This window comes from Hallella multisaccharivorax DSM 17128 (assembly GCF_000218235.1).
Taxonomy (GTDB): Bacteria; Bacteroidota; Bacteroidia; order Bacteroidales; family Bacteroidaceae; genus Prevotella; species Prevotella multisaccharivorax.
The window spans coordinates 3,039,435-3,097,105 of the sequence record NZ_GL945017.1 but is presented as its reverse complement, the minus strand read 5'-3'; the positions used below and the strand labels follow the sequence as shown (position 1 = coordinate 3,097,105).

34 protein-coding genes (2 of these 34 cut by a window edge) are annotated in these 57,671 nt (G+C 51.8%); 21 read left to right on the top strand and 13 right to left on the bottom strand.

Going from position 1 to position 57,671, the window contains the following annotated elements; translation table 11 throughout:
- From PREMU_RS13100 to glmM, 11 genes are all read left to right on the top strand, one after another.
- Positions 1-725: the 3' portion of an SPOR domain-containing protein gene (locus PREMU_RS13100; RefSeq protein WP_007576014.1), read on the top strand. Its footprint begins 70 nt before the window's first position; only the last 725 of its 795 coding nucleotides appear in the window; its start codon lies off the left edge, out of view; it ends in the stop codon at positions 723-725.
- A gap of 56 nt (positions 726-781) precedes the next feature.
- On the top strand, positions 782-1,375 hold the full coding sequence (gene folE / locus PREMU_RS13095) for a GTP cyclohydrolase I FolE (RefSeq protein WP_007576012.1): 594 nt from the start codon (positions 782-784) through the stop codon (positions 1,373-1,375).
- 21 nt (positions 1,376-1,396) lie between these two features.
- Positions 1,397-2,200, top strand: a complete 804-nt coding sequence (locus tag PREMU_RS13090) for an exodeoxyribonuclease III (RefSeq protein WP_007576010.1) — start codon at positions 1,397-1,399, stop codon at positions 2,198-2,200.
- Between the two features lie 519 nt (positions 2,201-2,719).
- The gene (locus PREMU_RS13085; protein ID WP_040558475.1) at positions 2,720-5,875 is read left to right on the top strand and encodes a SusC/RagA family TonB-linked outer membrane protein; all 3,156 of its coding nucleotides are present in this window, start codon (positions 2,720-2,722) and stop codon (positions 5,873-5,875) included.
- Positions 5,876-5,905: 30 nt separating this feature from the next.
- Positions 5,906-7,420: a SusD/RagB family nutrient-binding outer membrane lipoprotein gene (locus tag PREMU_RS13080; RefSeq protein WP_007576006.1), complete on the top strand. Its 1,515-nt coding sequence runs from the start codon at positions 5,906-5,908 to the stop codon at positions 7,418-7,420.
- Between the two features lie 619 nt (positions 7,421-8,039).
- Positions 8,040-11,354 (top strand): SusC/RagA family TonB-linked outer membrane protein, encoded by a 3,315-nt coding sequence (locus PREMU_RS13075; RefSeq protein ID WP_007576004.1) that lies wholly within the window; start codon positions 8,040-8,042, stop codon positions 11,352-11,354.
- Between the two features lie 52 nt (positions 11,355-11,406).
- Positions 11,407-13,002 (top strand): RagB/SusD family nutrient uptake outer membrane protein, encoded by a 1,596-nt coding sequence (locus PREMU_RS13070; RefSeq protein WP_007576002.1) that lies wholly within the window; start codon positions 11,407-11,409, stop codon positions 13,000-13,002.
- A 67-nt stretch (positions 13,003-13,069) separates the two neighbouring features.
- On the top strand, positions 13,070-14,068 hold the full coding sequence (locus tag PREMU_RS13065) for a zinc-binding metallopeptidase (protein WP_007576001.1): 999 nt from the start codon (positions 13,070-13,072) through the stop codon (positions 14,066-14,068).
- Positions 14,069-14,092: 24 nt separating this feature from the next.
- Positions 14,093-15,391: a DUF4302 domain-containing protein gene (locus tag PREMU_RS14295; protein ID WP_007576000.1), complete on the top strand. Its 1,299-nt coding sequence runs from the start codon at positions 14,093-14,095 to the stop codon at positions 15,389-15,391.
- A gap of 301 nt (positions 15,392-15,692) precedes the next feature.
- Positions 15,693-16,361 carry a BamK family beta-barrel-assembly machinery protein gene (locus PREMU_RS13055; RefSeq protein ID WP_007575999.1) on the top strand — a complete coding sequence of 223 codons (669 nt, stop codon included), beginning with the start codon at positions 15,693-15,695 and terminating at the stop codon, positions 16,359-16,361.
- Positions 16,362-16,472: 111 nt separating this feature from the next.
- Entirely contained in the window at positions 16,473-17,855 is a 1,383-nt protein-coding gene (gene glmM, locus PREMU_RS13050; protein WP_007575998.1) for a phosphoglucosamine mutase, read from the top strand.
- A 331-nt stretch (positions 17,856-18,186) separates the two neighbouring features.
- On the opposite strand, the gene PREMU_RS13045 is transcribed toward glmM, so the two are convergent.
- The 7 genes from PREMU_RS13045 to gcvT all read right to left on the bottom strand — a co-directional run bounded on the left by PREMU_RS13045 (position 18,187) and on the right by gcvT (position 29,353).
- The gene (locus PREMU_RS13045) at positions 18,187-19,824 is read right to left on the bottom strand and encodes a RagB/SusD family nutrient uptake outer membrane protein (protein ID WP_007575997.1); all 1,638 of its coding nucleotides are present in this window, start codon (positions 19,822-19,824) and stop codon (positions 18,187-18,189) included.
- A gap of 26 nt (positions 19,825-19,850) precedes the next feature.
- Positions 19,851-22,976, bottom strand: coding sequence for a SusC/RagA family TonB-linked outer membrane protein (locus PREMU_RS13040; protein WP_007575996.1), 3,126 nt, complete (start codon positions 22,974-22,976; stop codon positions 19,851-19,853).
- 563 nt (positions 22,977-23,539) lie between these two features.
- Positions 23,540-24,892 carry a dihydrolipoyl dehydrogenase gene (lpdA, locus tag PREMU_RS13035; RefSeq protein ID WP_007575995.1) on the bottom strand — a complete coding sequence of 451 codons (1,353 nt, stop codon included), beginning with the start codon at positions 24,890-24,892 and terminating at the stop codon, positions 23,540-23,542.
- A 5-nt stretch (positions 24,893-24,897) separates the two neighbouring features.
- Positions 24,898-26,391, bottom strand: a complete 1,494-nt coding sequence (gene gcvPB, locus PREMU_RS13030; protein ID WP_007575993.1) for an aminomethyl-transferring glycine dehydrogenase subunit GcvPB — start codon at positions 26,389-26,391, stop codon at positions 24,898-24,900.
- Positions 26,392-26,413: 22 nt separating this feature from the next.
- A complete protein-coding gene (gene gcvPA / locus PREMU_RS13025) occupies positions 26,414-27,727 on the bottom strand; it encodes an aminomethyl-transferring glycine dehydrogenase subunit GcvPA (protein ID WP_007575991.1) in 1,314 nt (437 codons plus the stop codon).
- Entirely contained in the window at positions 27,724-28,107 is a 384-nt protein-coding gene (gcvH, locus tag PREMU_RS13020; protein ID WP_007575989.1) for a glycine cleavage system protein GcvH, read from the bottom strand. Before gcvH ends, gcvPA begins: the two co-directional genes overlap by 4 nt.
- 178 nt (positions 28,108-28,285) lie before the next feature.
- Positions 28,286-29,353, bottom strand: coding sequence for a glycine cleavage system aminomethyltransferase GcvT (gene gcvT, locus PREMU_RS13015; RefSeq protein WP_007575987.1), 1,068 nt, complete (start codon positions 29,351-29,353; stop codon positions 28,286-28,288).
- A 318-nt stretch (positions 29,354-29,671) separates the two neighbouring features.
- On the opposite strand from gcvT, the gene infC reads away from it, so the two are divergent.
- The 5 genes from infC to tamL all read left to right on the top strand — a co-directional run bounded on the left by infC (position 29,672) and on the right by tamL (position 38,235).
- The gene (infC, locus tag PREMU_RS13010; protein WP_007575984.1) at positions 29,672-30,352 is read left to right on the top strand and encodes a translation initiation factor IF-3; all 681 of its coding nucleotides are present in this window, start codon (positions 29,672-29,674) and stop codon (positions 30,350-30,352) included.
- A 72-nt stretch (positions 30,353-30,424) separates the two neighbouring features.
- Entirely contained in the window at positions 30,425-30,622 is a 198-nt protein-coding gene (gene rpmI, locus PREMU_RS13005; RefSeq protein ID WP_007575982.1) for a 50S ribosomal protein L35, read from the top strand.
- 56 nt (positions 30,623-30,678) lie between these two features.
- The gene (gene rplT / locus PREMU_RS13000) at positions 30,679-31,023 is read left to right on the top strand and encodes a 50S ribosomal protein L20 (protein ID WP_007575980.1); all 345 of its coding nucleotides are present in this window, start codon (positions 30,679-30,681) and stop codon (positions 31,021-31,023) included.
- A gap of 202 nt (positions 31,024-31,225) precedes the next feature.
- Positions 31,226-35,908: a translocation/assembly module TamB domain-containing protein gene (locus tag PREMU_RS12995; RefSeq protein WP_007575978.1), complete on the top strand. Its 4,683-nt coding sequence runs from the start codon at positions 31,226-31,228 to the stop codon at positions 35,906-35,908.
- A gap of 8 nt (positions 35,909-35,916) precedes the next feature.
- On the top strand, positions 35,917-38,235 hold the full coding sequence (tamL, locus tag PREMU_RS12990; RefSeq protein WP_007575975.1) for a translocation and assembly module lipoprotein TamL: 2,319 nt from the start codon (positions 35,917-35,919) through the stop codon (positions 38,233-38,235).
- A 156-nt stretch (positions 38,236-38,391) separates the two neighbouring features.
- Here the strand turns inward: tamL and queG are convergent, their stop codons facing one another.
- The 6 genes from queG to PREMU_RS12960 form a co-directional block, all read right to left on the bottom strand.
- The gene (gene queG, locus PREMU_RS12985) at positions 38,392-39,381 is read right to left on the bottom strand and encodes a tRNA epoxyqueuosine(34) reductase QueG (protein WP_007575973.1); all 990 of its coding nucleotides are present in this window, start codon (positions 39,379-39,381) and stop codon (positions 38,392-38,394) included.
- A 63-nt stretch (positions 39,382-39,444) separates the two neighbouring features.
- Positions 39,445-40,056 carry a polysaccharide deacetylase family protein gene (locus tag PREMU_RS12980; protein ID WP_007575970.1) on the bottom strand — a complete coding sequence of 204 codons (612 nt, stop codon included), beginning with the start codon at positions 40,054-40,056 and terminating at the stop codon, positions 39,445-39,447.
- Between the two features lie 26 nt (positions 40,057-40,082).
- Complete coding sequence (locus PREMU_RS12975) at positions 40,083-43,436, bottom strand: glycosyltransferase family 117 protein (protein WP_007575969.1); 3,354 nt, start codon at positions 43,434-43,436, stop codon at positions 40,083-40,085.
- A 130-nt stretch (positions 43,437-43,566) separates the two neighbouring features.
- Positions 43,567-47,193 (bottom strand): glycosyl hydrolase 2 galactose-binding domain-containing protein, encoded by a 3,627-nt coding sequence (locus tag PREMU_RS12970; protein WP_007575967.1) that lies wholly within the window; start codon positions 47,191-47,193, stop codon positions 43,567-43,569.
- Positions 47,194-47,240: 47 nt separating this feature from the next.
- A complete protein-coding gene (locus PREMU_RS12965; RefSeq protein ID WP_007575966.1) occupies positions 47,241-49,352 on the bottom strand; it encodes a GH92 family glycosyl hydrolase in 2,112 nt (703 codons plus the stop codon).
- Positions 49,353-49,475: 123 nt separating this feature from the next.
- On the bottom strand, positions 49,476-50,843 hold the full coding sequence (locus PREMU_RS12960) for a glycoside hydrolase family 125 protein (RefSeq protein WP_040559085.1): 1,368 nt from the start codon (positions 50,841-50,843) through the stop codon (positions 49,476-49,478).
- Between the two features lie 977 nt (positions 50,844-51,820).
- Here PREMU_RS12960 and PREMU_RS12955 point away from each other — a divergent pair.
- The 5 genes from PREMU_RS12955 to araA form a co-directional block, all read left to right on the top strand.
- Positions 51,821-53,020 (top strand): aldose epimerase family protein, encoded by a 1,200-nt coding sequence (locus PREMU_RS12955; protein ID WP_007575964.1) that lies wholly within the window; start codon positions 51,821-51,823, stop codon positions 53,018-53,020.
- Between the two features lie 48 nt (positions 53,021-53,068).
- Positions 53,069-54,811, top strand: a complete 1,743-nt coding sequence (locus PREMU_RS12950) for a sodium:solute symporter (protein ID WP_007575963.1) — start codon at positions 53,069-53,071, stop codon at positions 54,809-54,811.
- Between the two features lie 22 nt (positions 54,812-54,833).
- Entirely contained in the window at positions 54,834-55,511 is a 678-nt protein-coding gene (locus tag PREMU_RS12945; protein WP_007575962.1) for an NUDIX hydrolase, read from the top strand.
- A 6-nt stretch (positions 55,512-55,517) separates the two neighbouring features.
- Positions 55,518-56,219 carry an L-ribulose-5-phosphate 4-epimerase gene (locus PREMU_RS12940; RefSeq protein WP_007575961.1) on the top strand — a complete coding sequence of 234 codons (702 nt, stop codon included), beginning with the start codon at positions 55,518-55,520 and terminating at the stop codon, positions 56,217-56,219.
- A gap of 98 nt (positions 56,220-56,317) precedes the next feature.
- Positions 56,318-57,671 carry the 5' portion of an L-arabinose isomerase gene (araA, locus tag PREMU_RS12935; protein ID WP_007575960.1) on the top strand. The gene runs 191 nt beyond the window's last position, so 1,354 of the gene's 1,545 nt are visible here — the first part of the coding sequence; the start codon lies at positions 56,318-56,320; its stop codon lies beyond the right edge, outside the window.

Here is a 57,671-nt window from a genome sequence, read left to right as displayed (position 1 = left end):
CGCAGCACCTGCGTCAACAGCAGACAGGGAAAGGGAAAATTACGATTACGCAGACAAAGGAGATCGACAACCTTGTCAATGGCAATGTGAGTGAAACAGTTTCACCACAGCAGAAGACCCCTGCTCAACCCGTTAAAACAGCTCCGCAAACGGTGAAGACAACTCCGCAAAGCGATAGAACGGCAAAGAGTGACAGCCTACAGAAGTTGCGAGACCGACAGAAAGCCGAAGAAGAAAAGAAAAAACAGGCAGAGAAAGCCAATGAAGACCGTCGCGCTATAGAAGAAGCCATTGCCATGCAAAAGCGCGCAACCGAAAAGGCAGCCGACGAAAAGGCGGCGGAAGAGAAACGCCAGGCTGCCGAAAGAAGTGCGGCTGAGAAGCGCGCAGCAGAAGAAGCGGCAGAAGATGAACTGCATATTCCCACTGTCGACATGCGCAAAAAAGTGATGCGCGGTGCCCACAAAGTAACAGGATACCGTGTGCAAGCATTCGCCGGAGGCAACACCCGCGCTGACAAGATAAAGGCACAGCAGGCAGGCAACGCCATTAAGATGCGCTTCCCCGACCAACCCATCTATGTACACTTCTATTCTCCAAGATGGATTTGCCGTGTAGGCAACTACCGTACCCTCGGAGAGGCCGAACAAATGCTTCATTCTGTGAAAGCATTAGGCTATAAATCTGCCATCATTGTAAAAGGAAAGATTACAGTCTTCAACTGAATTTGCTTCCGCAGGCAACTACAGACAACTCATTAGAAAAGTTAACAGATACCCCCATGAATCCAGAGACAGAATTCCGCGACGGACTCGACGAGCTCGCCACTCACTATAAAGCCATCCTCTCGCTGCTGGGTGAAAATCCCGACCGTGAGGGACTGGTGAAAACGCCCATGCGTGTGGCCAAGGCGATGCAGATTCTTACGCGTGGCTACACACAGGACCCGCACAAGGTGCTCACTGACGCGCTCTTTGAAGAGCAGTACGACCAAATGGTCATCGTCAAGGACATAGACTTCTTCTCCATGTGCGAGCATCACATGCTCCCGTTTTATGGCAAGGCGCATATAGCTTATATCCCCAACGGCCACATCACGGGTCTGAGCAAGATAGCGCGCGTTATCGACATCTACTCGCACCGCCTGCAAGTGCAGGAGCGTCTCACGGAGCAAGTCATGCACTGCATCAACGACACCCTCAAGCCGCAGGGCGTCATGGTTGTCATTGAGGCCAAACATATGTGCATGCAGATGCGCGGTGTGGAGAAGCAGAACAGCATCACCACCACGTCGGCCTACAGCGGCGTCTTCGAATCAATGAAGGTCCGTGAAGAGTTTATGAGCCTCCTGCGAGGGGAATCAAAACGTATCTGAAACATTACAAACAGAACTCATATGAAATTCATATCGTGGAATGTCAATGGTCTTCGCGCCTGCGTCAAGCCTAAGACCGACGACGAGGGTAACGTGAAAAGCAAAGGCTTCGAAGCATATTTCAAGGACCTTGACGCCGATTTCTTCTGCCTGCAAGAAACCAAGATGCAGAAAGGACAGCTTGATCTGCAGTTCGACGGGTATCAATCTTACTGGAACTACGCTGAGCGCAAGGGCTACAGCGGCACGGCCATCTACACGCGCCATACGCCCCTGAGCGTCGTTTACGGCATGGGCATAGAGGAACACGGCCACGAAGGCCGTGTCATTACGATGGAAATGCCAGAGTTCTACCTCGTCTGCGTCTACACGCCCAACTCTCAGGAAGCAGAAACCACGGGCGGAAAGCCCCGCCGGCTGCCATACAGGATGCAATGGGAGGACGACTTCCGCGCCTATCTGCAGGCTTTGGACCAGAAGAAACCGGTTATTGTGTGTGGAGACATGAACGTGGCCCACGAAGAAATAGACATTAAAAATCCCAAGACAAACCATCTCAACGCAGGCTTTACTGATGAGGAGCGCGACAAGATGACGACGTTGCTTGACAGCGGTTTTACCGACTCCTTCCGCGCGTTGCATCCTGACGAGGTCACCTATTCATGGTGGAGCTACCGTTTCCGTTCCCGTGAGCACAACACCGGCTGGCGCATCGACTATTTCCTCACGTCCGACAGGCTGCGCGACCACATTACCGGCGCATCCATCCACACCGAGATCTATGGATCTGACCACTGCCCCATAGAACTCGATCTTGACCTTTAGGCTCCCCTTAAACCTTTTTTATCCATCCGACGACAGTTTGCCGTCTGTGTAAAGGTGCCGTGTCAGCACAGCCACATAAAAGGTGCGACTCTTGTCGCCGCTCGCAACAGCATGAATTGCCAATGCCATCGCGGACGGCCACAAGGGCCGCATTCTGCTTTTTCTGCCTTATGACCCATCCACTATCATCTTTTGAGCATCCACTGAATGACTTGGCCGAGGATTAAATTTCCAATAATTATCCCTTAAAACTGATATATATCAATCGGAAATGTTAATATAACTCAAAACGCAAACATTTTTACAGCATTTTCTTGACACTTTAATAAAAACCATGTAGCTTTGCCAACAAAATAGAAAAAGAACAAAAAGATACTTTTTAAACAGCTCTTATTACTAATAATAAGTAGTACGTTTAAGTTTATTTCAAATTGTTATTCAAGTATGGGCCAGTGAAGCTGTATTCCATTGCAAGAGAGATTTAAAATATATATACGTTAATTATTAAAGAGAGAGTTTATGCAAAAAAGACTAATGATGTTGTTAACCTGCTTCTTCCTCTATATGGGAGCAGCATTGGCACAGACTACAGTCAGTGGTATCGTGACTTCATCGGATGACGGGCAACCCATCGTTGGAGCCTCTGTCCTGATAGAAGGATCCAAGATGGGTACCGTGACCGACAAAGACGGTCACTTCACCCTCAATGCTCCCGCGGGAGCAAAGTTAGTGGTTTCTTATTTAGGTATGAAACCTCAAACCTTAAAAGCCAGCAGTAAGATGCTTATCAAGCTCGTGGCAGATGACCGTACGCTCAACGAAGTCGTCGTTACCGCAATGGGTATCACCCATGAGAAAAAATCATTAGGTTATGCAGCCCAGGAGTTGAAAGCAGAAGACCTCAATGTAGCAGGCACCTCCTCTCTGGCCAGCGCCATGCAGGGCAAACTGACAGGTGTTGATATCCGCACGTCATCAGGTGCACCGGGTGCATCTGCCATGATACAAATCCGCGGTGCCCGCTCTTTCGACGGCAACAATACACCGCTCTACGTCGTCGACGGTATGCCCATCTCATCGACGCCTGACTTCAAGACCGGCGACTCCGTGACGGGTGCCGACTACTCCAGCCGCACCATCGACCTCAACCCCGACGACATTGAGAGCATCAGCGTGCTAAAAGGGCAGGCTGCCTCAGCCCTCTACGGCCTACGCGCCTCCAATGGTGTGATTCTCATCACCACCAAACACGGCAGCAAGAACACCGAGAAGCCTGTTATCTCTTTCTCTACTGACCTGAGCGCTGCAACGGTAAGCCGCAAGTTCGAACACCAGGATATCTATGCGCAAGGCAACGGCGTGAGCGCCTACAACCCTACTTCGCCCATGTCGTGGGGGCCTAAAATCGCAGATCTGGCCAATGACGCCACCTATGGCGGCAACGTAAACAACAAGCACACCAACGGTGACCTCAACTCACACAAGGGCATGTACTACAATCCTAAATACGCACAGGCCGGTCTCGACGGCTGGACTTATCCCACAACCCACGACAATGTGGGCGATTTCTTCCGGACAGGCTTCACCCAAAACTCCACGCTCAATATCTCACAGCGCAAGGAAGGCATGAGCTACTCTTTCGGCGTCAACGACACCTACCAGACAGGTATCATCCCCTCAACGGGCATGACACGTACCGGTGCGCGCGGCGCCGTAGACTGGGAAGTCAACAAACAATGGAAAACTGGATTCTCAGCCAACTACAGCGCCATCAAGATTACATCAGCTCCAGGTGCAAACAGTGGTATCATCAACGTGGTGTATTCCGCTCCCTCTGAATACGACCTCAAAGGAACACCTTCACATGTGCCCAACGATCCGACGACACAGGTGCTCTTCCGCCGCGCATCCTTCAACAACCCCTACTGGTTTGCTGACAACGATCAGTTCTATCAGCACACCAACCGCATCTTTGGTAATGCCTATGTAGAGTTCCGTCCAAACATCAACTGGGGTGAGAACTACAATCTCGTTTTCCGTGAGCAAACCGGTATCGATGCCTATACCACTAACAACCGCATCATTGCCGAGATAGGTTCCGCCTACAATTCCAAAGGTGAGGTAGAGAACTACGGCATGCAGAAAAACATCTTCAACAACCTGCTAACGGGCAACTTCACTGCCAAATGGGCCAGCGACTGGGACTTCAGCCTTCTCCTCGGCACCGAATTCAACCATGAGAACCAGCGCAAGTGGGACTACGACGCCTCCGGCCTCGCCTTCTATGGACAGCCCACTATTAGCAACGCCTCAACCATGAATAGCTGGAAAGAATACCGCTGGCAGGAGCGCACAGTGGGCGTCTTCGGTCAGGCCTCACTCAGTTGGCGGGACATGCTCTACCTGACGGTGACGGGGCGTAACGACGTTGTCTCCACCATGCCCCGCGGCAACCGGAGTTTCTTCTATCCTTCCGTGTCTCTGGGCTGGATCTTCACCGAGCTGCCCAAGCTGAAAGGCAGCCGTATTCTCTCCTACGGTAAGCTGCGCGCCTCCTACGCACAGGTCGGTCAAGCAGGCATCTTCTACAACAACTACATGTATGTACCTTCCTATGGCAGCGGCATGTATATCTACACCCCTGCCAGTTATCCTATCGGTGGACAGTCAGCCTACGCCCCCTACTACGTGAAATTCGACCAGAACCTCAAGCCTCAGAACACGAAGAACTGGGAAGCTGGTATCGACCTCAACTTCTTCGACAACCGCGTACGCATGGAGTACACAGTAAGCTATCAGGACGTCACCGACCAAATCTTCGACGTGCCTACCGCTGGCTCTACAGGGTACCAGTATCTCCGCACCAATGCCGGACAGATGACGACCTGGTCACATGAGCTGTCACTCACGGCAGACATACTGAAATCAGCCGATGTCGATCTTTCTTTAGGTGTCAACTTCACGCACACCAAGAGCTCTGTCAAGAAGTTAGCTAATGGCGTTGAAAGCATCATGCTCGGCGGATTCGTTGAACCGCAGATCCGTGCGCAGGCAGGATACAGCTATCCCAATATCTATGGCGTTGCCTTCAAGCGCGCCAAAGACGGTGAGCTCCTCCTCTCCAATGGTCTGCCACAGGGTACGGCAAGCAGCGTAAACCTGGGCGAGTGCACCCCCGACTTCAACATGGGATACAACCTCTCCGCACGCTACAAGCGTTTGAGCCTCACGGCAACACTCGACTGGCAGAAAGGTGGGAAGATGTACAACGGTACCATTATGACTATGAACTATTTCGGAGCCACCAAAGCCTCTCTCCCCTATCATGAGGGCACTATGGTCGCCGACGGAATCGATGAAGCCACAGGCAAGAAAAACACGATTGAGGTGAGTAAGCAGGACTATTACATGGCCTACAACCAGGTCACGGAGTCCGGTATCTATGACATGAGCTATCTCAAGCTCCGCGACGTGACACTGAGCTATCGACTTCCGAAATTCCTGGGCGTCGACATGAGCGTCTACGGCTTTGCCCGTAACATTCTCGTGTGGGCGAAAATGCCGGACCTCGATCCGGAGAGCTCACAGGGTAATGGCAATATGAGCGGCTATTTCGAGCGTTTCTCAGTGCCTAACACCTCCAGTTTCGGCGGTGGATTCAAGCTAACTTTCTAAAACGTGACAGTTAAATAAAAGGACAATTCTATGAAATTGAAATATTTGTTTGCATTGACACTGGCTGCCATCACGGTATCCTCGTGCTCAGAAGACATAATGGACAAGATTAATTTCGACGAGGCGCATCCCGGAACCAAAATAACCAACGGTGCCATGCAGCTCACCGATGCGGAAATGTCAACCGTCTTCAGCACCCTGCAGGGCAACTATGCCTGGTATGTCTCCTCTTACACGGAGCAACTTTTCGGTACAGGCAACAACCAGATGAAGAATGCCGAGCTGCGGCAGACCAACGAAGTGGCTGCGTCGACAACCTTCGACAACGAGTGGAACAGCACCTACCTCAATCTCAACAACCTGTACAATATCAAAGCCAAGTGCCAGAAGGGCGGCACCAACTCCGGTCAGAGAGACCTTTTAGGCATGGAACAGACTTTGGAAGCCATTGGATGGGCCACACTGACCGACCTGCACGGAGACATTCCCTACAAGGAATGCTTCAAGGGTATCCTGACTCCTGCCATCAACACGCAAAAAGAGGTCTACGACCACGTGTTTGAGCTTCTCGACTCCGCGCAGGTCAACTTCGCTGCTGGCGGCAAGAATGTGGGATCTAAAGATCTGCTCTACGGGGGAGACGTGTCAAAATGGGGCGCGCTGGTACATGCACTCCGTGCCCGATACCTGCTCCGCACCTACGCCACGGATAAGACACCGGCACGCCTGAACAAGGTCCTCACCGAAGCCAATGCAGCTTTGGCAGCCGGCTTTGACGGCTGCTCGCTGAGCGTTTTCAACAACAATAACCCCAATAACTCGTGGACGGCCTACCAATGGAGCCGTCATTACATGGGATGTTCCACTACAGTCACCAAATTGATGGAAGCACGTAAAGACCCGCGCGAAGTAATCTACAACTATGCCGCCTTCTACAAGCCGGGGGAAAATGAGGTTGACACGGTAGCCGCACCTGGCGACAAGGAATTGGCCTGCATGGTTGACGGCGTCAATTACCCTGCATGGCTGGATAATGGTGGTGCATCATCACACGTCATGAGCATTTCCGAACTTTATTTCATCATCACCGAGGTAAAAGCACGTCTGGGACAGAAGGATGAGGATGCTTTCCGCAAGGGTGTCAAAGCCTCACTCTCTGACTATTTTGCACAGGGCGGCAGTGTGGCTGAGGCAAGCCTGTCTGACGACGCCGCCAATGCATATCTCGACAAGGTGGCTAAACTGTACGATGCCGACCCCTTGAAGGAAACCCTCGTGCAGAAGTATCTTGCCCAGACACGTGACGAACAACTTGAGACCTACAACGACATCCGCCGCTGTAAGGCGCTTGACGGAAGCTATCCCGTAGCACTGACCAACCCCAACAACACGGTGAGTGGGAAAAACCGCTGGCCGCTTCGCCTGCCCTATGGCAACAGCGACGTAGTGTCCAACCCCAATGTAGCCAAGGTCTTCGGATCGGGCAACGATGCAGGCGACTACATCTATACTGATCCCGTCTGGTGGGCCGGTGGAAAAGAATAACCGGAATAAAAGAAGGATCAGTCCGTTCTGGGCTGGTATAAGTTCTCTCTTGTTTCGTGGAATCTGGCTCGTGTGAGTCGGGTTCCTTTTTTCATGGCTTACGCAACGATACGAACGACCTTTCCCTTTACACTGTAAAGGCAATGCCATTACAGTGTAAAGGCGATGCGATTACAGTGTAAAGGCGATGCGATTACAGTGTAGAGGCAATGCCATTACAGTGTAGAGACAATACGATCCCATCGGAGGCATCATCTCGCCTCTGTTATTTAGTCCTTGGTTTACTCTTGCACGAAGATGCTCTTTCTCCACGATACCTACTAATTAATTTACTACTTATCATTAATTTACTATTTTATCATACTTTCTGTTAACGGAAAAGGCTTTACAACAAAGCGTCTAACTTGCCCGTTGTGTGCGTACACTGTCACATATTTAATGCAAATAGTACAAAAATATCGCTTTCCACAAAGTTTTACTGATATTTTTCCATCAAAAAATTTGGTATGTTATAAAAATATATTAATTTTGCAACATGGGGTAATTAATACTAAACCTTAGTCTGAAGCTATATTTTTTTATTATAATTTAAACAGTTTAATTTTAATCCGAAGGAATTATGCAGAAAAGACTGTTTTCACTTTTGGCATGCCTTTTCCTATTCTTAGGAGGGGCATTTGCCCAAACAGACATCTCTGGGACCGTTATTTCTCAGGACGATAAACAGCCCATAATCGGGGCATCCGTCATAGTTGAGGGAACGAGATCCGGAACCATCACTGACGCGCAAGGCCGCTTCACGTTGCAAGTGCCTAAAGGCAAGCGCATCACCATCACTTATATCGGCATGCAGCGGCAGACTTTGCAGCCCAAGCCGGGTATGCGTGTAGAGCTCGTACCGGATGACAAGACGCTCGGTGAAGTCGTCGTCACGGGTGTGCAGCAGATGGACAAGCGCACCTTCACCGGTGCTACCACGAAAATCGATGCCGATAAGGCAAAACTTGACGGTGTGGCTGACATCTCACGCTCACTGGAAGGGCGTGTGGCCGGTGTCAGTGTACAGAACGTTAGCGGTACCTTTGGCACTGCTCCAAAGATTCGCGTGCGCGGTGCCACCTCTATCTACGGCAGTTCGAAGCCATTGTGGGTGGTCGACGGTGTCATCATGGAAGACGTCACTTCCGTAGATGCCGACCAGCTCTCCTCTGGTGACGCCAAGACCCTCATCTCCTCAGCCATCGCAGGACTCAACTCTGACGACATTGAGAGTTTCCAGATTTTAAAAGATGGTTCCGCCACATCTATATATGGTGCACGCGCCATGTCGGGCGTGATCGTGGTGACTACCAAGAAAGGTCACGCCGGACAAAACCACATTTCCTATACGGGAGAGTACACCATGCGCCTCAAACCCAGCTACAACCAGTTCAACATCATGAACTCGCAGGAGCAAATGGGTATCTATAAGGAGCTTTACAATGATGGTTGGCTGTCGTTCAGCGGTCTGCTCAACTCTTCGGACAGCGGCGTCTACGGCAAGATGTACCAGCTGATGAACACTTACGATCCTGCCACGGGGAAGTTCGCACTGGCCAATACCGACCAGGCGATGAAAGAATACCTGCGCCAAGCTGAATATCGCAATACCAACTGGTTCAACGAGCTCTTCTCAAATAGCATCAGTCGCAACCACTCCATCAGTATGAGTACGGGTACCGACAAGGCTCAGTACTACGCCTCTTTCTCTTTTATGAATGATCCGGGATGGACGCTTCAGAGCAAAGTAAAGCGCCTTACGGCCAATATCAATGCCAACTATAACCTAAGCAAGGAACTGTCGCTCAACATGATCGGAAATGCCTCCTACCGCAAACAGCGCGCGCCTGGCACGACCAATCAGAACATCAACATTGTAACAGGTGCCGTAAGCCGTGACTTCGACATTAACCCTTACTCTTATGCCATCAACACCTCGCGTGCACTCGATCCCAATATATTCTACACGCGCAACTATGCGCCGTTCAACATCAAAAATGAACTGGCCAATAACTTCATGGATCTCGATGTGATCGACCTGAAATACCAGGCACAGCTCACCTATAAGCCTATCATGCAGGTACAGCTTCAAGGTCTTATCGACTACAAATTCGCACAAACCGTCGATGCCACAAGAGTGACAGAGCACAGCAATATGGCACAGACCTACCGCGCAATGGACAATGCAACCATCCGCGATGCAAACCGATGGCTCTACACTGACCCCGATGTACCCAACTCGTTACCCAACTCCGTATTACCAAATGGTGGTTTCTACAGTGAGCAGAAATACAAGATGAATGGCTGGGACGCACGCTTCACCGCCAACTATAACGATGCTTTCGGTCGCGAGAAAGAGCATATCGTTAACCTGTTCTACGGTATGGAGGTCAATACCACGAACCGTTTCTCCAGCTATTTCGACGGTGTAGGCACGCAATACGATATGGGATTACTCGGCAACTATGATTACCACTACTTCAAACAGGCCAGCGAGCAGAACGATATCTACTATTATTTAGGTAACGGCTACGAGCGCAAGGCCTCCTTCTACGGCTATATCAACTACTCTTACAAGCATCGCTACAACCTCAATTTCACAGAGCGCTATGAGGGCAGCAACCGCCTGGGCAAAAGCACCTCAGCACGATGGCTGCCAACGTGGAACGTCTCCGGCTCATGGAATGCCCATGAGGAGCCTTGGTTTGACAAGACTTTCAAGGGCGCTCTCTCCACATTGACCCTGCGTGCATCCTACTCTTTGACAGGCCAAGACCCCGCTTCGACCAATGCAGCGCCTATCATCGAAAGCTATAATCCCTATCGTCCGTTTGCCAATGACAAGGAATCCGGCCTCTATGTCTATGACTTTGCCAACCCTGACCTCACCTATGAGAAGAAGCACGAGTTGAATGTAGGTCTCGACGCTGGTTTCCTCAACGACCGTATCAGTCTCACTTTCGACCTCTGGACGCGCAAAAACTTCGACCTTATTGGTCCGAAGCGTACCACAGGTGTAGGCGGAAGCATCACGAAATACGCCAATGTGGCTGACATGAGCTCACACGGAGAAGAGCTCTCCATATCTACAAAGAATATCCTGAACAAGAACTTTCAGTGGAGCACTGACTTTATTTTCTCACACTATAAGACAAAAGTGACCTCCCTTGATACTGACACGCGCATCATCGACCTTATTACTGGCAACGGCTTCACCATGGTGGGCTATCCCCATCGTGCCCTATTCAGCCTCGATTTCCGGGGTCTGAATAATAAAGGACTACCCACCTTCATCAATCAAGACGGCAATGTGACCGTAGATGACATCAACTTTCAGACCCAAGTAAAGGATCACCTGGTCTATGAAGGCCCCACAGAGCCAACGATTACCGGTTCGCTGGGCAACACATTCACCTACAAGAACTGGCATCTCATCGTTTTCGCCACCTACAGTTTCGGCAACAAAATCCGTCTTGACCAAGCCTTCTGGGCCTGGTATTCAGACCTCAACGCCATGCCAAAGGAGTTTAAGAACCGTTGGACCAAAGCAGGAGATGAGAAACGGACCGATATACCCGTCATCGCTGATCTGCGTATTTACAACAATTCCTCGCGACTGTCGTATGCCTACAACGCCTACAACCTCTCCACAGCACGCGTGGCCAAGGGCGATTTCATCCGCATGAAAGAGATCTCGCTGGCCTACGACTTTCCACAGAAATGGGTCCACGCCATCCGTTTGAGTAGTTTAAGCATGAAGCTGCAGGCCACTAATCTCTTCCTGCTCTATGCCGACAAAAAGCTGAACGGACAAGATCCTGAGTTTTTCAACGCTGGCGGCGTGGCTGTGCCTATGGCACGGCAGCTCACATTCACGCTGAAACTCGGTCTGTGATGGCTTTTGAGAGTGACTATTATTCATGTCTTAGAAAAATTGTCTTATAACTATGAAATTCAAATCAAGTCTATATACACTTACAGGTTTGCTCTCGCTTTGCACCCTGACGGCCTGCAACGATTATTTGGACAAGCTTCCCGATGACCGCGCAGTGGTCAACACAAGGGAGAAGGTGGAGAAGTTGCTAAGCTCAGCATACCCCGATCATGTGCCCAACTTTATCTTTGAAATGAGCTCCGACAATGTCACCGACAACGGATCACAGTACTCTTTCCAACCCAATCAGGACGAAATGTACCGATTCAAGCCTGTGGAGACACAGGGAAATGACGATCCTTACACGTTGTGGAACCGCTTTTACTACCGCGTGGGCACTGCCAACGAGGCGATTGCCGACCTGAAAGCCATGGGCGATTCAACCGATTATCCTGCTGAATACGCTGAAGCCTCACTCTGCAGAGCATACAATATGTATCAGCTTGCCACCATTTTCTGCATGAATTACAACCCCGACTCAGCCGATGTCTACCTTGGACTGCCTTATCCCAAGGAGCCGGAGCAGGATGTCAACACCAAGTATGAACGCGGCACGCTGCGACAACTCTACGACAATATCAACCGCGACATCGAGTTCGCCCTGCCCCACGTGAGCGAGAGCTACATGACTACGCCAAAATACCACTTCAACCTCGGAGCGGCCTATGCTTTCGCAGCACGCTTCAACCTGATGATTCACAACTACGACAAGGCCATCGAGTATGCTTCAAAGGTGTTGGGATCCAATCCTGCCAAGAAGCTACGCGACTTTTCACCATTCCTTCAGATGTCTCCCAAAGACTTGCAGAACTCTTATGTCAAATCGAATGAAAATGCCAATCTGCTCATTCTGACGGCCTATTCCTCATGCTCACGCGCCTTGACATGGAGCTCCAGCTACCGTCGCTATGGCCACAATCGCGACATCTGCATTAGGGAGACATTCTGGGCTCGAGGTCCGTGGGGCTCAGGATCAGATAATAACACGCTGGTGTATTCACATAAATTATTCAACTATAATGCCGCACAGATGTACTTTCCCAAGGTAGAGGAGTTCTTCGAGACTACCGATAAGGTGAACTATACAGGCTACGCGCATATCGTCTTCCCTGCCTTTTCGGCTGAGGAAACGCTGTTGGTACGTGCCGAAGCTTATGCCATGAAGAAAGACTACGCACATGCCTTGGAAGACATCAACGCATGGATCACCTCCCATTGCTCAGAGACTTATGAGAATAGCAACCATCAAATTATAAAGCGCATACAGCTTACTGAGCAAAGTCTGAACGACTTCATCAACGCTATTCACTATTCTGAGGTGACGCCTACGGCCAACTCACAGCGCACAATCAAAAAGGTGCTGCACCCACAGGGCTTCACCGTCGAGGCGGGAGAGCAGGAAAACTTCATCCAGCTCATTCTGCATCTGCGCCGTCTTGAGACTTGGGGAGAGGGACAGCGCTTCGTCGACATCAAGCGATACGGCATCGAATTTACCCACTTCCTTGATGGAGAAGATCCCATCATTTTCCATGCAGCCGACAAGCGTGGTGCCATCCAGTTGCCAGAAGATGTGATCAATGCCGGACTGGAGGCCAACCCAAGGTAAAGTGAGTCAAGACCACGCTGGCTGATCATTACCAGCAGATTCATTAACTCTTTCATTTTCAGACACAATGAAATATTCAAAAATCATTATCATAGGCTTGACTACCATGCTGACGGTGGCATGCTCCGAAGACGACCTCAGCAGTCAGAGCATTTTCACCGACACCAAAGAGGCCAACGACAGCACGGAGCTTGACAGGTGGACGAAAGCCAACTTCACCGATCCCTACAATATCCGGTTTTATTACCGCTACAACGACAAGGAGACCTCCAGCTGGTATAACGTCGTGCCCGCCGATTACAACAAGTCGGTAGCACTGGCCATGATGGTTAAGCACGTGTGGATGGACGCCTACACAGAGCTCATGGGGAAGGACTTCCTCAAGATCTATAGCCCACGAGTCTACCAGCTCATCGGCTCACCGCAGTATTCCGAAGATGGTAGCATCGTACTTGGTGTCGCTGAGGGTGGCGTAAAGGTGACGCTGTTCCGCGTGAATAACATCGATATCGACCACCCTGTGATCGATGTCGACAGCCCACAACCTGACACCGGAGCGGTCCCCATCGACCTCAACTACTGGTTCTTCCACACCATGCATCATGAGTTCTGTCATATCCTGACACAAAAGAAGAACTACAGCACTGAGTTCCAGACCATCTCCACAGCCGACTATCAGGCTTCCAACTGGATCAATGTCGAGGATGTTAACGCACCGGCTAAGGGTTTCGTCAGTGGCTATGCTTCCAAAGAGTACAACGAGGACTTCGCCGAGATCTACTCCACCTACGTCACACACACTAAAGAGGCATGGGACAAGCTCGTTAGCCGGACCATCGCTGTGAAATTTGATGAGAATGGCGACACGGTCTTCACCATCGACAAGAAGACAAAGGAGAAGTTGCCTACCTATGACTACAGCGGCTACAATGCCCTCATGGCCAAGCTCGGCATTGTGAAAGACTATTTCAAGAACCAATGGGATATCGACATGGACAAACTGCGCGCCATCGTCCTGAGACGCTCGCAAGAAGTCTCCACACTCGACCTGCGCCATCTGAAGTAATAACAATTAATACCGACAATTCTTATGAGAAAGATATTTTGTTTAGGTTTTATATCGGCAGTGGCATTGCTTTTCGCGGCCTGCACTCCGAAGGTGGACGATGTCTTCGACGACTCCTCCGCCAACCGCGCCGCCAAGGACATCGCCCAAACACAGGAAGTGCTGGCCAGCCAGCCGGCGGGATGGATCATGCACTACTATGGCAAACTGAGCTATGGCGGCTACAACGTGTGGTGCAAGTTTGACAAATCAAAAGTTACCGTGGCCAGCCAGCATTTCGGCCCTGACAGCACTTTCACCTCACACTACAAAATAGAACAAAGCTCCGGCACAGTGCTGTCCTTCGACGAGTACAACCCCATCTTCCACTACTACTCCGACCCGAGCAACCCCGATTATGGCACGCTGGGCAAAGGATTCTTAGGCGACCTGGAGTTTCGTGTGCTCTCCGCCTCCAAGGACTCTGTCATCCTCACCGGCAAGAAGCACGGCGATCGCATCGTAATGATCCCCATGAACGACGCCAAGTCATGGGCTGACTACTACAAACAGACCATGGAAGTGGTCGATTCCATGCAGAGCTTCAACAACTATGCACTCGTGGTGGACAACGATACCATGCGGGCTTCAATGACCTACAACTATCTTACCGTTACCGACAAGAAGACGGGCAAGGACATTTACATGCCTTTCACCGTCACGCCCAAAGGCTATGTCCTCTACCAGCCAGTCACCTTCCGTGGCAAGACCGTCACCGGTTTCACCTATTCCCAGGACGGCAAATGGCTGGATCCGGCTGACAAGAGCATAGTCCTTATTCCGATTATTCCGCCTATCAATGAGCAGTTTGTTCTTGGCGCGTGGAATGTGTCCTACAGTAATCTCGGAGCCTTCGGACAGTCGAACTGGGATGTGAGCAAGGAAAAATACCAGAATAAATACAACGAAGAAACACAATATGCCATCCTCGGCCTCTATGAATTCGACTCATCTTACGGTAAAAACTTTGGTTTGAGCTTCGGCAGTTACGACGGCAGCGCAACCTGGTGGGGTACGCTTGCCATGACCTACACGCTCATAGGCGACGACGAAATAGAACTGACCTATGCGCCCGCACACAACGTGCTCAATGGCAATTACTATGTAAAGTACTACGGCTACGAATATATCGTCCGTCCGTTTGCATGGACCAAGCCGCGCCACTTCCGGCTCAAGACCAATGACGTTAAGCATCCGGAATACATCATCATGACTGATGAAAACGAGCCAAAGAATGTCATCAAAGTGACCAAACGCATTACGCCATGGCCATTTAGGAACTAATCAAAATTGATATCACAGAAAGGCGGTCCACTGGATCGCCTTTCTCGTTTCCCTCTACGCCGTAATCGCATTGCCTCTACACCGTAATCGCATTGCCTCTACGCCGTAATCGCATTGCCTCTACACCGTAATCGCATTGCCTCTACGCCGTAATCGCATTGCCCCGTCTTTTCCAAGGGAAAGCCAGAAAAAAACGAATCACGTGTTTTTTCATCGCTTTGAAATGTCAACAATAAATAAAATAGTAGCGGTATTAGAAATTAAATCATTAACTTTGCAAGCAAATACATTTCCATTGACTATGAAGCCAAGACATAACAAGACTCACTTCAGAGGGGGGCTCTTCCTTTCACTGCTGCTGATTTCCGCAACCCTGTTTACAGCCTGCCACGATGACCAGACCTATGCCGACCGAGTGAAGCGCGAGCGTAGCGCCATCAACGCTTACATTGCCGACTCGTCAGTCAATGTCATCAGTGAGGATCAGTTCCGCCAACAGAACTATACGACCGATGCTAATAAAAACCAATTCGTGCTCTTTGAGTCGAGCGGGCTGTATATGCAGATCGTACGTAAGGGTGCAGGCAAGCCCATTGCTGCAGGCGAGTCGGCACGCGTGCTGTGCCGCTACACTGAGCGCAACCTGCTCACCGATTCAATCCAGCTCTCCAATACTATCTCACCCTACTATTATCGCTATGTGGAGGTGATGAACGTAACCAATAATTCGGGTACGTTTTCAGGCAGTTTCGAGAAAGCGACAAGCCTGATGAATCTTGCTTATGGCACGACAGCCATTCCCAGTGGGTGGCTGGCAGTATTGCCCTACATCAATATAGGGCGATTTGTCAATCCTGACGACGAGCCGGCAAAGGTGCGTCTCATCGTACCCCATGACCTCGGACAGACCTATGCTTTTCGAAGTGTGTACCCCTGCCTGTACGACATCACTTTCGAGAGAGGCATTTAAAGGTCTCACAAATGGCGCGGAGCCGGTTCCCCGAATCATGAATCAAAAGTCCAGTGAGCCATCAGCTATCAGCTCATCAACTCTTTGACTATTAACTCATCAACTAAATACATGACACTCATTAAGTCTATTTCTGGTATTCGCGGCACAATAGGCGGCCCCACGGGCGACACGCTCAATCCGCTCGACATCGTGAAATTCACGACAGCCTACGCTACCTTTATCCGCCGTTCAAAGCAATCGGACAGTAACACCATCGTCGTGGGGCGCGATGCGCGCATCTCCGGCGAGATGGTGAAGAACGTAGTATGCGGCACGCTCATGGGCATGGGCTACGATGTCATCAACATCGGGCTGGCCACTACTCCTACGACAGAGCTCGCTGTGCGCATGAGCCATTCTGCCGGCGGCATCATCATCACCGCAAGCCACAATCCCCGTCACTGGAACGCATTGAAACTCCTGAATCAAGAAGGTGAGTTTCTCACCAAAGCCGACGGCAACGAGGTGCTTTCCATTGCCGAGAAGGAGGACTTTGAATATGCCGACGTAGATCATCTTGGACACTATACGGAGGACAACACTTATAATCAACGCCATATTGACGCAGTGCTCAACCTGCGGCTTGTCGACACCAATGCCATCCGCAGAGCACACTTCAATGTCTGCGTAGACTCCATCAACTCTGTCGGTGGCATCATTCTGCCGCAGCTCCTCGACGCTTTAGGCGTGGAGCATCACTTCCTCAACGGTACGCCAAACGGCGACTTTGCCCACAACCCCGAACCGCTTGAGCGCAACCTCGGCGGCATCATGGGAGAGGTGGGAAAGGGTGGCTACGACCTCGGTATTGTTGTAGATCCTGATGTAGACCGCCTCGCTTTCATCCAGGAAAACGGCAAAATGTACGGCGAGGAATACACGCTCGTCACCGTTGCCGACTATGTCCTCGACCATGTAAAAGGCACAACGGTGAGCAACCTGTCGTCAACACGTGCCCTGCGCGACGTCACCGAGAAGCATGGCTGCCAGTATTTCGCGGCTGCCGTGGGCGAAGTCAATGTCACGACGAAGATGAAGGAGGTGCATGCCGTCATTGGCGGCGAAGGCAATGGCGGGGTGATCTACCCCGAGAGCCACTATGGCCGCGACGCACTGGTGGGCATCGCGCTCTTCCTCAGCTCCATGGCGCAAAAAGGCTGCAAGGCCTCCGAGCTGCGTGCGTCATTCCCTAACTACTTCATGGCAAAGAATCGCATCGACCTGGAACCGGGAACGGATGTTGACGCACTCCTCGACCGCGTGAAACGCAAGTACGAAGGTGTCAGCAGCGTGAAAGTCACCGATATCGATGGCGTCAAGCTCGACTTCCCTGACTGTTGGGTTCACATGCGCAAATCAAACACAGAGCCCATCATCCGCATCTACTCCGAGGCAAAAACCATGGAAGAGGCACAGCAGTTGGCCAAGAAAATGCAGGCCGAGTTAGGCTGACACGATTTTGAATGGGAATGAGACAAATACACGATAGCGTTCTTGGTGACGCCGCCTTTACACTGTAAACACATTGCGATTACAGCGTAAAGGAAAAGAGAGAAGAACAGGCTGTTCGTCAGAAAGAATCCTTCCACCACCCATGTTACTGTCAGTGGCATACTCTATGGCGGCGGGCAGCAGTAGGAGGTACGCCGGACATAGCCATAGACTTCACAGCATCAATAATGGAAAGATCGAAAAAGACGCCATGCCAAATAACGGCATGGCGTCTTTTTTTACAGGTCAAGGTCACTTCATAGTGCAACCCAACAGTTGTCTTTCCGTTGGTTTACTTAGCTCCGTAACCAGGATTCTGCTTCAGTTTAGGATTCTTATCAATATTGTCCTGAGGAATGGGGAAAAGCTTGTTAAAGTCCTTGAACCCACGGTCCTCGATGAAATCGGTCTTGGTAGGGTCAACAGTGGCACGCATGGTAGGATCGGCATCGCTCTTGGTTGCACTGTTGATGAGGGTGCCGGTGATACGATTGAGCTTCACATTGAGTACCTTCTCAGCCAGCATTTTGCCGTCGGTGGTCTTCCAGCGCAGAATGTCGTATCGGCGGATGCTCTCTCCTGCAAACTCACTGCCGCGTTCACGGTGAATGAGCTCGCGAAGCATCTCCTTCGTGCTGTACTTCGTACGGTCCACTTTGGGCATGCCAACACGTGCACGCACTTGGTCAATCTTGTTGTAAACCTCATCTGACGGGCCGTTGAGCTCGTTCTCACACTCTGCCCAAGTCAGCAGTACCTCCGCATAACGAAAGATGATCGCCGCAATGTTGGCATTGGTATAGCCACCTGCATACTGACCTAAACCATCAGCATACTTTCTCCAGTTGTAGCAAGTCTTAGTGGCATTGTCAGCGTTGGTAGAATAATCGGGGTTCTTCTTACCTTCAATCTCTTTATCAAGCGAGTTGAACACCTTCCCGTTCCAGTCACAACCGGGATAGATGACCGACATGGCAAAGCGTGGGTCACGACCGTGGAAGGGATGCACAGGGTCGTAACCACTGCCCGCTTCATCAATCGCCTTGCCATTTGCCATCTCATAGTTGTCCACACACTGCTGTGTAGGCACCACCGATGACCAGCCACCAACACTGTTCGGGAAATAGTATGACATGTCGAGGCTGTAGGTATTGGTCAGCCCCTGCGCTGCGAGAATGATCTCTGGAGATGTCTGTCCTTCCACCTTGAAGAGGTTGGAATAGTCAGTATCAAGACTGTACTGTCCAAGGTCAATGATAGCCTGTGCAGCATCCTTCGCCGTCTTAAAGTCACCATCGTAGAGCGCCAGGCGCATCTTAAGGGCACAGGCGGCGCCCTTGGCCACGCGTCCGCGCTGTGACGGCGCAGCATTAAGGTCCGGAATGATGGCGTTCAACTCATCCATAATGTACTTATGCACCTCTGCCTGCGCCTTGCGGGGCACCTGAGCCTCCTGTGCCGTCTGGAAATTATCAATGATAGGCACGTCACCGTAGCACTCGGTCAGGATAAAATAGCGGTAGGCACGAATGAATCGGCACTGTGCCAGCAAGTCCTTCTTAGTAGCGTCCGAAGAGAAGGAGGCCTTTTCCGCATTTTCAAGCAATGTATTGCAGCGGCGGATAATAGTGAAGTCGTACATAGAATAGCCTGGATCGCTGGCCGTAAATGTACCATTTCCAATGTTACGGAAGCCCTCCCAAGGGAAATTGCCATAGGCAAAGTCAGATGTGGCATCCCAATAAGTCACCTCGTAAGAGGAAACGAATCCATCGTAACAGCCTGTTAGAAACTTCGACACATCGTCCTGGGTCTTCCAGGTCATGTCGGGTGTCATGGCATCCTTGGGCGAAGTCGTCAGGAAATCATTGCAGGAGGTTAGCGAGAAAGCGGCAGTACCTGCGAGAATATAATATTTCAGATTTTTCATTTCTATGATATATGGATGTATGACAATTAGAATACGATGTTAAGACCGATGGAATGAGAGCGAATAAGAGGATACGAAGAACCGCGCTCACTGGTAGTCTCGGGGTCAGTATTGAAGCCAAGAGCGTCGATAGTGAGCAGGTTTTCACCGCTATAGTAGACGCGTACGCGCTCCAGTCCGATGCGGTTGAGCAGGGTCTTGGGCAGACTGTAGCCGAATTGCAGAGTCTTCAGACGAAGATAACTGGTATTCCAGAGCCAGAAATCAGACATGGCAACCATCATATCACTGGGGCTAGTGCCGGTTTCAAAGACGCGTGGCATCTTAGCATCATGGTTATCCTCAGTCCATGCTTTCTTCCAATAGGTAGAAGGATGACCGGAATCACCGACAAACTCACCGAGCACCTCACGGTTGTAGACATGACGCACACCGGCAACACCCTGCCATACCGTACTCAGGTCAAAATTCTTCCAAGTAGCTCCAATGTTGAAGCCATACGTGAACTTCGGCATATCGGATGTAGACTCATAGATACGATCATTGCCATCGAGTGTGCCGTCGTTGTTGGTGTCAGCATAGATAAGGTCACCAGCCATAAACTTCTTGCCAAAGGGATTGCCATACTTCTTGGTAAAAGCATCAGCTTCTTCCTGAGAGTTGAAGTACTTGCCGGTCCAGTGATACATATAGAAAGTGTTATACTGGTGACCGACAGCCTGTCTCATGTTGCCATTGGAGATATACTCAACAGGATTCCCCTGAGCATCAAGACCTAAGTCAAGAATCTTATTTTTGTTATAAGCGAAGTTTCCACTGATATTGAGACCAAAATCCTTTCCGAAACGATGGTTGTAGGCCAATGAAACCTCCACACCGGTATTACGCATAGCACCAATATTATCCTTATAAGCACCGAGTGCGAACTCAGCAGGCGTAGCGACACTCATGATGATTCCTGTGGTCTTGCGGCTGTAGACGTCGATGCTTCCTGTCAGATCACGGAATAGGCCAAAGTCGAGACCTACACCATACGAAGTGGATTTCTCCCACGAAATGGTGGAAAGGTGATAGGAGCTTTGATAATAACCTGCATTCAGCACACCATCGAACGGATAGTTTGCCCCAAGATTATAGGTATTCATCCAAGGATAATAGTCGCTCAACGCGTTCTGATTGCCATCGCTCAACGCGTTCTGATTGCCCAAGCGTCCCCAAGAAGCACGCAGCTTCAAGTTATCGAGCCAGCCCTTCGTTCCTGCCATGAACGGTTCCTCACTGATACGCCATGCTGCTGAGAAGGAGGGGAAATAACCCCATCGATGGTCTTTTGCAAAGCGTGAAGACGCATCGCCACGGATGTTGGCCTCGAAGAGATAGCGGTCGTTCCAGTCATAGTTCAGGCGGCCAAACCAGCTCACCATAGTCAGCTCACGCGTATATCCGCTGTTGGTCTGTGTAGAAGCATCACCAGCATCCATGTCCGTGAGATCGTTGTTAGGGAACTTTTTGCGGTTGGTCCAGTCCTCATTGTATTTGAATCGCTCCGTATGCCAGCCTGCCATACCCTTGAAATGATGGTCGGCAAGGCTCTTAGCGTAATTGAGGAAAGCATCAAAGTTGGTACGATGCCATTCATAGTTGCCAATACTCAGCTTGTTCGGCTCAGAAGCCTTATTGGAATTATACTGGATAAACTTTTGGAAATACTCGTAGCGCTGCGAATTATCCACATAAGCCCCCTGCACAGTGAGCTTCAGATCACTATAAATCTGCCAATCCAAACCAAGCAATCCGCTGAAATTCTGATTATTGCGCTTTACCTTCATGCCAGAATCAAGCCATGCCATTGGATTACCGTCGGAGATAGTACCATAGGAACCGTCCTCATATTTATTAACCACCCAAGGAGCAATACGATTCAACAGGCGCACGATCTGGTCGCTACTTCCTCCATAATAAGCACTGCTGGCATCACTATAGTTGTTGTGAATATAGCTGAGATTAATATGCGCAGTGATGCTCTTAGAAAGATTCATGTCGAGATTAGTACGAGCATTGAACTGCTCGCGGCCGGCATTGGGCAGAATACTACTTTGCTTGAGATAGCCCGCAGAAGCCATATACTTAGCAAACTCGTTGCCACCCGTGACGTTCACGCTCTGACGATGTTGGAAACCGGTCTTATAAGCCAGGTCATACCAATCAGTATTAGGATGTCCATAGGGGTCAGAGCCATCACGGAACTTCTGAATATCCTCATCAGTAAATGCAGGAGTCTTACCCGCACGCTTTAAAGCAAGGTTGTAATAGGTTGCGGCGTCAGCCGAATTCATTCGGTCCATAAGCTTTGTGGCATTAGAAATACCATAATAACTGCTGTAGCTCACACGGGGTTTACCACTCGAACCACGCCTCGTCGTAATGAGGATGACACCGTTGGAGGCCTTCGAACCATAGATAGCAGCAGAAGCAGCATCCTTCAACACTGAGATGTTCTCAATATCCTGTGGATCAAGGGAGTTAATATTAGAAGTTTCGATACCATCCACCAAAATATAGGGGCTGGCATTGTTGAGTGTTCCCACACCACGTACACGAATATTTCCGCCGTCCATACCAGGCGCACCGTTGGTACCGGTAACCGTGATTCCGGGCATCAATCCTTGTAAGCCTGAAGTAACATTGTTAATAGGTCGGTCAGAGAGGCTTTTTCCTGTGATCTGAGAGACGGAACCAGAGAGGTTAGCTTTCTTCTGAGTGCCATAACCCACAACAACAACCTCATTGATAGACTGCTGATTTTCGGTCAGTTTAATCTTCAGCGCACTGCCTTTCCACGTCACCTCCTGCGTGTTGAAGCCTACATAAGTGATGATCAAGGTCGCGTTGGCCGGCACATTGCTCAGAGCAAATCTACCATCAACACCAGTCACAGCACCATTATGTGTGCCTTTTACAGTGACCGAAGCACCGATAACGGGTTCGCCGGTATCGTCAACGATCACACCATTACAGTTTTGACTAACGTTTTGCTGCACAGAGGCCACCCCCTTCATCGGGCTGTATGGCACGGCCATCGCTGTCCCGGCAAAGACGGTTAAACCTAAGAGCATCAGGCCAATGCTGAACAAAGGTTTTTCCTTTTTCATAAAGAATATTATTAGTTTTTGGTTATAAATCGCTACAAAATTAATAATTATCTATTAACTCCACAAATAAAAATTGTATTATTTTCTATTCCATTCATTCTCCTTTTAGTAATTTAATAAAGGGATACATTCTTGAATGGAAGCGTAATACATAATTGTAAAAACAACATAAAAAAAGCGACACGATTGGCCACCATTCATTTGGCCTACACCACTCTCTGCCTTTTTGGGCCAATACATGGCTCTCGCCCGTCTTGAGATCACAACCATGGAGATAGAGCGCCTGCTGTGACTCCACCTTTCAGTAACGTCCGGGGGTGACGCCATTGACAAACACGATATCCTTACCCCACGATTCCATGTCGAGGAAGGCAACACCGGGCTTGTTGGACATAAAGGTTCTGATAGATATGCCAAGTATTCTGGGCGACAAACAAACCTGTGGATAGTAGCTAATAAGAGAATAATGAAAGGCTTCTCATTATTATAATAATACGATTAAATAATTATAATAATACGATTGAATAGAAAGCCGCCATGCCCTGAAGACATGACGGCCGATGTTAAAGCAATTCCTGAAGTGTGGGATGGATATGGATGACGGCGTCAAGATCACGCAGTGTCGCGCCCACTGAGATGAGCGCACTCACCTCCTGCACCAGATCTGCAGCATGAGCACCGAGGATATGGCAGGCGAGAAGGCGGCCGTCGGGGGCTGCAATCACCTTCACGAGTCCATCGGTAGCGTCCATCGTCACCGCCTTGCCGTTGGCACGATAGTACGATTTCACGACCTGCGGCCGGTCTTCACCGGTCATTGTGGCCTTCAGCACGTCCTCCGTGGGCCCCGTACCCGCCAGTTCGGGCGTAGTGAACACCGCCCAAGGCACCAACGACATCTTCATATGGTTCTCACGACCCGCAATGGCGTCAACAACAACGCGGCCCTGTGCCTCTGCGGCATGGGCGAGCTGCATGCGGCCATTCACGTCACCGATAGCGAATACGCCTTTCACAGACGTCTCAAAACAATCGTTGACCTTAATGCCATGACGGTCAAAGTCGATGCCTGCAGCCTCCAGTCCCAGTTCCTCGGTGTTGGGGCCACGTCCTGTTGCCGCAAGGATGATGTCGCCCTCCACAGTGAAGTCCTTACCTTTTTGCGTAAAGGTCAGTGCGGCACTGTCGGGCGCAGACACTCCTTCCGTGCTAACGGACTTGGCTGCAGCTTGCAGGTAGAACTTCACCCCACGCTTCTCCAGGCTCCTCCTCAGCCGCTTGGCAAGGTCGCTGTCGGCCATAGGCAGGCACTCTTTGAGGAACTCCACGACTGTGACCTCAGTGCCGAAAGCACTGAAGGCCGACGCCATCTCCATGCCAATAACGCCTGCTCCAATGATAACGAGGCGTTTAGGCAGGGTGTTGAGAGCGAGAAGTCCCGTAGAGTCGACTACCCGGGCATTGTCGATACCCTCTACACGCGGCATAACAGGATGCGATCCCGTCGCGATGAGGATATGGTCGGCGGTGTAGTCGGTACCGTTGCAAACCACAGTATGGTCGTCTTTCAGCCGTGCCGCGCCGCGCACGAGCTCAATACCGGGCTGCGCCATGAGCGTCTCCACACCTTGGCGGAGCTGCGCCACAACGGCTTCCTTGTGCTCATGCAGCCTTCCGAAGTCCACACCGGGCTGCGACGGCGACGGCCAGAGCCCCCATCCTGAGGCATTGGCATTGTCGAGCACAAGTCCGGCAGCATGACAATAGACCTTGGTGGGGATGCAGCCGCGGTTAAGACAAGTGCCTCCCGCCTCCGCTTTCTCAAAAACGGTGACGCGAAGCCCCTGCTTAGCGGCATATTCAGCTGTGGCATAGCCACCCGGGCCACAGCCGATGATCATCAGAGATTGTGCCATCGTCGTCAGTCTTTTTGCGGATTAGCAACCGATTGCGCATAGGTGAGCACCGGATGTCGAGCGGCAAACACGTCGTCAACACGCGTGATGGGCGTGTTGTGTGGTGCGCTCTTCACGGCATCGGGATTTTCTTTCGCTTCCTTAGCGATTTTGCGCATCACGCCGATAAACTCATCGAGGGTCTCCAGACTCTCGTTCTCGGTGGGCTCTATCATCATGGCCTCATGGAAGAGCAGCGGGAAATAGATGGTCGGCGCATGGTAACCGTAGTCGAGCAGGCGTTTGGCAACATCGAGCGTCGTCACATCCGTGGGATTATCCTTCAATCCGTTGAACACGAACTCATGCTTGCACGGTCCTGCGATCGGCAACACGAAATCGTCCTTCAGGCTCTCCTTCACGTAGTTGGCATTGAGCGTGGCGAGCGGTCCCACCTGCTTGATGTACTCCTTGCCAAGCGTACGGATATAGGCCAAAGCGCGCAACAGAATGGCGAAGTTGCCCGTAAAGGCACCCACATGAATCTCATGGGCTGTAGGCGACGATGAGGCGGCATCATGGCCGCGGTTCATGATGAACGCGTTGCCTTCGCGCTCCACACGCGGATAGGGCAGATATTTCTCCAATCCCTTGCGCACCCCGACGGGACCCGAGCCAGGACCGCCACCGCCATGCGGTGTGGAGAAGGTCTTATGCAGGTTGACGTGCATCACGTCGAAGCCCATGTCGCCCGGCCGGCAGATGCCAAGCAGCGGGTTGAGGTTGGCGCCATCATAGTACAGCAAGGCACCACAGCCATGCACCAACTGCGCTATTTTCGGAATGTCATGCTCGAAAAGTCCGAGTGTATTGGGATTAGTCATCATCATCGCCGCCACGTCGGGTCCGAGAAGAGGCTTGAGATCCTCCACGTCGACACGCCCGTCGGCAGTGCTCTTCACCTCCACGACCTCCAGTCCACATACCGCGGCAGAGGCGGGATTGGTGCCGTGGGCCGAATCAGGCACAATAACCTTGCGGCGTGCCGTGTCATCGCGGTCTTCGTGGTAAGCACGGATGATCATCAATCCTGTAAGCTCACCGTGCGCGCCGGCACATGGATTGAGCGTGAAATCGGCCATACCGGTGATGGCTGCAAGGTCATGACGCAGCTCCCACTCAGCCTCCATGGCTCCCTGCACCGTCGTGTCGGGCTGCATAGGATGGAGTTGGGTAAAGGCGGGCATTGCCGCAATCTCTTCGTTAATAGGCGGATTGTACTTCATGGTACACGAGCCTAACGGATAGAAACCGTTGAGCACGCCGAAGTTGTTGCCGCTATGGTTGGTATAATGACGGGCAACCGTCATCTCATCACACTCGGGCAGGGCCGCGTCCGTGGCACGCCGCTCATCAGCGGGTACATCGTAGTGACGGAAGCCGGTCCTCGGCAACGAGTAAGCGCGACGCCCTGGCTTGGAAAGCTCAAAGATGAGATTGCCGTATAATTTGTTGTTCATAATTGCAAATTTTTATAAAAGGTTACACCAGACCAACATATTGATTGAGCTCTTCGGCTGAGCGCTGCTCGGTGACAGCAATCATGATGACATTGTTGCCCATGTCCACACCGCCGAGAATGCCGTTGTCGGCAAGCTTCTTCAGCAGTGCCGGCACGTCGCCTTTATAGCTGAGACAGAACTCGTTGAAGAACGGACGGTCGTACAACTCCGTGAACTTTCCCGTGGCGATGAGAGCGTCATGCAACTGATGGGCACCGTCAAACGAGCGCTGTGCCGCCTCCTTGAGCCCTTCCTTACCCATGATACTCATATAGATGGTGACCCAGAGCGCGAGCAGCGACTCATTGGAGCAGATGTTCGACGTGGCTTTTTGTCGCCGGATGTGCTGTTCGCGGGCCTGTAGCGTCAGCACGAAAGCGCGCCGGCCCTCGCTGTCGACAGTCTGCCCGACAATGCGTCCGGGCATCTTGCGCACCAATTTCTCCGTGGTACACATATAGCCGAGATAGGGTCCTCCATACGACATGGGGATACCGAGGCTCTGCGCCTCTCCCACGGCCACGTCAGCGCCCCACTCCCCCGGCGTCTTGAGCAGGGCGAGATCCGCCGCCACACTGTTGACGATGAAGAGCGCCTTGGCCTGGTGGCAAGTGTCGGCAAAACTCGTGAAGTCCTCCACGATGCCGTAGCGGTTGGGCTGCTGCACGATGACACCGGCCACACCGCCCTGCTCTACCATCTCACGGAGGTCGTCGGCACAGGTCACACCCTGGTCCCCGGCAATGATTCCGACCTCAAAGCCGTGCACGTGGGCGTAGGTCTGCACCACAGAGAGCGTCTTCTTGTCCACCGTGGCCGAGACAAGCACACGGTTGGCCTTACGGGCAGCAGCGACAGCCATCATGGCAGCCTCGGCCGTGGCCGTGGTGCCATCATACATTGAAGCGTTGCTCACCTCCATGCCTGTGAGCTCGGCCATCATCGACTGGTACTCGAAAATATAGTGCAACGTGCCCTGCGACACCTCAGCCTGGTAAGGCGTGTAGCTTGTCAGATACTCGGACCGCGCACAGACGAAAGGCACGACAGCCGGCACATAGTGGTCGTAAACGCCCGCACCTGCAAAGCAAGTGAGCAGCCGGTTCTTCTTGCCCAAGCAATCGAACCACGCGCGCAGCTCCACCTCGCTCATCGCCTCCGGCAGGTCGTAGTCGCCTTGAAGGCGCACTTCCTCGGGCACATCAGCGTAGAGATCGTCGATGCCCTTCACGCCACAACGGCCGAGCATCGTGGCGATGTCGTCAGCAGTATGGGGAAAAAACTTGAAATTCATAGGCTTTGGCAATATTTATCGTATGCGGCGGCATCCATCAGACCGTCAAGCTCAGACTTATCGGAGAGTTTGACCTTCATGATCCAGTTGCCATAAGCGTCCTTGTTGATGAGATCGGGTGCATCCTCCAGAGCCTCGTTGACCTCTTCCACCACACCAGTGACGGGAGAATTGAGATCTGAGGCGGCCTTGACGCTCTCCACGGCACCGAACTCCTCGCCGGCAGCGATCTCGTCGTCAACCTCAGGCATATCCACATACACGATGTTGCCAAGCTGCTGCTGTGCATAATCGGTAATACCCACGTAGCCGTAGTCGCCGTCTACGCGTACATACTCGTGCGACTCTGTGTAGTAGAGTCCCTGTTTCACTTCTGACATAATCGAAATTGGTTTTTAAATGGTTGTTGTTGTTTGTGTTTTCTCGTTTTCCGATTACGGCGTAAAGGCGATGCGATTACACTGTAAAGGCAATGCGATTACAGCGTAAAGGCAATGCGATTACACTGTAAAGGCGATGCGATTACAGCGTAAAGGGAGAAGCCCTGCGGCGCGCATGCTATTTCTTGTAATGCTTGTCGTAGAATTTCTTCTTCACAATGGTGCCGGGGAAAGTCTTTTTCCGAATCTGGATCTCCACGCGGTCGCCGAGCTTGAGCGCACTGTCCACGAGTGCCACCGCACAGCTCTTGTCGACGGAGATGAGGCGGTAGCCCGTTGTCACCTCGCCCACGGGCTGCCCGTCTTTCAGCACAGTGTAGCCATGACGGGGCACGGCAAGGGCGTCAAGCTCAATGCCGCGCAGGCGGCGCGCCACTCCCTCGGTCTTCTGCTTGAGCAATGCTTCCTTGCCAATGAACTCAGGCTTGTCAAACTTTACGAACATCGACAGACCCGCCATAACTGGAGAGATATCCTTTGACAACTCGTCGCCATAGAGCGGAAGGCCTACTTCGAAGCGCAATGTGTCACGACAGCCCAACCCGCAAGGCGTTACATGAGCCTCCATGAGCTTGTCCCAGCAGCCGGTGATCCAGTCGTGGCTGCCATAGACCTCAAAGCCGTCCTCGCCCGTATAACCGGTGCGGGAGATAAGACTGTCGCCCACGGCCTTCACTTCATAAAAGTTGAGCTCGTGGCAGGGAATGCCCAAGACCGTCTCCACGATTTTCTCGCTCTCAGGTCCCTGTATGGCAAGTTGGCCATAACGGTCGCTGGCATAGTCAACCTGAATATCGAAACCGTCTGTCTGGCTGCCTATCCACTCGTCATCCTTGTCGATGTTAGCGGCATTGATGGTGAGCAGAAAGTGATTATCGGCAAGCTTGCAGATGCAAGTGTCGTCGACCGTACCGCCGTCGGGATAACACATCATGCCGTAGAGCACCTTGCCCGGACCGACCTGAGAGACATCGTTGGTGAAGATATGGTTCACGAAGCGCTCGGCATCCTTGCCGGAAACGAACACCTCGCCCATGTGCGAGACGTCGAACACGCCGCAGTGATGGCGCACAGCGTTGTGCTCCTCTATAATAGATGTGTACTGGATAGGCATGTCAAAGCCCGCAAAAGGTTGCATCAATGCCCCTAAGGCCACATGACGGGAATGAAGACAAGTCTCTTTCATAAGTTTAGTTTATAGTTTATGAGTTTATAGTATCAAAGTATATGATGAATGAGCAAGCGGATCATTGACTCACTCTTAGGCCAAAAGCAACAGCAACGCCCTCAGGTGGTTTTATTTATGCGGTAAAGTTACAAACGTTTATGCACACCGCAAAGTAAAAGCGAAGTTTTTTAAAAATATTTATCTTATTAACTATTCCATGTTTTTTTATCAAGAAAAAGCGAGAAAAGATTTGTCAATTGACTAAAAATGCGTAACTTTGCACGCTGTTTGGGGGCTATTGTGCCCAGACGCAACAATGAACTTTAAAATAGTTGGATGAAGAAAGACAATTTGAAAGATCAGTACCGTATCAATGGACAGATTCATGTACGGGAAGTTCGTGTGGTAAGTGATGGCGGCTCCGAGGTGATGCCAACGCGCAAGGCTTTGGATATGGCCCGCCAGCAAGAGCTCGACCTCGTCGAGATCTCTCCCAACGCCCAGCCACCTGTTTGTCGGATCATCGACTATAGCAAGTTCCTCTACCAGCAGAAGAAGCGCCAGAAGGAGATGAAGCAAAAGCAGGTTAAAGTGGAAGTCAAGGAGATCCGTTTTGGACCTCAGACCGATGACCACGATTACCAGTTCAAGCTCAAGCACGCCAAGGAGTTTCTTGAGGAAGGCAACAAGGTGCGCGCCTACGTCTTTTTCCGCGGCCGAAGCATTCTGTTCAAGGATCAGGGTGAAGTACTCCTTCTCCGTTTTGCCAACGATTTGGAAGAGTGGGCCAAGGTAGAGCAGATGCCAAAGCTTGAAGGCAAGAAGATGTTCCTCTTCCTCGCACCTAAGAAAGCTGGCGTGGCCAAGCAGAGCCAGCAGAAGCGTGACCGCCTGGCCAAAGAGGCCGAGGTCAAAGAGCAACAGCAAATTCAGGCCCAGCAAGATGCCCAAAAGAGAGGGTTGCTCGGAAATGCCAAGGGAGCGGAAGAGCTGCTCAATAAGCTTGGCGATAAATAAGAAATACTGTGTGGCCCCGCCTGGTATATGCGTTGCCACCTTTTATTCATAACAAATAAACAAACCATAAAAATGCCAAAAGTAAAGACAAACTCCGGCGCAAAGAAGAGATTCTCATTCACCGGTACAGGTAAGATCAAGCGTCATCACGCTTATCACAGTCACATCTTGACTAAGAAGACGAAGAAGCAGAAACGTAATCTGGATCACCAGACACTCGTAGACCGCACCAACCTCAAGCAGGTACGCGACTTGCTGAACCTTCGTTAACTTATAACAGGCGTGTTAAAAGAAAACTTAGTCGAACGATTTAAAGAAGAAAAATTATGCCAAGATCAGTAAATCACGTAGCTTCTAAAGCCAAGAGAACAAGAATACTGAAGAAGACCAAGGGTTACTTCGGCGCCCGCAAGAATGTGTGGACCGTTGCCAAGAACACCTATGAGAAGGGTCTTACCTATGCTTACCGCGACCGCCGTACCAAGAAACGCAACTTCCGCGCACTCTGGATCCAGCGTATCAACGCAGCTGCACGCCAGTATGAGATGAGCTACTCACAGCTCATGGGCGCTCTCCACAAGGCCGGAATTGAGATCAACCGCAAGGTGCTCGCTGACCTCGCCATGAACAATGAAGAGGCTTTCAAGGCCATCGTTGAGAAGGTGAAGTAAACCGGAAAGAATACAAAACAGAAAGAATACATATTGAAGAGGATGTCGCATTGTTGTGTGCGGCATCCTCTTTTTATTTGGAAACTACTAAAAAAAACATCTCAGACCACGGTGAGCACTACAAAAAATATCAAGAAGAGCTATCGGGTTTTCAAGAAAAATGTGTAAGTTTGCAGGATAATTAACCATTAGCACTTCATCCATGGCGGAAGAAAAGCATACGCCGGTAACTATCAAAGCAAGAAAAGTCTTCAAATATGCGGGCATTGTCATAGCAGTGCCTGTAGGGCTCTTTGTTGTTCTGTCGTTGCTTTTCTATTTTCCCCCGTTTCAGAATTGGGCTGTCAGCAAAGCGGCAGAAGTGGCCTCGGAGAAGATGGGAATGCAAATCAGCGTCGGTCGTGTACGTCTTGCCTTTCCTCTTAACCTTGCATTGGAAGACGTGAGAGCCTTTGAGCCCAACGACAGTCTGCGCGGAAAGACAGACACTGTGGCGCTTGTCAAGCGCACTGTGGCGGACGTGCAGCTGTTGCCTCTGTTCAAGAACCAGGTAATGGTAGACGAACTCTCCATGCACGACATGAAAGTGAACACCACACACTTTATCAGCGACGTGCGAATCAGTGGAAAGGTGGGTGAACTGAACATAAAAGCACATGGCATTGACCTGTCAAAAGAGCATGTGCACGTCAATCATGCACTCCTGCGCGATGCCAACCTGCTTGTAGAACTCTCTGATACTGCAAAGAAAGATACGGCAAAATCGAAAAACTACTGGAAGATCAACTTCGATGACCTCCATATTCACAGCACGTCCTTTGCCCTTCACACGCCTGGCGATACCATCAACGTGGCCCTTCGCATGGAAAAGGGCAAGGCAAACGGCGTACACCTGGATCTTTTCAAGAGCCTTTACGTTGTCAGGCAACTTGACTGGAGAGGTGGATGGCTTGCTTACGACAGGCGCCCCACGCCTGTCATGACAAGCGGATTCGACCCTAATCACATTGCCCTAAGCAGCCTGCAACTCCATGCTGACTCATTCTGTTTCTGTGCCCCCACACTCAAATTGAACATCGTCTCGGCCGCCTTCCAAGAAAAAAGCGGACTGCAAATTGCCGGCTTACAGGGGTCTTTCCGCATGGACAGCAACAGTATCGCCCTGCCTCAGCTACGTCTCAAGACGCCGTCCAGCGATCTTCTACTCGCCTTCCGCATGGACATGGACGCTTTCTCCACTGATCTTCCGGCTGACAGCATGGGAGCATTCTCGGCCGTCTTCCATGGATCGATAGGACGTGATGACCTACTCGCGCTCGCTTCATCGAGTCTTCCAGAAACTGTCGCTGCCAAATGGCCGCGCGTGCCACTCGTTGTCAACGGAAAAGTAAGCGGCAACCCGCACAGACTACATATAAATAATGTGTACCTCGCACTGCCAGGCACCTTACGAGTCAATGCCGACGGATTCCTTGCCAACGTCACCGACTTGAGAAGTCTGCGCGCCGACATAGACGTAAACGCACATACCGGAAACCTCGCCATTGTCAAGGCAATGCTTCCCCATAGCGTCACGGCAAACGTCAACATCCCCCAAGGCATCAGCTTAAAAGGCCATGTGAAATATGACAATGAGAAGATTGCCTCTCGGTTTACGGCCTCACAGGGCGGCGGCACGATAGGAGGCAACGTGGCTCTTGATATGAAACGGATGGCATATCGTGCCGACCTGAAAGCGCGCCGGATGCCTATTGCCCACTTCCTCAGGCATCAGCCCATCCATCCTTTCACCGGCACGGTAACGGCTCAAGGCAGTGGAACCGACCTCTTCTCTTCCCACACGATGCTCCATGCCAAAGCAAATATCAAGGCATTCGGCTACGATAAATACAACCTTGACAACATTAAACTCACGGCTCAACTCATCAATGGCCACCTCATTGCTAATGCTGATTGCAATAACCGCGCTTTAAAGGGACAGCTTGGCATTGACGCACTGCTCGCCGCACTGCATATAGGCAAAAACCGGACAAGTGCAGCAACCCTCACGGCAGACCTTACTCATGTAGATCTCCATGCGCTACATCTCATCGACGAGCCCATCACGCTGTCGGTCTGCGGACAAGTGGACATAGCAACCGACCTCAACAAGTACTACAAAGCACAAGGAATCCTCTCCGACATCACGGTGAGCAATGGGAAAAAGCAATTGAGACCCAATGACGTAGTGCTTGACATGCTTACCGATTACGACACGACACGGGCTGTAGTCGACTGCAACGACTTCCATCTCAACCTGCACGCATCCGGCGGTTATGAGCGACTGACGCGCGCTGTCACTCCGTTTATGAATGAATTGCAGCGGCAGATGAAAGAGAAGTACATTGACCAGACGCGCCTTCGCCATCGTCTGCCACAACTTCAACTACAGTTGCAGACCGGCGAGGACAACTTCGTGGCGCAAGTGCTGCACCACTACGGCATCGACTTTCATAGCATCGACATGGACATCACGTCTTCACCGACCGGCGGTCTCAATGGCACCGCACAGGCCTACGGACTTGTTGTGGACAGCATGGCACTTGACACCGCAAGACTTCTTCTCTCATCGGCACAGAAAGACATGACCTACAGCCTCGAAGCGCACAATGGAGAGAAGAGCTCGTTGCCATTCCACGCTTTCCTCGACGGCGCCATCACCGAGCACGGCACTTGGGTCAAGCCACGTATCTATGACGCAAAGGGCCGGCTTGGCGTCAGTCTAAGTCTCATGGCAGAGATGGAGCCGCACGGCATAAGTATGCATATCTTCGGCGATAAGCCCATACTCGGATATAAGGAGTTCGCAGTCAACGACAGTAACTACGTATTTCTGAGCGATGACCGCCGCGTAAGCGCAGACATGAAGCTCACAGCCGACGACGGCACCGGCTTACAAATCTTCAGCGACGACAGCAATACCGGAGCACTACAAGACATCACCGCATCGCTCCACAAGCTTGATATCGGGCGAATACTTGCGGTCATCCCGTATGCGCCGGACATCACCGGTGTGCTCGACGGCGACTTCCACCTCACACAGACCAAAGAAGATATCACCGTCTCGTCGTCAGTCAATGTAGAGAAAATGACCTACAACGGCTCTGTGTTAGGCAATGTAGGCTCGGAATTTACCTACATCCCCAGGCCCGGCGGTGGACACTATGTCGACGGCATCATCACCAAGGACGGTGAAAACCTTGGCTCGCTCGAGGGTACCTACTACTCCGTGGGCAAAGGCGTACTTGACGCTACGCTCGACATGACGCGTATGCCCTTGGACTTCATTAATGGTTTCGTGCCCGACGGCCTCTTCGGCTTCAAAGGCTACGCCGAAGGAAGTCTCACACTAAAAGGGTCGGCCTCACAGCCCAACATCAACGGGGAACTTTTCCTTGATTCTTGCTATCTCTTTTCCGAGCCTTATGGCATGGAAGTACGTTTTGCCGACGACCCTGTAGCCATCAAGGACAGCCATATCGTGCTGGAGAATTTCGAGGTGTTCGCCCACAACAGCTCTCCGCTGAATATCTCAGGCACGATAGACTTTGCTGACTTGTCAAGGATGATGGTCAACGTGCGCATGCGTGCCCACAACTATCTGCTCATCGACTCAAAGGAAACGGCCCGCTCCGAAGCCTACGGCAAGGCTTACGTCAACTTTAACGGCACAGCGCAAGGGCTCATCGACAACCTCCGCGTGCGCGGTGTCGTGGACGTGCTCGGCACAACCGATGTGAAATACAACCTCAAGGACTCACCGCTCAATACCGATGACCAGCTCAAAGATCTTGTGGAATTCACCAACTTTACCGACACTACCGCTGACATAATCAATCAGCCTCCTCTCACCGGCCTTAATGTGGACCTCTCGCTCAATATTGATGAGGGCGCGCATATGGACTGTTACCTCAATGCATCGAAGACTAACTATGTCGATGTTATTGGTGGCGGGGAATTACGTATGCAGTATAATAACGTTGACGGCGTACTTCTTCGTGGGCGATATACCATTAACTCCGGCGAGATGAAGTACGAATTGCCCGTCATTCCACTGAAGACTTTCACCATCGCCGAGGGGTCCTATATCCAGTTCACCGGTGACCCGATGAACCCACGACTGTCCATCACAGCCACCGAGACCACCAAGTCAACCGTAGGCACAACATCAGGCAACGGGCGGGTTGTAGACTTTACCTGTGGCGTGAAAGTGTCAAAGACGCTTCAAGATATGGGATTAGAGTTTACCATCGACGCGCCTGAGGACATGACCATCCACGACCAACTGCAGTCGATGACAGCGGAAGAACGTGGCAAGCAGGCTGTTGCCATGCTCACCACAGGCATGTACCTCGCCGAGGGCAACACTACCGGATTCTCCATGAACTCGGCACTCTCCACCTTCCTCAACTCACAGATCAACCAAATCTCCGGCAAGGCATTACGCACCCTTGACATCGGTTTCGGCGTGGACAACAACATCACCAGCACCGGACAATTACAAACTGACTACTCGTTTAAGTTCGCCCGCCGCTTCTGGAACAACCGATTGAAGCTCAGCATTGGTGGAAAGCTCTCCTCTGGACCCGAAGCAGCCATGAAAAACGAGACCTTCTTCGATAACGTATCCGTGGAATACCGTGTGTCACCTGTATCCAACATGTATCTCAATCTTTTTTATATCCGTGACAGTTACGACTGGTTGGAAGGCAATGTCTCCCGCTTTGGCGGCGGCTTCCTATGGAGAAAGAAGATGAATTCGCTCGGCGATCTCTTCCGTTTCAGAGAGAGCAAGGACCTGGAACCCGACACTTTGAAGAGAAAAGAAGGCGGAGCAAAAGAATAAGAACGACCATGAAAAAGACATATTTCCTCTTTCTCTCCCTTCTGCTGCTCCTCTCAGCGTGCTCCTCAACGAAGAGTATTCCTGAGGGTGACCAGCTTTTCACAGGTGTGAAAAGCATTCATTACACAGCAGAGAAGAAAGATACCCACTTCGATTCCACTAAAGAAGAAGTTGATGCGGCCCTTGCCACGGCTCCCAATGGCAACCTCTTCGGCTCGGGCATCCGCTCACCTTTCCCCGTGGGGCTGTGGGTGTGGAATGCCTTTACCGGCAACAACGACCCCTTTGCCAAATGGATGCTCAAGAGTTTCGGCACTAACCCCGTGCTCATGTCGTGGGTTAATCCCGGATTGCGGGCACAGGTGGCCAAGCTCGTACTACAGGCACACGGCTATTTTCATAGCAATGTAGGCTACGAAATCCTGAAACAGAGCAATCCCAAGGAGGCCAAAGTCAGCTATGAGGTCAACATGGGACACCTCTTCACCATTGACTCCCTGCGTTACATCGGATTCCCTCCTGATGCCGACAGTCTTCTGAGCAACACAAAGAACAAGGCAAAAATCCACAACGGTGATCCGTTCGATGTCTCCACACTTGACGCTGAGCGGACCCGCATCAGCACCCTTTTCCGAAACAACGGCTATTTCTATTATCAGCCGGCCTATGCTTCCTATCTCGCCGATACCGTCAGCGTACCCGGGAAAGTACTGCTGCGCCTCCAGGAAGCAGACAACATTCCGGCCATGGCAACGAGGAAATGGCGCATTGGGAAAATCAATATCAACATGCGAAAACGGTACGACGACACACTCGCTGACAGCGTGAGCCGCCGCGATATCACTGTGCACTTCAACGGGAAGAAGCCGCCAGTAAAGACCGGAGTCATCCTCAGCAATATGCGATTGATACCAGGCACGCTCTACAGTTACTTCAATCACCAGGAGAGTGCCAGTAAGTTAGCCGCCACGAGCATGTTCTCGCTTGTCGACTTCAACTTCACTCCCCGCGATACCACGGGGCGCGCCGACACCCTCGACCTGCACCTCAACCTGCTCTTCGACAAGCCGTACGACTTCTATGTGCAAGGCAATCTGACTGGCAAGACCAACAACCGGCTCGGCCCCGGCATCACGGTAGGCCTGACAAAGCGCAACGCTTTCCATGGCGGCGAACTGTTAGACATCAATGTCAAGGGCAGCTATGAATGGCAAACAGGGCACCAGGCCGAGGGCACAGGCTCAAAACTCAACAGCTATGAGTACGGCGTCGACGCCTCGCTCACCTTTCCACGACTCATCATGCCATGGGCATCGGCGGTCCGCCACAAGCTCATAGAACGCGCCATACGGACGCAATACTTTTCGCAACCTACAACAAAACTAAAGTTCTCTTCCGACATCATACGCCGGTCATCGTTCTTCACAAGGCATATCTTCTCAGGAGAATGGACCTACGAAGTACAGATATCGCCTAAAAGCAGACATCAGTTCTCACCGCTCAACTTCTCTTTTGAGTACATGCGGCGGTCGTCGGGACAGTTCGATTCCATCCTGAACGCTAACCCCTACCTGTACTACACCATGCGCAATCAGTTCATTCCACGCATGCAGTACATTTACACCTACACATCTCCTAAAAACTTTGTCAACCCGCTGTGGTGGCAGACCACGGTGGCAGAATCAGGAAACATCCTCTCACTTGGATATATGGTTGCCGGCCACAAATGGGGAGAACAAAATAAAGAACTGTTCAACAACCCTTACGCACAGTTCTTTAAAGTAGAGACCGAGCTGGTGAAGACGTGGCGCATCACCCCCCACTCCACCCTCGTGGGACATATAGATACCGGTATCATCTGGAGCTTCGGCAACTCTGACGACGCTCCATACTCAGAACAATTCTATGTGGGTGGTGCTAACTCCATCCGTGCCTTCACGGTGCGTACCATAGGTCCTGGCTCCTATCACAATGCCGCCTCGGCACATGTCTATTACCTCGACCAAACTGGAGACATCAAGTTTCTTGCCAATCTTGAATACCGTCCCCGCCTTTTCGGCAGTCTCTACGGCGCGCTTTTCCTTGATGCGGGCAACGTGTGGAAGATGAAAGATGACTACCGTACCGGCGGAAAATTCCAGATGAAAAACGCACTGCGCGAGATGGCTCTTGGCTCCGGCGTAGGCTTGCGCTACAACATGGGCTTCCTGGTCATACGTCTCGACTGGGGCATAGGGCTGCACGTCCCCTATAAAACCGGATTCTACAATGTCGGACACTTCAAGGATTCACAAAGCCTGCATTTTGCCGTGGGTTACCCCTTCTGATTTTTAGGCTTTGCCTTTACACTGTAATCGCATTGCCTTTACACTGTAATCGCATTGCCTTTACACTGTAATCGCATTGCCTTTACACTGTAATCGCATCGCCTTTACAGTGTAGACGCATCGCCTTTACAGTGTAATCAGGTTAGCTCCCCAACACTAAGATTTCAACGCACGAATATTTCTCATCAAACCTTCATATTTGACACGCTTGACGGCCGAGCCCTTAAAGAGGCGGCGATATGTCTCCACCGTCAGGTTGTCCCATTTTTGCCGGGTCATCTCCAACAGCTCACGGCGAGGCTGCAGAGCCTCCTCCGTCGTGGGAATAGCGAAGCGATTCCAGGGACAAGCACGCTGACAGCAGTCACAACCATAAAAGGTACAGTCCATGGCAGCCTGCGCGCCAGCCGAGAGCTCCCCGCGATTCTCAATAGTCTGATAGGATAAACAACGATATGAAGAGAAACCGGTTATCTCACCATAGCCATCCACTTGGCGGGCCGGCAGACACAACGCCTGTGTAGGGCAGGCATCCACACAACGGTGACACTTTCCACAGCGACTGGTCATTGGCTTGTCAGGCGGAAGCTCCTCTGTGACAAACAGCTCACCAAGGAAGAACTCACTGCCCGCATGCGGAATGATGAGCTGATGGTTCTTGCCTATCCAGCCCAACCCCGCCTGTACGGCCCAATAGCGCTCCAGCACCGGAGCTGAATCCACAAAAGCACGATAGCCTGGAGGATCGCCTTCCTTAACTGCAACGGCATCCCGCTGAAGAAGTTGAAAGCCCGTACGCTCCGCCAGAAGCCGCAGTTTCGCCTTGACAAGGTCATGATAGTCGTTGCCGAGCGCATAATCAGCAATCTGCGGCTCCCCTTCCGGCAAACGGCAAGAAGGAAAATAATTGAGCGCAACCACTACGATGGTCTTCACCCCTGGCATGAGCAGACGCGGGTCGAACCGTTTATCAAGGTTGTTTTCCAAATAGCGCATATCGGCATGCCCACCCACAGACAGCCAGTGAAGGTAATGCTCCCGCATCGACTCCGTCACTGGGAGCGCACGTGCGAAGCCGATAGAAGAAAAGCCGAGGTCAGCAGCCCCGGCTTTAATGATTTCTTTTAAAGATGATGCGGTTGTCATCGAAATGCTTTGTAAAGTTAAACAGGGCAGAAAGCCACTGAGGCTCTGTACCCGTCTCTTCAGTCATTCAAATGTTTTGAACTCATATCCCTGCTCCTTCAACCACTTCAGGCTCTCGGGCAAGGCCGTACGCAACTTGTCGATAGCCTTGAGAGAGTCGTGGAAGGTGATGATGGAACCGTTACGTACGAAGCGCTTCACATTGTTGACCACGCCTTGCGCTGTCATCCACTTGGAATAATCACGGGTAACAAGATCCCACATGACGATTCTGTAATATCGGTTCACCCACCAGTAGACCGAATACTTCATCCATCCGTGAGGAGGGCGGAAAAGATGGGCCTTGATGAGATCGTTAGCCATCGCAACATCCTGTCCGTAGGTGATGGCCATATGCTTCAGGCTCCCGAGATGATGAAAGGTATGATTGCCCACTTGGTGCCCTTCCTCCACAATACGGTTGTAGAGATCGTGGTATCTCAGCACGTTTTCCCCCACCATGAAGAAAGTAGCCTTGACGCCAAACTCCTTCAAGGTATCGAGGATAAACGGTGTTGACTCCGGGATAGGTCCGTCGTCGAAAGTGAGGTAAACCGAGTGGTCGTGCCGGTCCATCCGCCATATAGCCTTGGGGTAGAACCAACGCAACCACTTGGCCGGTTGTTCGATAACCATAAGCCTTACTGAGGGTTATGTGTTGATTATTGCTCCACCTGTCCACCCTGTCCGAGATAGCGGTGGTAGAGTAGCTGCATTTGGAGCTTCTGCTTAGTAGCCATCTTGGCGTTGAAGAGCTTTGTAACATCGGAAGCCTGGTCCATGATGGAGAGGTTCAGCATCACGTCGCGCGCCGACTGCTGGAAGCGAACGCCCTGTAGGCTGAGATAGTACTGCACATACTGCTCGGCATTGCCATAGACCGCATTGATACACTTCGTGGCATTGGCCTTGTCGCCGATGAGCGCATAGGCCTTGGCCATGTCTGCGCCGCCAGACATATAGTTCATCGGCACATTGTAGGTCGGAAGCTCTTTTGCAGCCTTGGCAAGGACCTTTCGAGCCAGGTCCTTATGGCCTTCAGCAATGAGATGCAGCGCCTCGGTGGCGAAGAGACGGCGATGGGTATAGCACATACGCATGACAGTCTCGTCGATATAAAGCCCCGGCTTGTTCAGGCCACCGTAGCGGAAACGCTCCATCAGGTTGTGGTAAGTCTTCATCGTGTCGAAGTTCTTCGCGCCTGCTACATTCGTGGTGAACGGCGTAATACGGTTCACAAGTCCTTCCTGCACGAAGTTGTCGCCGAGATTCATGAAGTTCTCCTGGCCCACAGTGATGGCAACGTAAAGCGGACGCGTCCAGTTGCACTGCGCTATCATCTCAAGCATCATCAGATCGTTCTTGTAAAGGGCATTCTTACCCTTGAGCGAGATGACCATGCGGTTAGGAATCGAATCAGACGCCATAAGCATACCGCTGCGGCGTACGGCATTCTTGTCGATGGTAACGTAGACCGTGTCTGTCGGGATGACATGGAAGTCGGAGTTCTTAGACCGCACCCAGTACTTGAGAATGTTCTTCAGTTCGAAAGGATCATTGCCGAACTGTGCTCTCGCCTGCGCGGGATTCTGCTTGTAGAACTGCTCAATCTGTTGTTTGAGCGACGGCTGCACCTCTACATACTCATTGGTACCGGAGCAATAGTCAAGGCGAGGCCATGAGATGGGCACCGAAGGCGAGTTGTATGCCGGCCGTTTCATCTGGTCAATGTACCAGTCAGTCTGTAGGTAAGAAAGGTTGCACACGCGCGCATCAGTACGCACGCCCTCTGTCTCCTGGTTATACCAGAGCGGGAAGGTATCGTTATCGCCATTGGTAAAGACAATAGGATTGCCTTTATCCTGTAACGACATGAGATAGTTGCGGCCGAAATCGCGACAAGTATAGCGCCCGGAGCGGTCGTGATCGTTCCACGTCTGTGAGACCATCTGTAAAGGTACCAAGAGGCAAAGCACACCAATGGCAGCTGCAAGAGCCACACGATCGACCTTTAACTTCTTGCCAACCAGGTCGTAAAGAGCTGCCACGCCAATGCCGCACCAGATGGCAAAGGCATAGAATGAACCGGCATACGCATAGTCTCGCTCACGCGGCTGCACCGGTGTCTGATTGAGGTAGACCACGATAGCCAGCCCTGTCATGAAGAAAAGGAAGAACACAACCCAGAACTGACGGATGCCACGACGGCCACGGAAAGCCTGCCAGAAGAGGCCGATGAGTCCCAGAATGAGCGGCAGACAGTAGAACACGTTGTGGCCTTTGTTGCCGCCAGGGTTGGTTACAGGATCATAAGCCTGCAGATCCTTAGGCAATTTGGATTGGTCGCCAAGCATTACATTGTCAATAAACGGTATGCCGGTGATCCAGTTGCCATGTTCAAGCTCACCCTGTCCCTGGATGTCATTCTGCCTTCCTGCGAAGTTCCACATGAAATAACGCCAGTACATAAAGTTGCACTGATAGGAAAGGAAGAAGCGGATATTGTCGATCTGCGATGGCACCTTTACACTCATCTGCTCACCACAGCGGTCGTAAGGCACCTCCGTGCCATTGACGCCACCCATCCATGACTCATAGTCGGCGGCGTGGCTGGAATCGTACATGCGCGGGAAAATCATGTTCTGTGCATAGACATATTTATCCTTGTGGGTGACAACAAAATAGGAGTCCTTCTCATTCTTCGACGACTTTTCCTTACGGCTGTACACGGGTGCACCCGTACTCATAACGGGCTTGCACATGTCACCGTCCTGCTCCAGTGCCACCTGCGATGTGTAGGCCTGTCCGTAAAGCAACGGACGGTCGCCGTACTGATCGCGGCTGAGATAAGAGCCGAGCGTGAAGATATCCTCCGGAGAGTTCTGATCCATCGGGGGATTGGCGACAGAGCGGATGACAATGAGGGCATAAGAAGAGTAGCCTATCATCAACATGAGCATACAAAGCAGTACTGTGTTCTTGAAACGGGAAGTCACGAGATAAACGGGCTTCTTATCCACCAGCTTCTTACGGTTGAGCAACCAGGCGACAAGGGCGATCACAACGATGCCAATGGCTACTGCCGACCAGCCATAACCATAGAAGGGTATGCCGATAAGAGCAAAAGAGAGCAGCAGTGAGATATTCTCAAGCTTGCGGTTACGTGCCATGAAGCTCTCATAGATCGCCCATATCGTGCAACCCACCAAACATGCTATATAGACAATGAGACCGGTATTGAACGGCAACCCAAGCACATTGACAAAGAAAAGCTCAAACCATCCGCCCACGGTCACGATACCCGGCACGACGCCATAGAGCACCGCAGCCAGGATGACGAAACTGATAAGCAGCGCGATGAGCGATCCTTTCAGCTCGACATTTGGGAAGCGCTTGTAACAATATACCAATACAATGGCAGGCAGACACAGCAGGTTAAGCAAGTGTACGCCGATGGAAAGGCCGGTCATATAGAAGATGAGCACGAGCCAACGGTCCGCGTGAGGCTCATCTGCATGGTCTTCCCATTTCAGGATAAGCCAAAACACGACAGCCGTGAATGCCGACGAATAAGCGTAAACCTCACCCTCAACGGCCGAGAACCAGAATGTATCCGACCAGGTATAAATGAGTGCACCCACCATGCCAGAAGCCTCTATGGCTATGGTCTTGGCAAGTGTCAGCTCGCCCCAGTCCTTTACAATGAGCTTGCGTACAAGGTGCGTAATGGTCCAAAAAAGGAAGAGAATCGTCGCGGCAGAAAGCAGAGCCGACATAGTGTTCACCATTCGCGCCACTTGAGAAGGGTCGCTGGCGAAGTGGGAAAACAGATTAGCGGTAAGCATAAAGAACGGTGCCCCTGGCGGATGCCCGATCTCTAACTTGTAGCCTGTGGTAATAAACTCGGGGCAGTCCCAGAACGAGGCTGTCGGTTCAATGGTAGACACATAGGTGAAAGCTGCGATGACAAAAGCCACCCAACCCAGAATTGTGTCTACTAAACGGTATTGTTTCATCTCTTGATGGAAATAAAAGAACGTGTTATTGCAATAAACAGTGCAAAGTTACGCAAATTATCACAACAATTCAGCCTGAATAAGAAGTTTCTCATCCGTTTAACGTTTATAACAGGTTGTCCTTGCGGCACTATTCCACTCCATGTTCGAACGCCGAGACCACTACTCTGGGCTCTGTACCACGGCTGTCAGCGTCGCTGAACGAGATGCCGATACTCTTGCTTTCCCCAGGCATGAGCGCAAAATAGTTGTCGCTGTAGATGACGGGCAGGATTTGTTCACCGTCACTTCCCATGAGATTCAACCGGATGAAAAGGGCGGGACAGTTGCCATCATTCTTAACAGTGACCGTACCCTTCCACTGGTTTCCTTCGTGTACGAACCGCTGACTGACAGCAAGCTGTGCCTTGGCGATAACCGTAGTGAGCGCCTGCAGCTTGTCAGCCTCACGTCCTTCCACATAGAAATTGTCGGAAACAATGGTATTATCGTCAATTAAGCGAAGACGAAGGAAGTAGACATCTTTGTCGGGTATGACCACATCGCTGAACACCGCCACCGTCGTGTCCCGCTGTGGCTGTGTCTGCGTCTCCTGCGTAGAGATGACACGTCCCTCGGTATCAAACAGTTGCATTTCAGCTTTCAACGGTTTTCCCAGGTCTCGACTTATGTTTACGACCTCCACTTCACGCTTAGCGGGATTCCACTGAATATGCAAGGGCTCGCATGCCTTCTTAATGGCGAAGTATGCCGCCGTAGGCTCAAGGTAATAGTCGTAGGTTTGCCACACCATACTTGGCCAACAGGGGTGGCTCATCCACATGATGAGCCCCTGACGATTGGTCTGCCAGCTCTCGAACATCGCGCGATGACCGTCATAGTTAAGCCATTGCGCCCACTTTGTGAACTGCTTTGCCGATGCGGGCTCACCGAAATGACGCTCCATAATGGCATTGAAGTCCTTGCCTTTGGGCGCTCCTTCCATGCAGAAATCGTGCTCGCCCCACGCATCGCCTTGTGGCCAGAGGCGGTCAGGATTCATGAACCGGTGCAAGCTTTCCCATGTAGGGATATTAGGCATGCCCTCTTCAGAGTGGAACTTAGCGGAGATATTGGAGAAATACCACGCTGTCGGCTTCATGCCATAAGGCCCATGCCCGCTCACCACGTCGTCGGCAGAAGAGCCGATATAAGTAAGTTGAGGATGAAGCTCGGCAATGGAGACCTTCAGCGCATATTGCAGTGTCGCTGGAGGATATCCCTCGTTGCGGCCGCAGTAGAGGGCGATGGAGGGGTGCCGTCGTATCCTGGAGATGAGATCGCGCGCGTTTTGCATGAACATCTTCTCGTCGTCAGGGTCGGGCCCATCCCATGGATTGGCCAGCCAGAAGTCCTGCCACACCATGATACCATACTTGTCACAAGCATCGTAGAACTCGTCATCGCCTGTCTGTCCCACCCAGTTACGGATCATGTTCATGTTCATTTCGCGGTGGTAGCGCACTGTGGCATCGTATTCTCTTCCACGATAGCGCAGATTGGTCTCGGGGAATCCCCAGTTTCCACCCAACGGATCGACCCTTTGTCCGTTGATGAAGAGCTGTAGCCGTTCACCGTCTCCGTCAGGCGATGGAACCAACGCGGATCCCATCTGCCGTATACCAGTCTTATAATGAATGGTGGCAATGGTATCAGTCCTACTCGTCAACGCAAAGCCAGCGTCATAGAGCCACGGCTCGCCATAACCGTTAGGCCACCACAACCTCAGCCGTTGCCGTGCGAGTTGGCTGTATTCGGCGGGCGAGAAACTCACCTCGCGGGTCTCCCCTGCCCCAACCGTGATCTCACGTGAGAAGCGGATAGGACCAATCCAACCACTGAGACGGAGCTGCGATGGAGCCTCACGTGTGGAAACAACCTTCACCGTAGGCGTCACCGTAGCCAAGGTATCAGGAAGGTCGAGCTCCGTGGTGACAAGCGGATCGCAGAGACTCACGCCGTTATCAGCGGTGATCCAGACATCATTCCAGATACCCATACAGCGTCCTGGCGTAGAGGTGATCCAGTCCCATCCTATCGTAGGATGGAAAGTAGGATTGTCTGCTCCGAGCACACCACCATTGAGATCGGTCGACTCTTGGTTCTTGATTTTTACGGGTCCAGGGTGCGCATTCTTCATCACATGCACTACAAGCTCATTGTCTCCTTCCTTCAACACCTTGGAAATATCGAAGCGGGCACGGGTGAAAGCACCGTCAATGCGGCCCAGCCGCTGCCCGTTGAGCTCCACAACAGTCCGCCAGTCGATACCGTCGAAACACAGATATTTATGTGGCAAGGCCGATGCCAGGCAGCCTTCACCATTACTAATCTCGCCTTTATGCACATGAATCGTGGTCCGGTAAATGAAGTCGGCGTTGAAAAACGATTCCGAAACCTGCCGCATATTATTGGCGACTGTCGTCTCAGGCACCGCTCCAATGTTGATATAGCTGGTCAGCGCTGTACCGGGCACAGTGGCTTCTATCCAGGGCGACGCTCCTTGGAGCTGCGCTGTACCACTGGGCAGGCTGCGCCTTATTTGCCAGCTGTTAAGCGATAGCTTGCCTTTCCCCATGTCGAGTGTGTTGGCAGGCTGAGCAACGACACCGCCACGACCGAGCACCTCAATTTCTTTTATGCCGTAAGTACGTCCTTGCGGCTGTGTGAGCCAGAGCCTGACATAGCGAGCTTCAGCCTGACAAGCTACCTCCACTATGCTGCCATCCTTCGCCGGTGACAGCTTGGCGACTGTGCGCCAGTGGCTACCATCGTCTGAAACCTGAGCCTCTCCGGCCTTTGCTGCATAGAGCCAATGAATGCGCAGGCGGTCGACAGAGGCACGCGTACCAAGATCCACACGAAGCCATTGCGGCTCACCGGCAGCCTCCTGACTGGCTACCCAGGCACTGTAAAAATGCTCAGCAGGCAGCCACGACATATTACGTTGTTTCCAAGGAGCCTTGAAAAGATCGAAGGTGGCGGGCACATCGCCTGCCGATCCTTCATCGAAGTCGCACACCTTCCACCACACAGCCGAGGGCATGGTGAAGCGAAGCCTCAGCCCGCGCCATGCCATGTCCTTACGTGAGAGCGGGATAGAGAGGATGCCACGGCGCAGGGGAAGATTGGTAAGGCCGGTCTGCTTGTTAGGGTCAGTAGAGACTGTTTGCCGAGTTTGGTAGCCCGGAAGACCGGTCCCTGCCGTATGGCCCACAACCATCCACCTCTTCCCGTCAGTGGTGGCTTCCACATCGATGCGCCACCCCGCTGGCAACTGGGCATCGTAAGCCGCCTCAAAGCACAGCCGAACGGTGTCGGCGTGAACGGTCATACCCCGCCAGAGATATTCCAGCCACCCTTTTGGGCCGTAAATATAATAAGGTGTGACACAGTTGCCATCAATACCCTTGAGCCGGTCACGCGAGTTGTCAACACCCTTGTTGGTGGTGACGGTGAGTGTTGCCGGTTCACCTTTTGAGAGCAAACCGTCAGTAGCGAGTTGCGCCGTGAGGTTATAGTCGAGGCTTGACGATGCCGTAGCGGTGCGATGAAGCGCGATGTCGCGATACGTCTGGTCTGTGGTCAGCTTCGGTGCCGTATATTCAGCAGGACTGCCGGGATACAGGCCGATACCCCGATTGCGGTAGTCAGGTTCACTGGCCCCTGCGGCAAGGGTTGTACCAAGAGCTGCTATCATCAGTAAATAAGGTTTCATATATGTATGATCATTAAGTTCATGGCGCTGCCATCAACAGTCTTGTCTTACGGCCGGTCAGTCTTGGCAGTGCCCCATCGCGAGGGTTTAGGTCCCATTTGCAGCTCCAGAGTGCCGCCGCTCACAATGTCATTGTAAGATATATAGCTCTTGGTGTAAGGCTTTCCGTTAAGAGTTGCCCGCTGGATGAAGATATTCTTGTCGCTGTTGTCTTTAGCCACCACCGTGAAAGTCCTGCCATCTCCAACGCTCAAGGAAGCCTTGCCAAAGAGAGGCGAGCCAATGATGAACTTGCCTCCCGCAGGTTCTACCTGATAGAGTCCACAGGCAGAGATGACATACCAGGCCGACATCTGGCCCACATCCTCATTACCACTGAGCCCGTCGGGAGCGTTGTGGTACATCTCCCGATAGACGCGGCGCAACAAGGGAGCCGCCTTTGCAGGCGCGCCCACATAGTTGTACATATAAATAATGTGGTGACTGGGCTCATTGCCATGCGCATATTCGCCGATAAGACCACTGATGTCGGGCGATGCGTCCTTTCCGAGATCGCCGTGAACGACGAAGAGGGAATCGAGTTTCTTCACAAATCGCTTCTCACTACCGAAGAGTCCCACGAGTCCATGGACATCATGCGGCACGAGCCACGTGTATTGCCAGGCATTACCCTCGGTGAAATCGTCAAAGCGGTGAACACTGTGGAAGGGATTGAACGATGTGCGGAACTGACCTTTACTGTCCACGCCCCGCATGAAATCCACACGCTTGTCGAAGTAATGGGTATAACTCCTGCTGCGGTTGAGGAAATAGCTGTACTGGTCGGTGTTGCCCAACTGCTTGGCCACCTGCGCCACGCTCCAGTCGGCAAGCGCATATTCCAGCCCCTTGGCGACGGTCTCGTTGGTGGTATCTTTGTCGAAGGGAATGTATCCGTACTCACGGAGCTGTCTGAGTCCACGCCCGTCGGCCATCTGCGTGGCTACCATAGCACGCAGAGCTTCCGTTTTGTCGGGATAAAGCCCCTTGAGCACGAGGTCGGCAAGTACAGGCACGCCGGGGTTGCCTACCATGCAGTCGGTCTCATTATTCCATAAATGCCATACCGGCAAACAGCCTTGCATGGCAAAAATACTCATGAAAGTATCCCCTATGTCCTTACAACGGTCGCGGTGGATAAGGGTAAAGAGAGGCATCTGCGCACGGTAGGTGTCCCATAGCGAGAAGGTGGTGTATCGCCTGGAGGCGGTACCGTCGTCGCTGATCTCTGAAGGCGCGGTCATCGTGTGGTAAAGTGCGGTGTAGAAGATGGTTCGGTCGTCGGCATTGCCAGTCTCAATACGGATGCGACTCAGTTCGCGGTCCCACGCGCGGTCGGCTTCTTCGCTGACCTTTTTAAGGTTCCATCCCCGTAACTCGCTGTGGAGATTGTCTTTGGCAGCATCAATGGATACAGCTGATATGCCCACTCTGGCCATGATGTCGGCAGTAGTGTTACCGTCGGCTGCACGCAGGTAGGCCACCGAATCGCCCTCCTGCCGGACTATCTCAACGGGGCGGCTGAACTCGGCATAGAAGTAAATCCGCTGGTCTTTAGCCCAGCCTGTGGAATAGCGATAGCCGGCAACGGCCGTCGGCGAGAGTTGCGTGAAATGACTGTCGTACATCTTATCCCAGCCGATGCCCTGCTTGAGGTCGAGTCTGAGGAGCGGGGTAATTCCCCGTGGAAAGGTGTAGCGATGCATGCCTGCATGCACCGTGGCGGTGAGCTCCGCATGGATACCGTCTCCGGTGACTACTGTGTAATAGCCCGGCACACAACGTTCGGTGCGGCGGTCAATCGTCGTCGACCACTCCTGATCATTCACAACGGGCAGAAGCCCTATGTCACCGAGGTCGCCAATGCCTGTGCCGCTGAGATGGGTGTGCCCAAAACCGATGATGACATCATCACTCACATGATAACCTGAGCACCAGTCCCAGCCCCGTGTCACCATCGTGGGACCGAGCTGTACCAAGCCAAAAGGTACGTTGGCACCATAGAAGACGTGGCCATGCCCTCCTGTGCCGATAGCCGTATTGACATATTGAGTGTATTCCCCGGCATGAGCAATGAGCGACAGCCCTAACAGAAGCGCTGCGGACAATAGTTTTCTCATTATTATATTCCTAATTTCTCCTTTTTATTTTATTCTTCAAAACTCATGCGCTGAAAGCCCTGTGAGGCTCAAGACAGGGAGTCATCAAGCCGGTCTGCCGGAAGGACGGGAGCCCGCCGTCAGTCAGTCGAGACAGTGAATCAAAAGGTCGGTCTTGCCCGCATCAATGAGATGAAGCACCAACTCACCAAACAGAGTGTTCTGCCAGGCAAACCACGGACGGGTGTAATTGGAGGCATTGTCAACATTGAAGCTCTCATGAATCATACCCGTATTGGCGTCGGTGGTGAGAAGTTGCCGCATCGAGGCGCGGATCTCCTTGTCATCGGTCGACGTGAAGGCTCTCATCATCACGCTCATGGGCCATGCCATGTCGCGCCCTATATGTGGTCCGCCAATGCCCTCACCGGCTTTTCCGGAGAAGAACCAGGGATTGTCGTGACTCCAGACAAAGCGGCGGGTGTTCTGGTAAATGGGGTCGTCGAGACTCACATCACCTAAATATCCCATTCCGAGAAGGCTCGGCACGTTGGCATCATCCATGAGGAGATGGTTGCCAAAACCGTCGACCTCATAGGCATAAATCTTGCCATACTTGGGATGATTCACCACAGCATATTTCATCAGTGCATCGTGGACCTCGGTGGAGAGAGCCTCACAGCTGTCAGCCAGAGCTTCCTCGTGATTGACCTCACGCAGGATCTCCGCAGCCTTGCGCATGCTGTTCACTGCCATGAAATTGGACGGGACGAGGAATGGCAATGTCGTGGCATCATCGGAAGGCCGGAATACGGAGGCGATGAGCCCCACGGACTTCGTAGGAGCCCCGTAACCGTCCCACGGCGCAGTGTCGAAGGCACGATCGGTGACACGGAGGAAACGGTAAGGCCCGACGCCATCCTTGCGCTGTTGCTGGCGGAAGGTGGTGATAACATTGCGGATGGCCTGCAGCCAGCGGGCGCCGAAGATAGAGGCATCGCCCGTCACCTTCCAGTATTCGTAGGCCAAACGGATGGGATAGCAAAGGCTGTCGATCTCATACTTCCGCTCAAACACCTCCGGCTTCATCTGAGTACGGTCCGAGTGCCAACCGACGCCTGTGGGCCCCATGTTGAAAGCATTGGCATAGGGATCAATACAGATACACTGGAACTGCCGGAGAATAGTACCGCGTACAAGGTGCTGCAGCCTTTTGTCCTTGGGTGCGAGCTTGACATAAGGCCACACCTGCGCCCCACTATCACGGAGCCACATGGCGGGTATGTCGCCGGTATAGACAAACGTGTCGTCATCGCCACCGGCATTGCTGTAGTGAGCAGTAGTCTCAAGAGTGTTAGGGAAACAGTTTTCAAACATCCAGCAGAGTTTGGGATTGCCTTTAAGCAACCGTTTCACTTCACGGATCTTTTTCTCTACGGCATCTGAGACAAAGAGCCGGTCCTTGACAGCAGGACGTTTTGAGACAAGCACCTGAGTGTTGTCAGCACACATCTTAATGTAATTCTCACCAAAAGCCTTCTGGTGCACGACCACGGGCTGAGTGGCTTCAGTGGTCTGTGCCATCGCCACGGGACCATAAGCAAAGAACGGTAAGAGCAACATAAAACGCCATCTCTCACGAGACGGACACGCCTGGACAGAATGCAACAATGCCGAGAAAGGCAATAAAGAATGTTTTGCCATGGATAATTTCAGTGTTTTCAAGGTTTTCTAACTTTTCCATGCAAAGTTAAGGAAAAAATATCCAACTATACCCTTAAATAAAGAAAGAATTTATAAAAAACTCTACTATGTAACTATTCAAACTCCTCCACAATGGATAGGGCGACGCGATTACGGTGTAGAGGCGATGCGATTACAGTGTAAAGGCGATGCGATTACAGTGTAGAGGCGATGCGATTACGGCGTAAAGGCGATGCGATTACAGTGTAGAGGCGATGCGATTACGGCGTAAAGGCTACAAGGGAATGATAAAGAGGCATGGTCGTAAAAATACCATTAATATCAAATGATTGATTATTAGACTATTAAGTACAGTTCTTATCGATAATGGGACCGCATGCCATTCCTTGCCATATCAGAGGTAAAGATTCTTAAGAATAAACATTCAAGATAGAAGTGCAATATCTTAATGGGTGATTGTAAGAGTTTAAAGAGTCAACCAGCAAGTGCAATATTATGCCTAATATTGCACTTGCTGGTTGACTCTTTAGTTTACGCCAGCTTCTATTTCTCTTCATTTTCGTTGATTAGTTACACTGTAATCGCATCGCCTTTACACCGTAATCGCATCGCCTTTACACTGTAGACGGAATGCGCTACTTTACACATGATTCTGCCACAAGATCATGGAAAGAGTGTTAAAAATACACACCAAGGGCAAAATAACGACGGAATAATTTGTTCAAATCAAAATAACCGTGTAATTTTACACCCAAAAGAGAATAAACCTACATATACAATAAAATATGAGAACTCTGAAAACCAAGCTTTTCGTCGCCGGAATGGCTGCACTTACATTGGCAGGATGCGGTGCCTCAACGACTACCCAAACCACCGTCAGCGGGCTCAACCCCAAAGACTTCGACAGTACTGTCCAAGGGAAGAAGACCGAACTCATCACTCTCAAAAACAACAACGGCATGGAAGTGTGCCTCACCAACTACGGTGGACGCGTGGTGTCTATCTGCGTGCCCGACAAGAACGGCAAGCCCACAGACGTAGTGCTCGGCTATGACAATATCCGACAATATGCCGACACGCTCAACTCCCCCTCCGACTACGGTTCAAGCGTCGGCCGATACGCCAACCGCATCAAGAATGCCAGGCTTACGGTGGCGGGAAAGACCTATCAGCTCAGGCCCAACGACAATGGCAACTGCCTGCATGGCGGCGGAAACACCGGATGGCCGAACAAGGTCTATGACATAAAGGCGAAGACAGATTCCTCGGTTACCTTCGCCATCACTTCACCCGACGGCGACAATGGCTTCCCCGGAACCGTGAAAGCAACGGCCACCTACACCGTCAAGAGCGACAATACACTCGACATCGTCTTCCAGGCTACGACCGACAAGGAGACCGTGGTCAACATGACCAATCACTCTTACTTCAATCTCAACGGCGAACCATCAAAGAAGGGCGAGAACCAGATTGTATACATCAATGCCGACAAGTTTACTCCTGCCGACAGCCTCTACATTCCCACCGGAGAGATCCGCTCAGTGGAAGGCACGCCGATGGACTTTAGAAAGGCGCATGCTCTCAGTGAGCACATCAACGACTTCTCCTACGACCAGATCAAGAATGCTACAGGCTACGACCACAACTGGGTACTCAATACCTATAAAAACGGTAAGGGTGACGACAAAATTGTTGCCGCAAGCCTCTACTCACCCGTCACAGGTATCCTGTTAGAAGTCTACACCAACGAGCCAGGACTGCAGGTCTACACCGGGAACTTCCAGGGTACAGGCATCGCATGCAAACATGGCATCAAATACCCCAAGCACGTGAGCGTCTGCTTCGAAAGCCAGAAATTCCCCGACTCACCAACTAAAATTGCCAGCAAGACCAAAGGCTGGGAAATCTCTGATCCCTACCTCAAGCCCGGACAGAAGTATTACAGTCACCTGGCCTACAAGTTCTCGGTGAAAACACAGAAATAATAATCCGTCAAACTTATCAATGCACAGAACTCAGAAACTAAAAGAATAATGAACTGGACAACACATGAATTTATCTGGCTCGACTGGCTCGTCCTTGCCGTAGGCATTGCTGCCGTGGCAGGAGCCGTATGGCATGCGCTTCTCAAGGCCAAGCACGAGTCGAAAGAAGCCAACAGCGAGGAGTTTCTTTATGGCAAGGGAGAGCCCTGGTGGGTCATTGGTATGGCCATCTTCGCCGCCAACATCGGTTCAGAACACCTCGTGGGTCTCGCAGGAACGGGAGCGCAAAATGGCGTGGGCATGGCCCATTGGGAGATGCAGGGCTGGATGATTCTCATCCTCGGATGGCTTTTCGTGCCCTTCTATCAGCTGCTTAACAACAAGCTCGGACGCATCATCACAATGCCAGAATTTCTGAAATACCGCTATACCAAGCGCACTGGCACCTGGCTCTCCGTCATCACCCTTGTGGCCTACATACTAACCAAGGTCTCGGTGACGGCCTACACCGGCGGTATCTTCTTTGAATACCTGCTCGGACTGCCTTTCTGGTGGGGGGCCTTAGGACTCATTATCATCACCGCCATCTTCACTATCCTCGGGGGAATGAAGGGAGTGATGACGCTGTCTGCCATTCAGACGCCTATCCTTATCGTCGGCTCCTTCCTCGTTCTCTTCCTCGGTTTGGCTACCCTCGGCGGCGGAAGCATCACACAGGGATGGACCAACATGATGAGCTACTGTTCGCAGTTGCACGACGGCTACGGCACCACCCACATGTTCCACTGGGCTACTATCAATGCCTCGGGCCATCCTGACCCACTCTATCATGAGTATCCAGGCTTCGTGGTCTTTCTTGGGGCCTCCATCATCGGCTTTTGGTATTGGTGCACTGACCAGCACATCGTACAGCGAGTGCTTGGACAGAAGAAAGGCGAAGACAATGCTGTCGTCATGAAACGTGCCCGTCGCGGTTCCATCTGCGCAGGCTACTTCAAGCTTCTCCCCGTCTTCATGTTCCTCATTCCGGGCATGGTAGCCGCTGCGCTCTCTGCCAAAGGACTTTTCCACATGGGCGACACCGACGGCGCCTACGCTTACATGGTGAAGGATATCCTGCCTGCAGGCGTGAAAGGTCTGGTCACTGTGGGCTTCGTCTGCGCCCTCGTCACCTCGCTGGCCGCTTTCTTCAACTCTTGCGCCACCCTCTTCACCGAAGATTTCTACAAGCCACTGCGCCCTGGAAAGAGCGAAGCGCACTATATCTTTGCAGGACGCGCGGCCACCGTCGCCATCGTCGTCATCGGTATCATCTGGATTCCTGTCATGATGAGCCTCGGCAAGCTCTACAGTTATCTACAGGGCATACAGAGTCTGCTTGCGCCAGCCATGGTCGCTACCTTCTTTCTCGGCATCTTCTTCAAGAGAATTACTCCGAAGGCCGGTGAATGGGGACTGATCGTGGGCTTCCTCATCGGCATGCTTCGTCTGCTGACCAATGTACTCACTGACACCGGCAACGCACAGATGGATGGCGCCTTCTGGAGCGCTACAACCTGGTTCTGGCAGACCAACTGGCTGGTCTTCGAGTGCTGGCTTCTGGTGTTCATCGTCATTTTCATGTTCATTGTATCGATGTTCACGCCGAAACCGTCTACCGAACAAGTCGCAGCTATCACGTTCACTGCAGATTATAAGCGCCAGATACGCGAGAGTTGGGATTGGAGAGACATAGCCGGCACGTTAGGCGTACTCGCACTTTGCGGGGCTTTCTATTGGTATTTCTTCTGATTCTTTACGAACTTCAACTAACATGCCACAATACTATAGCCAGCACAGTAAGGTGTATGTCAGCGTTGACTGCATCGTTTTCGGCTTCGACGGCTCACAGCTTGAGGTCCTCATCGGTAAGCGAAAGATGGATCCTGGGCGTGGAGAGTGGTCGCTCTACGGTGGTTTTCTCGGCGAGAAAGAGAACCTTTACGAAGCTGCGCACCGCACACTGCTCGAACTGACAGGGCTCGATGAGATGTATATGCGCCAGGTGGGAGCCTTCGGTGAAGTGGACCGCGACCCCGGCGACCGTGTGGTTTCCATCGCCTATTGCGCACTGATCAACGTCAAGGACTACGACGATTCGCTGCGGCAGAAGCATGAACTGGAATGGGTCACACTCAATAAGTTGCCGGAAATGTATTCCGACCACCGCCTGATGATCCACAACGCCGTGATGCAGCTACGTCGTCGCATCTACACAAGGCCGCTGAGCTTTAACCTTCTGCCGGAGATGTTCACGTTGACACAGCTACAGCACGTGTTCGAGGCCGTGTTGGGTGAGCCTATCGACAAGCGGAACTTCCGCAAGCGCATCAAACAGACCGACTTCGTACAGCAGACGGACTTCATTGACCATACTTCCTCACGGTCAGGTGCCATGCTCTACCGTTTCAATAAGGAGAAATATCAAGAAGAACAAAATTTTAAATTATAAACAAATATGCTTGAAGAACTAAAAGCAAAAGTGTGTAAGGCCAATCTTGACCTTGTAAAGCACGGACTGGTGCTCTTCACCTGGGGCAACGTCTCCGGCATCGACCGAGAGAAAGGCCTTGTGGTCATCAAGCCTTCAGGCGTCAGCTACGACTCGATGAAGCCTGAAGACATGGTTGTCGTCGACCTTGAGACTGGCAAAGTAGTTGAAGGAGACCTCAACCCCTCATCGGATACGCCAACCCATCTCGTCATCTACCGTCACTTTCTAAAGGTTGGCGGTGTGGTGCACACACACTCCACCTACGCCACAGCATGGGCACAAGCTGGCAAGGACATCCCCAACATCGGCACCACACACGCCGATTACTTTCACGATGCCATTCCCTGCACGGATGATATGACCGAGGACATGATGGCACAATATGAGTATAACACGGGGGTTGTCATCATTGACAAGTTCAAGAAAGACGGTATCAACCCCGTTCACACCCCCGGCGTACTGGTAAAAAACCATGGACCTTTCACATGGGGCAAAGATCCCGACGAGGCTGTCTACCATGCTGTCGTGGCCGAGCAAGTGGCAAGGATGGCGTTTATATCTTTCTCCGTCAATCCTCAAACCACAATGAACCCGCTGCTCATCGAGAAGCACTTCTCCAGAAAGCATGGGCCAAACGCCTACTACGGACAGCGGAAGAAGAAGTAACTCACATAAACAACAAAAAACAATAATCAATATCAACAACTCAGGTTCTGTGCGTTGCCGTCCTCGGCAACGCCACTCCTCTTAAAAAAACTAATACGATGGTAAAAGCATTTGATAATTTCGAGATTTGGTGGGTAACAGGCGCACAGCTTCTCTACGGAGGCGATGCCGTGAAGCAGGTAGACGGTCATTCGAAAGAAATGGTCGAAGGACTGAATAACTCCGGTCGTCTGCCCATCAAGATAGTCTATAAAGGCACTGCCAACAGCTCAAAGGAAGTGGCTGACGTGATGAACCGCGCCAACGTCGACGAGAAATGTGTCGGCGTCATCTGTTGGATGCACACCTTCTCACCCGCGAAGATGTGGATCAAAGGCATGGAGATTCTCCGTAAGCCCCTGCTCCACTTCCATACTCAATACAATGCGAAGATTCCTTATGAGTCTATGGACATGGACTTCATGAACCTCAACCAAAGCGCGCACGGCGACCGCGAGTACGCACATATTCTCTCTCGCCTCCGCAAACCCCGCAAAACCGTCATTGGTTACTGGCAAGACGCAAAGACGCAAGAGCATATCGCTGTATGGGAGCGTGTCTGCGCAGGCGTTGCTGACGCACAGGACTGTCTCATCATCCGCTTTGGCGACCAAATGAACAACGTGGCCGTGACTGATGGCGACAAAGTATCCTTCGAGCAGGTCTTCGGCTATCATGTCGATTACGTGCAGTTCTCCACCGTCCTCGACTTCTTCGACAAGGTAAAGGATGCTGATGTCGACGCACTCGTACACGACGTTTACTTCAAGGAGTATCAGGTGGCGGACAACCTCAAGGACGAGTCGACCGTGGAATACAAGAAGATTTGGAATTCCGCCAAGGCAGAGCTCACCATCCGTGCCGTACTCAAGGCTTACGGTGCAAAGGGCTTTACCACCAACTTCGACGATCTCGGCGACGTCAACGTAGAGGAAACCGGCCATGGCTTCGACCAGATACCTGGTCTTGCCTCACAACGGCTGATGCACGACGGCTACGGATTCGGCGCCGAGGGCGACTGGAAGAGCGCATGTCTCTACCGCACCACCTGGTTCATGAGCCAGGGACTCGAAGGCGGTACCTCTTTCCTGGAGGACTACACACTCAACTTTGACGGTGACAACACATCTATCCTCGAAAGCCACATGCTGGAAGTTTGCCCCGACATTGCAGAGGAGAAGCCACGTCTCGAAGTACATTTCCTCGCCATCGGCGTGCGCAAGACGCCAACGGCACGCCTCGTCTTTACCACCAAACAGGGCCATGGCATCACAGCAACCGTGGTGGACATGGGCAACCGTTTCCGCCTCATCGCCAACGATGTCAACCTCATCAAGTCGAAGCCTCTGCCTAAGCTCCCCGTGGCTTCGGCACTGTGGATCCCCGAACCCACCTTCGAGATCGGCGTTGGCT

Excerpts from the sequence above, each read along its gene's own strand:
- folE (WP_007576012.1), top strand. The coding sequence starts at position 782 with ATGAATCCAGAGACAGAATTCCGCGACGGACTCGACGAGCTCGCCACT.
- PREMU_RS13090 (WP_007576010.1), top strand. The coding sequence starts at position 1,397 with ATGAAATTCATATCGTGGAATGTCAATGGTCTTCGCGCCTGCGTCAAG.
- PREMU_RS13085 (WP_040558475.1), top strand. The coding sequence starts at position 2,720 with ATGCAAAAAAGACTAATGATGTTGTTAACCTGCTTCTTCCTCTATATG.
- PREMU_RS13080 (WP_007576006.1), top strand. The coding sequence starts at position 5,906 with ATGAAATTGAAATATTTGTTTGCATTGACACTGGCTGCCATCACGGTA.
- PREMU_RS13075 (WP_007576004.1), top strand. The coding sequence starts at position 8,040 with ATGCAGAAAAGACTGTTTTCACTTTTGGCATGCCTTTTCCTATTCTTA.
- PREMU_RS13070 (WP_007576002.1), top strand. The coding sequence starts at position 11,407 with ATGAAATTCAAATCAAGTCTATATACACTTACAGGTTTGCTCTCGCTT.
- PREMU_RS13065 (WP_007576001.1), top strand. The coding sequence starts at position 13,070 with ATGAAATATTCAAAAATCATTATCATAGGCTTGACTACCATGCTGACG.
- PREMU_RS14295 (WP_007576000.1), top strand. The coding sequence starts at position 14,093 with ATGAGAAAGATATTTTGTTTAGGTTTTATATCGGCAGTGGCATTGCTT.
- PREMU_RS13055 (WP_007575999.1), top strand. The coding sequence starts at position 15,693 with ATGAAGCCAAGACATAACAAGACTCACTTCAGAGGGGGGCTCTTCCTT.
- glmM (WP_007575998.1), top strand. The coding sequence starts at position 16,473 with ATGACACTCATTAAGTCTATTTCTGGTATTCGCGGCACAATAGGCGGC.
- PREMU_RS13045 (WP_007575997.1), bottom strand. The coding sequence starts at position 19,824 with ATGAAAAATCTGAAATATTATATTCTCGCAGGTACTGCCGCTTTCTCG.
- PREMU_RS13040 (WP_007575996.1), bottom strand. The coding sequence starts at position 22,976 with ATGAAAAAGGAAAAACCTTTGTTCAGCATTGGCCTGATGCTCTTAGGT.
- lpdA (WP_007575995.1), bottom strand. The coding sequence starts at position 24,892 with ATGGCACAATCTCTGATGATCATCGGCTGTGGCCCGGGTGGCTATGCC.
- gcvPB (WP_007575993.1), bottom strand. The coding sequence starts at position 26,391 with ATGAACAACAAATTATACGGCAATCTCATCTTTGAGCTTTCCAAGCCA.
- gcvPA (WP_007575991.1), bottom strand. The coding sequence starts at position 27,727 with ATGAATTTCAAGTTTTTTCCCCATACTGCTGACGACATCGCCACGATG.
- gcvH (WP_007575989.1), bottom strand. The coding sequence starts at position 28,107 with ATGTCAGAAGTGAAACAGGGACTCTACTACACAGAGTCGCACGAGTAT.
- gcvT (WP_007575987.1), bottom strand. The coding sequence starts at position 29,353 with ATGAAAGAGACTTGTCTTCATTCCCGTCATGTGGCCTTAGGGGCATTG.
- infC (WP_007575984.1), top strand. The coding sequence starts at position 29,672 with ATGAAGAAAGACAATTTGAAAGATCAGTACCGTATCAATGGACAGATT.
- rpmI (WP_007575982.1), top strand. The coding sequence starts at position 30,425 with ATGCCAAAAGTAAAGACAAACTCCGGCGCAAAGAAGAGATTCTCATTC.
- rplT (WP_007575980.1), top strand. The coding sequence starts at position 30,679 with ATGCCAAGATCAGTAAATCACGTAGCTTCTAAAGCCAAGAGAACAAGA.
- PREMU_RS12995 (WP_007575978.1), top strand. The coding sequence starts at position 31,226 with ATGGCGGAAGAAAAGCATACGCCGGTAACTATCAAAGCAAGAAAAGTC.
- tamL (WP_007575975.1), top strand. The coding sequence starts at position 35,917 with ATGAAAAAGACATATTTCCTCTTTCTCTCCCTTCTGCTGCTCCTCTCA.
- queG (WP_007575973.1), bottom strand. The coding sequence starts at position 39,381 with ATGACAACCGCATCATCTTTAAAAGAAATCATTAAAGCCGGGGCTGCT.
- PREMU_RS12980 (WP_007575970.1), bottom strand. The coding sequence starts at position 40,056 with ATGGTTATCGAACAACCGGCCAAGTGGTTGCGTTGGTTCTACCCCAAG.
- PREMU_RS12975 (WP_007575969.1), bottom strand. The coding sequence starts at position 43,436 with ATGAAACAATACCGTTTAGTAGACACAATTCTGGGTTGGGTGGCTTTT.
- PREMU_RS12970 (WP_007575967.1), bottom strand. The coding sequence starts at position 47,193 with ATGAAACCTTATTTACTGATGATAGCAGCTCTTGGTACAACCCTTGCC.
- PREMU_RS12965 (WP_007575966.1), bottom strand. The coding sequence starts at position 49,352 with ATGAGAAAACTATTGTCCGCAGCGCTTCTGTTAGGGCTGTCGCTCATT.
- PREMU_RS12960 (WP_040559085.1), bottom strand. The coding sequence starts at position 50,843 with ATGTGTGCTGACAACACTCAGGTGCTTGTCTCAAAACGTCCTGCTGTC.
- PREMU_RS12955 (WP_007575964.1), top strand. The coding sequence starts at position 51,821 with ATGAGAACTCTGAAAACCAAGCTTTTCGTCGCCGGAATGGCTGCACTT.
- PREMU_RS12950 (WP_007575963.1), top strand. The coding sequence starts at position 53,069 with ATGAACTGGACAACACATGAATTTATCTGGCTCGACTGGCTCGTCCTT.
- PREMU_RS12945 (WP_007575962.1), top strand. The coding sequence starts at position 54,834 with ATGCCACAATACTATAGCCAGCACAGTAAGGTGTATGTCAGCGTTGAC.
- PREMU_RS12940 (WP_007575961.1), top strand. The coding sequence starts at position 55,518 with ATGCTTGAAGAACTAAAAGCAAAAGTGTGTAAGGCCAATCTTGACCTT.